The organism is Burkholderia sp. HMSC10F09 (assembly GCF_001806955.1).
GTDB classification, from domain to species: domain Bacteria; phylum Pseudomonadota; class Gammaproteobacteria; order Burkholderiales; family Burkholderiaceae; genus Burkholderia; species Burkholderia multivorans.
Genome location: NZ_KV786841.1, coordinates 1 through 50,072, shown reverse-complemented (window position 1 = coordinate 50,072; position 50,072 = coordinate 1). Strand labels below are relative to the sequence as shown.

The 50,072-nt window shown below is 65.5% G+C and carries 40 protein-coding genes and 2 pseudogenes; 22 read left to right on the top strand and 20 right to left on the bottom strand.

From position 1 onward, the window contains the following. The 7 genes and pseudogenes from HMPREF3115_RS21905 to HMPREF3115_RS31690 all read left to right on the top strand — a co-directional run. Positions 1-792 (top strand): AAA family ATPase (locus HMPREF3115_RS21905; protein ID WP_141751715.1); only part of this gene is annotated, 792 nt, incomplete at its 5' end. A gap of 38 nt (positions 793-830) precedes the next feature. Beyond that, positions 831-1,952: a type VI secretion system protein TssA gene (gene tssA / locus HMPREF3115_RS21900; protein WP_006409504.1), complete on the top strand. Its 1,122-nt coding sequence runs from the start codon at positions 831-833 to the stop codon at positions 1,950-1,952. Between the two features lie 68 nt (positions 1,953-2,020). Beyond that, on the top strand, positions 2,021-4,582 hold the full coding sequence (locus HMPREF3115_RS21895; RefSeq protein WP_070556037.1) for a type VI secretion system Vgr family protein: 2,562 nt from the start codon (positions 2,021-2,023) through the stop codon (positions 4,580-4,582). Continuing rightward, positions 4,582-5,622, top strand: coding sequence for a DUF4123 domain-containing protein (locus HMPREF3115_RS21890; protein ID WP_070556035.1), 1,041 nt, complete (start codon positions 4,582-4,584; stop codon positions 5,620-5,622). Before HMPREF3115_RS21895 ends, HMPREF3115_RS21890 begins: the two co-directional genes overlap by 1 nt. Positions 5,623-5,768: 146 nt before the next feature. Beyond that, positions 5,769-6,602: a DUF3304 domain-containing protein gene (locus HMPREF3115_RS21885; RefSeq protein WP_035489415.1), complete on the top strand. Its 834-nt coding sequence runs from the start codon at positions 5,769-5,771 to the stop codon at positions 6,600-6,602. Continuing rightward, on the top strand, positions 6,595-8,877 hold the full coding sequence (locus HMPREF3115_RS21880) for a DUF2235 domain-containing protein (protein ID WP_070556033.1): 2,283 nt from the start codon (positions 6,595-6,597) through the stop codon (positions 8,875-8,877). Before HMPREF3115_RS21885 ends, HMPREF3115_RS21880 begins: the two co-directional genes overlap by 8 nt. Before the next feature lie 53 nt (positions 8,878-8,930). Beyond that, positions 8,931-9,794 (top strand): annotated as a pseudogene (locus HMPREF3115_RS31690) (hypothetical protein). Between the two features lie 75 nt (positions 9,795-9,869). Here the strand turns inward: HMPREF3115_RS31690 and HMPREF3115_RS21870 are convergent. The 4 genes from HMPREF3115_RS21870 to HMPREF3115_RS21855 form a co-directional block, all read right to left on the bottom strand. After that, a complete protein-coding gene (locus HMPREF3115_RS21870; RefSeq protein ID WP_069219953.1) occupies positions 9,870-10,829 on the bottom strand; it encodes an OmpA family protein in 960 nt (319 codons plus the stop codon). 4 nt (positions 10,830-10,833) lie between these two features. After that, positions 10,834-11,823, bottom strand: a complete 990-nt coding sequence (tagF, locus tag HMPREF3115_RS21865; protein ID WP_006400525.1) for a type VI secretion system-associated protein TagF — start codon at positions 11,821-11,823, stop codon at positions 10,834-10,836. Next, on the bottom strand, positions 11,820-15,749 hold the full coding sequence (tssM, locus tag HMPREF3115_RS21860) for a type VI secretion system membrane subunit TssM (RefSeq protein ID WP_053297731.1): 3,930 nt from the start codon (positions 15,747-15,749) through the stop codon (positions 11,820-11,822). Before tssM ends, tagF begins: the two co-directional genes overlap by 4 nt. 298 nt (positions 15,750-16,047) lie before the next feature. After that, positions 16,048-16,893 (bottom strand): M15 family metallopeptidase, encoded by an 846-nt coding sequence (locus HMPREF3115_RS21855; protein ID WP_006415101.1) that lies wholly within the window; start codon positions 16,891-16,893, stop codon positions 16,048-16,050. Positions 16,894-17,014: 121 nt separating this feature from the next. On the opposite strand from HMPREF3115_RS21855, the gene HMPREF3115_RS21850 reads away from it, so the two are divergent. Then, entirely contained in the window at positions 17,015-18,001 is a 987-nt protein-coding gene (locus HMPREF3115_RS21850) for a phage tail protein (protein ID WP_070556029.1), read from the top strand. Positions 18,002-18,212: 211 nt separating this feature from the next. Further along, positions 18,213-19,241, top strand: coding sequence for a transporter (locus HMPREF3115_RS21845; RefSeq protein ID WP_012467450.1), 1,029 nt, complete (start codon positions 18,213-18,215; stop codon positions 19,239-19,241). 126 nt (positions 19,242-19,367) lie between these two features. Here the strand turns inward: HMPREF3115_RS21845 and HMPREF3115_RS21840 are convergent, their stop codons facing one another. Beyond that, a complete protein-coding gene (locus tag HMPREF3115_RS21840; RefSeq protein WP_006406942.1) occupies positions 19,368-21,539 on the bottom strand; it encodes a M1 family metallopeptidase in 2,172 nt (723 codons plus the stop codon). 643 nt (positions 21,540-22,182) lie between these two features. Between HMPREF3115_RS21840 and HMPREF3115_RS21835 the strand changes: the two genes are divergently transcribed. From HMPREF3115_RS21835 to HMPREF3115_RS21825, 3 genes are all read left to right on the top strand, one after another. Further along, positions 22,183-22,680, top strand: coding sequence for an LEA/WHy family protein (locus tag HMPREF3115_RS21835; protein ID WP_070556027.1), 498 nt, complete (start codon positions 22,183-22,185; stop codon positions 22,678-22,680). A gap of 109 nt (positions 22,681-22,789) precedes the next feature. Then, positions 22,790-23,923: a methyltransferase gene (locus HMPREF3115_RS21830; RefSeq protein WP_070556026.1), complete on the top strand. Its 1,134-nt coding sequence runs from the start codon at positions 22,790-22,792 to the stop codon at positions 23,921-23,923. Positions 23,924-24,012: 89 nt separating this feature from the next. Further along, positions 24,013-24,903 (top strand): class I SAM-dependent methyltransferase, encoded by an 891-nt coding sequence (locus HMPREF3115_RS21825; protein ID WP_070556024.1) that lies wholly within the window; start codon positions 24,013-24,015, stop codon positions 24,901-24,903. A 50-nt stretch (positions 24,904-24,953) separates the two neighbouring features. On the opposite strand, the gene HMPREF3115_RS21820 is transcribed toward HMPREF3115_RS21825, so the two are convergent. Continuing rightward, the gene (locus HMPREF3115_RS21820) at positions 24,954-25,526 is read right to left on the bottom strand and encodes a DUF1415 domain-containing protein (RefSeq protein ID WP_070556022.1); all 573 of its coding nucleotides are present in this window, start codon (positions 25,524-25,526) and stop codon (positions 24,954-24,956) included. Positions 25,527-25,580: 54 nt separating this feature from the next. Next, the gene (locus HMPREF3115_RS21815) at positions 25,581-26,201 is read right to left on the bottom strand and encodes a TetR/AcrR family transcriptional regulator (protein ID WP_070556020.1); all 621 of its coding nucleotides are present in this window, start codon (positions 26,199-26,201) and stop codon (positions 25,581-25,583) included. A 212-nt stretch (positions 26,202-26,413) separates the two neighbouring features. Here HMPREF3115_RS21815 and HMPREF3115_RS21810 point away from each other — a divergent pair, with 212 nt between their 5' ends. The 3 genes from HMPREF3115_RS21810 (at position 26,414) to HMPREF3115_RS21800 (ending at position 29,855) form a co-directional block, all read left to right on the top strand. Continuing rightward, positions 26,414-27,697, top strand: coding sequence for an MFS transporter (locus HMPREF3115_RS21810; protein ID WP_006406936.1), 1,284 nt, complete (start codon positions 26,414-26,416; stop codon positions 27,695-27,697). Between the two features lie 145 nt (positions 27,698-27,842). After that, a complete protein-coding gene (locus HMPREF3115_RS21805; RefSeq protein ID WP_006406934.1) occupies positions 27,843-28,448 on the top strand; it encodes a nitroreductase family protein in 606 nt (201 codons plus the stop codon). A 156-nt stretch (positions 28,449-28,604) separates the two neighbouring features. Next, positions 28,605-29,855: an Hsp70 family protein gene (locus HMPREF3115_RS21800; RefSeq protein WP_035948474.1), complete on the top strand. Its 1,251-nt coding sequence runs from the start codon at positions 28,605-28,607 to the stop codon at positions 29,853-29,855. A 111-nt stretch (positions 29,856-29,966) separates the two neighbouring features. Here the strand turns inward: HMPREF3115_RS21800 and HMPREF3115_RS21795 are convergent, their stop codons facing one another. Next, complete coding sequence (locus tag HMPREF3115_RS21795; RefSeq protein WP_006400508.1) at positions 29,967-30,170, bottom strand: cold-shock protein; 204 nt, start codon at positions 30,168-30,170, stop codon at positions 29,967-29,969. 422 nt (positions 30,171-30,592) lie between these two features. On the opposite strand from HMPREF3115_RS21795, the gene HMPREF3115_RS21790 reads away from it, so the two are divergent. Next, on the top strand, positions 30,593-32,191 hold the full coding sequence (locus tag HMPREF3115_RS21790) for an APC family permease (RefSeq protein ID WP_006400506.1): 1,599 nt from the start codon (positions 30,593-30,595) through the stop codon (positions 32,189-32,191). Positions 32,192-32,335: 144 nt separating this feature from the next. Here HMPREF3115_RS21790 and HMPREF3115_RS21785 read toward each other — a convergent pair whose 3' ends face one another. The 7 genes from HMPREF3115_RS21785 to HMPREF3115_RS21755 all read right to left on the bottom strand — a co-directional run bounded on the left by HMPREF3115_RS21785 (position 32,336) and on the right by HMPREF3115_RS21755 (position 38,439). Then, the gene (locus HMPREF3115_RS21785) at positions 32,336-33,127 is read right to left on the bottom strand and encodes a DODA-type extradiol aromatic ring-opening family dioxygenase (RefSeq protein ID WP_006406932.1); all 792 of its coding nucleotides are present in this window, start codon (positions 33,125-33,127) and stop codon (positions 32,336-32,338) included. A 218-nt stretch (positions 33,128-33,345) separates the two neighbouring features. Next, the gene (locus HMPREF3115_RS21780) at positions 33,346-33,942 is read right to left on the bottom strand and encodes a UbiX family flavin prenyltransferase (protein WP_006400504.1); all 597 of its coding nucleotides are present in this window, start codon (positions 33,940-33,942) and stop codon (positions 33,346-33,348) included. A gap of 13 nt (positions 33,943-33,955) precedes the next feature. Beyond that, positions 33,956-34,267: a Grx4 family monothiol glutaredoxin gene (gene grxD / locus HMPREF3115_RS21775; protein ID WP_006400503.1), complete on the bottom strand. Its 312-nt coding sequence runs from the start codon at positions 34,265-34,267 to the stop codon at positions 33,956-33,958. A gap of 67 nt (positions 34,268-34,334) precedes the next feature. Further along, entirely contained in the window at positions 34,335-35,177 is an 843-nt protein-coding gene (prmC, locus tag HMPREF3115_RS21770; RefSeq protein WP_012214221.1) for a peptide chain release factor N(5)-glutamine methyltransferase, read from the bottom strand. Between the two features lie 10 nt (positions 35,178-35,187). Beyond that, entirely contained in the window at positions 35,188-36,270 is a 1,083-nt protein-coding gene (gene prfA, locus HMPREF3115_RS21765; protein ID WP_006400499.1) for a peptide chain release factor 1, read from the bottom strand. Positions 36,271-36,352: 82 nt separating this feature from the next. After that, complete coding sequence (hemA, locus tag HMPREF3115_RS21760; RefSeq protein ID WP_006406930.1) at positions 36,353-37,651, bottom strand: glutamyl-tRNA reductase; 1,299 nt, start codon at positions 37,649-37,651, stop codon at positions 36,353-36,355. A gap of 26 nt (positions 37,652-37,677) precedes the next feature. Then, a complete protein-coding gene (locus HMPREF3115_RS21755) occupies positions 37,678-38,439 on the bottom strand; it encodes a response regulator transcription factor (RefSeq protein ID WP_006406929.1) in 762 nt (253 codons plus the stop codon). Between the two features lie 168 nt (positions 38,440-38,607). On the opposite strand from HMPREF3115_RS21755, the gene HMPREF3115_RS21750 reads away from it, so the two are divergent. The 4 genes from HMPREF3115_RS21750 to HMPREF3115_RS21735 are packed head-to-tail and all read left to right on the top strand — an operon-like array spanning position 38,608 to position 41,925. After that, positions 38,608-38,862: a hypothetical protein gene (locus tag HMPREF3115_RS21750; protein WP_070556018.1), complete on the top strand. Its 255-nt coding sequence runs from the start codon at positions 38,608-38,610 to the stop codon at positions 38,860-38,862. 18 nt (positions 38,863-38,880) lie between these two features. Next, positions 38,881-40,695: an aminopeptidase P family protein gene (locus HMPREF3115_RS21745; RefSeq protein WP_070556016.1), complete on the top strand. Its 1,815-nt coding sequence runs from the start codon at positions 38,881-38,883 to the stop codon at positions 40,693-40,695. A 58-nt stretch (positions 40,696-40,753) separates the two neighbouring features. After that, positions 40,754-41,305 (top strand): cysteine hydrolase family protein, encoded by a 552-nt coding sequence (locus tag HMPREF3115_RS21740; RefSeq protein ID WP_070556014.1) that lies wholly within the window; start codon positions 40,754-40,756, stop codon positions 41,303-41,305. Then, positions 41,302-41,925, top strand: coding sequence for an HAD family hydrolase (locus HMPREF3115_RS21735; protein WP_070556011.1), 624 nt, complete (start codon positions 41,302-41,304; stop codon positions 41,923-41,925). Before HMPREF3115_RS21740 ends, HMPREF3115_RS21735 begins: the two co-directional genes overlap by 4 nt. A gap of 74 nt (positions 41,926-41,999) precedes the next feature. On the opposite strand, the gene ettA is transcribed toward HMPREF3115_RS21735, so the two are convergent. From ettA to HMPREF3115_RS21720, 3 genes and pseudogenes are all read right to left on the bottom strand, one after another. Further along, on the bottom strand, positions 42,000-43,667 hold the full coding sequence (gene ettA / locus HMPREF3115_RS21730; protein WP_006400488.1) for an energy-dependent translational throttle protein EttA: 1,668 nt from the start codon (positions 43,665-43,667) through the stop codon (positions 42,000-42,002). Positions 43,668-43,850: 183 nt separating this feature from the next. Further along, entirely contained in the window at positions 43,851-44,159 is a 309-nt protein-coding gene (locus tag HMPREF3115_RS21725) for a DUF3761 domain-containing protein (protein WP_006406924.1), read from the bottom strand. Positions 44,160-44,252: 93 nt separating this feature from the next. Then, positions 44,253-44,504 (bottom strand): annotated as a pseudogene (locus HMPREF3115_RS21720) (LysR substrate-binding domain-containing protein); the annotation flags it as partial. A gap of 432 nt (positions 44,505-44,936) precedes the next feature. Here HMPREF3115_RS21720 and gabP point away from each other — a divergent pair. Continuing rightward, on the top strand, positions 44,937-46,328 hold the full coding sequence (gabP, locus tag HMPREF3115_RS21715) for a GABA permease (protein ID WP_070556007.1): 1,392 nt from the start codon (positions 44,937-44,939) through the stop codon (positions 46,326-46,328). A gap of 144 nt (positions 46,329-46,472) precedes the next feature. Here gabP and HMPREF3115_RS21710 read toward each other — a convergent pair whose 3' ends face one another. Then, positions 46,473-47,627: a JmjC domain-containing protein gene (locus HMPREF3115_RS21710; protein ID WP_070556005.1), complete on the bottom strand. Its 1,155-nt coding sequence runs from the start codon at positions 47,625-47,627 to the stop codon at positions 46,473-46,475. Positions 47,628-47,693: 66 nt separating this feature from the next. Then, the gene (locus tag HMPREF3115_RS31135) at positions 47,694-48,014 is read right to left on the bottom strand and encodes a hypothetical protein (RefSeq protein ID WP_125902617.1); all 321 of its coding nucleotides are present in this window, start codon (positions 48,012-48,014) and stop codon (positions 47,694-47,696) included. A gap of 740 nt (positions 48,015-48,754) precedes the next feature. Between HMPREF3115_RS31135 and HMPREF3115_RS21700 the strand changes: the two genes are divergently transcribed. Further along, positions 48,755-49,966, top strand: coding sequence for an MBL fold metallo-hydrolase (locus HMPREF3115_RS21700; RefSeq protein ID WP_053297711.1), 1,212 nt, complete (start codon positions 48,755-48,757; stop codon positions 49,964-49,966). Positions 49,967-50,072 lie beyond the last annotated feature (106 nt).

Below are 50,072 nucleotides of genomic sequence, written 5' to 3'. Positions count from 1 at the left end.
GGGCCGTCCGGCGTCGGCAAGACCGAGACGGCGCTGGCGCTCGCGGACATCCTCTACGGCGGCGAGCGCAAGATGATCACGATCAACATGAGCGAGTATCAGGAGGCGCACAGCGTGTCCGGGCTGAAGGGTTCGCCGCCGGGCTACGTCGGTTACGGCGAAGGCGGCGTGCTGACCGAGGCCGTGCGGCGCAATCCGTATTCGGTCGTGCTGCTCGACGAGGTCGAGAAGGCGCATCCGGACGTGCTCGAGATGTTCTTCCAGGTGTTCGACAAGGGCATGATGGACGACGCCGAAGGGCGCGAGATCGACTTCCGCAACACGCTGATCATCCTGACGTCGAACGTCGGTTCGGCCGCGGTGATGCAGGCGTGCCTGAACAAGCCGGCCGAGGAATTGCCCGATCCCGATGCGCTCGCGGAGGCGCTGCGCCCGCAGCTGTACAAGGCGTTCAAGCCCGCGTTCCTCGGCCGGATGAAGGTGGTGCCGTACTACCCGATCTCCGACGACGTGCTCGCCGAGATCATCGAGCTGAAGCTCGAACGGATTCGCAGCCGCATCGAGGCGAACCACAAGGCCGCGTTCGAATGGGACGAATCGCTCGTCGACGCGGTTCTCGCGCGCTGCACCGAAGTCGACTCGGGCGCACGCAACGTCGACCACATTCTGAACGGGACGCTGCTGCCGGAGATCGCGGGTCACGTGCTGGGCCGGATCGCCGACGGCGCGTCGATTACGCGCATCGCGGTGTGCGCGGACGACGCCGGCGAGTTTGCGTATACGGTCGAATGAGCGCGCCCCTTCCGATGCATCAACGGATTTACTGAACCATGCCCATCAATCTCCCCGAGCTGCTGACGCCGATCAGCGATGCGTCGCCCACCGGCGACGACCTGCTGTTCTCGAACGAATTCGACGCGATCCAGGAGGCGCGGCGCTACGACGATCCGACGCTCGATCAAGGCGAGTGGGTGACCGAGATCAAGGAGGCCGACTGGGGCCTCGTCGTCGAGCGCGCGACCGACCTGCTGCGCACGCGCACGAAGGATCTGCGCGTCGCGGTGTGGCTGACCGAGGCGCTCGCGCTCGAGGACGGCATCACCGGTCTCACCGAAGGCTATGCGCTGCTGGAAGGACTGTGCCGCGAGTATTGGGACACCGTTCATCCGCTGCCCGAAGGCGAGGACGTCGAATACCGGCTCGGCAACGTCGCGTGGCTGGCCGGCCGCACGGCCGAGCTGCTGCGCGGCATACCGATGACGGACGGCGCGGCGAACGCGTTCACGACGCTCGACTGGGAGGTCGCGCAGCACGTGGCGCAGGCGATCAAGCGCGATCCCGAGCATGCGGACGACATCGCGCGCGGCAAGCCGTCGGTCGAGCAGATCGATGCATCGCGGCGCGTGACGCCGATCGCGTTCTACGCGACGCTGCTCGCGAACCTGAAGGCATTCGAGTTCGCGCTCGATGCGTTCGAGGACACGCTGGTCGCGCGTGCAGGCGATGCCGCGCCGAGTTTCCGGCAGACGCGCGATGCGTTCGAGACCGTGTATCGGCTTGCCGAGCGCTTTGCGCGCGAGCAGGGCTATACCGGCAGCGCGCCGCATAAGGAAGTGCCGCCCGCCGCGCAGCCCGAGCGCATCGAGCCGAGTTTCGGCACGCCGATCCAGACCGAGGAGACCCACGTGCAGTCGCAAACCGCTCCGCGTCCGCCGGCGACGCAGATGATCGCCGGCATTCAGAACCGTGCGCAGGCCGTCGATCAGTTGCGTGCGGTCGCGCGCTACTTCAGGCAGACGGAGCCGCATAGCCCGGTCGCGTATCTCGCCGACAAGGCGGCGGAATGGGCCGACATGCCGCTGCACAAGTGGCTCGAGAGCGTCGTCAAGGATGACGGATCGCTGTCGCATATTCGCGAGCTGCTGGGGGTGAGGCCGGACGAGCAGTCGTGAGCGACCGGGCTTTCGACCTGAGAGCGCGGGCCCGGCGGGTTCGCGAGGAACAACAAGAAGGGTGACGTATGAACGTGACCGAACTGATACAGGCGATTCGCGGCGGGCTGATTCAGCAGGATCGTCTGCTGAAGACCGACATCCCGTCGCTGCCGAGCAATGCACTCGTGCCGCGCCGCGCAGTAATCCGCGCCGAACTGGGCCGCGATTTCAGCGTCGCGCTCGACTTCGTGTCCGCTGCGAGTGACATCGAGCTCAAGACGCTGATCGCCAAGCCGATCACGCTGTGGATCCAGCAGGCGGACAAGTCGTATCTGCCGATCAACGGATATGTGCATACCGCTCGCCGGCTCGGCGCGGACGGCAGTCTGTCGAGCTATCAGTTGACGTTCGCGTCGTGGATGCACTTCCTGAAGTTCCGCAGCGATATGCGCTACTGGCAGGACGAGAGCGTCGACGCGATCCTGGCCGACGTGTTCGATACCCATCCGCAGGCGAAGGGCCGGTATCAGTTTGCGTTATCGAAGCCGCTGCCGTCGCGCTCGTACTGCCGCCAGAGCGAAACCGACTGGAACTTCGTGCATCGGCTGATGGAGGACGAAGGGCTGTTCGGGTTTTGGCGGCACGCGGAAGACGGCAGTGCGCACACGCTTGTCGTGACCGACGATCTGCATGCGGTCGACGCGCTGTCGCCGAACGTCGTCAGGTTCGACCGGTCAGGCGCGGGCACCGAAACCGCGGGGTTTACGCAGTGGGCCGCGTCGCGGACGCTGCAAAGCTCGCTGCATACGACGCGCACGTTCGACTACAAGTCGCCTTCGTCGGCCGCCAGTCCGAACGGCACGTCGTTGCCGACGAAGAGCGGCCAGGGCGATCTGCCGGAGCAGGCGGAAATCTACGAATACACCGGCGCGTACACGTATCCGGGCCAGGATCGCGGCGAACAGCTGTCGAAGATTCGTCTCGAGGAATGGGAGTCGCGCGCGAAGCGCTTCTTCGGCGTGGGCGGCGTGCGCGGCATCGACGCGGGCCGACGCTTCACGCTCGCCGATCATCCAGAGCATGACCGCGATTCGGCGCAGGATCGCGAATTCGCGGCGATCGCCGTGAGCCGGTATGTCGAGAACAACCTGCCGCTTTCGGCCGAGGAGGCGCACTTTCCGCACAGTTTGCAGGACGAACTTGCGCGGGTGAAAGCGGCGTACCGCGATGCTGCGGCATTCGTTGTCGGCCACGACGACGGCTCGGCAGGGTTCTATCTCGTCGAGGTCGAAGCGCAGCGCGCGAGCGTGCCGTACCGCAGCCCGCTCGTGCATCGCAAGCCGGAGATGCAGCTCGAAACGGCGGTCGTCGTCGGTCCGCCGGGCGAAGAGGTTTACACCGACGAACTGAACCGGATCAAGGTGATGTTCGTGTGGGATCGGCAAAGCGAAGGCCGCGAGAACGCGTCGTGCTGGGTGCGCGTCGTGCAGTCGGATACCGGCGGCGGTTACGGCGGCGTGCATATTCCGCGCGTCGGCGAGGAAGTGCTGATCGGCTATGTGGGCGGCGACTGCGACCGACCGATCGCGTTGCACCGCGTGTATAACGGTGCGACCGCGCCGCAGTGGCACAGCAACGGGATTCTGTCGGGCTTCCGGTCGAAGGAGTATGCGGGATCGGGGCACAACGAGATGGTGCTCGACGACGCGACCGGGCAGAACCGCGCGCGGCTGTTCAGCAGCAGCGCGAATTCGCTGCTGCATCTCGGCTATCTGATCGAGCAGGACGGCAACACGCGCGGCGCGTATCTCGGTTCGGGGTTCGATTTGCGCACGGACGCGTATGGCGCGGTGCGCGCGGGGCAGGGGCTGTATGTGACGACGCATCCGAAGCAGGCGAGCAGCCAGCCGCTCGATGTGTCGGAAGCGCGGCAGCAGCTCGTCAATGCCGAGGGGCTGATCGAGTCGATGTCGCAGGTCAGCGAGATGCATCAGGCTGCGGGGCTCGGCGATGGGCACGATGCGCTGAAGCAGTTTGCCGATGCGACGCAGAACAGCGTCGCGGGCGCGACGGCGGGTGGCGGCAGGACTGGCGGTGGCGGGACCGGGAATGCGAATGCGTTCAAGGAGCCCGTGATGTTGTTTGGGAGTCCGGCGGGCGTCGCGTTTTCGTCGCAGCAGTCGGTACACGTGTCGGCCGATCGGCAGACCAATATCGTCAGCGGCCAGAGCACGTTCATTGCCAGCGGAAAATCGCTGATTGCCGGCATCCGCGATCGCATCAGCCTGTTCGCGCAGAATGCCGGAATGAAGCTGTTTGCCGGCAAGGGGAAGGTCGAGATACAGGCGCATGCGGATAGCGTCGAGGTCACTGCGCAGAAGGTGGTCAAGCTGATGTCGGCAACCGAGCATGTCGACGTGGCCGCCAAGCAGGAGGTCCTGCTGACGTCGGGCGGCGCCTATATCCGGATCAAGGGCGGCAACATCGAGATTCATGCGCCGGGGAAGGTGGATTTCAAGGGCGCGCAGCACCAGTTCAACGGACCGGCCAGCATGCCGTATCCGCTGCCCGCGATGCCGGGCGGAACGTGCAAGCAGTGTGTGCTGAATGCGCATAGCGGGCGCGAAGCAATGGTCGAGGCGGATTGATGGACGAGCTTAACGACGTGACCGGTCGGAATGACGCGACTGGCGCAAACGAAACCATCGACACTGCTCGGAATCCGCGCGAGCCGGAGTGGCCGGCGTTTCTGGCAATGCTGAAGGCTTCGCTGGCTCACACCGACGAAGTCGGCAGGGCGATGCGGCTGTATGTCCTCGTCGATACACGGGGCTATCAGGAGCTCGATGTGCGACTCGCGACGGTGCATCGTCTACGCTACGCGTCGCTGTGGACCGATACGGGGCTCGAAGCCTATACGGATATCGCGCCGTACCTGATCGCGTTCGATCGCGACACGCTTGACGACGAGAATGCCGAGCAGCATCGGCTGCTGCGCCAGCTGTGGCTTGATGCGGTCGATCTGCATGCGGTGACGTGGATGTGGTCGACGTGGTCGTTCGATGCGCTTGATGCGCATCTGCGCCGGTACGTGCAGTACAAATTGCCGAACGGTCGCGCGTACTACCTGTTCTTCTTCGACAACCATGTGTTCGACCGTATTCGACGGGTGTGGAGCGATGCGCAGACACGGCAGTTCGTTGCGCCGTTCAACGAGATTCGGTATCGCGATCGACAGCTCGATGAGGTGGTGTGGCGCAACGATGCGCCGGCGGTCGAAGGAGCGATGCCGGCGGCCGATGCGGCGGGACTCAGCGAGCAGCAGCATGCGAAGTTGATCGAGCTCGGGTATCCAGACAAGCTCGTGCTGAAGTTCAGGGAGACGATGGCGGCGGTGGTCGATCACCTGTCGGATGCGGAGCTTCACGACCTGGTTGTCGAGCAGCTCGATCGTGCGGCGGCGCACGGGATCGTCGATGAGGTCGGGCTGCTCTCCTATGTCGTGACCGGCGTGCAGGTTGCGCCGCGGTTCGACGAGCATCCGATCGTGAAGTCGTGTCTTGAAGCGGCGTCACGCGGAGAAACGAGCGTCGATGCAGCGCTGGCGTCGATCGATGATGCGACTTGGGATGCGATTCGCGACATGCATGAGCGGGAGTTGCTGGAGGCGCGTGAGGATGCGGCGTAGGCTCGCGGTAGCGGTGGGCGCGATTGCGATGGCTCTGGGCTTGAGCTGAGCTATGTCGCTGAGGGCATGCCGAGGATTGCGGTCGGGTCTATGCCTGTGTCGCGCGCTGAGAGCGATTCAAAAGGAAAACATCAATGAGTAGAGCAATGAGATTGTCGAGTCTGATGAGTCGTACGCTGGCGGGGTGTTTGCTCGTGGTGGCAATGACTGCATGCGGAAAGTCAGAGCCGACGTATACCGGGATTTCGGTAATCGCGCACAACTATCTGCCATACAACCTGGACGGATTCACGATTACCGACGCATACGGTAACAAAGCTGGGGGGGGTAATAGCTTGCCAGGTGGCGGAGGTGGCGTGACGTGCTGCTACAAACTTAAAGGCACGGAGTTTACAGTCAAATGGAACTATGTCGACGTTGACCAGTGGCACAAGGGCAACGAACAGACGCTTCACGCGGAGGCCAAGGTGACGATGCCGCCGGCGCAGGTTCCAGAGAAGGTCGGTGATCGAATTCTCGAAGTGCACTTTTATCCAGACCGTCACATCGAGTTCCAGTTTCCTGGTGCGCTGATGGATGAGTCGCGCATCCCAATGGTCGATGTGTCGCGTTGGATGGCGAGTCAGTATCAGACGCAGTTGAACAAGCGGTACGATGAGCGCGAAGACCAGCAGTTTCGTCGTGTCGCCCGTGTGGTCGCGATTGCATGGCTGAAATACCATCTCACCGATCTCGACGATCTGAAGCAATACGCTTACTACAATCTGCTCGTCAATAATCGCTTCGACTCGCATCCGGAGATTCAGCGCATCCTGCAAGCGGACGCCAGCAAGCCGGGGGCCTTTGCGAAGGCGATGCAATCGTTGCCGAAGAAGACTCTGTCTGAATTGACGAGCGGCAAGTTCGAGTCGGTAGCGGTGCCGTCCCTACCCGATGGACTGGTTCCGCCCCCGCGCGTAGAGGAGAAAAAGCATGGCTGAAAGAATCAAACTGGATCCGGATGATGCAACACCGGCATCGGCGTACATGCAGATCGTCAATCAGAACGCGACCATGTACCCGAAGAGCGATTGCATGCCTTGCGGGGCGACGATCCGTATGGGTTTTTTCTTCGATGCGTTCGGGCGCAACCGAGATATAGACGATAAATCGAGTTCGCGGTATTCAAATATCGCCCGGCTTTGGGAGGCACATCGTGACATTGAGGACCCGAGGCGACCAGCGAACCAGTTCTGGTTTCGCTTTTACTATTCCGGCCTGGGTACGCCGCTGAACGACGATGCCAAATCCAACACATGGAACAACATTGGCGTAGCCGCCGCCAAACTGGCGGGCAAGAAGCTCGCCAAGGGGGCGTCGTCGGTGGCCCAATCGTTCGCGCGTGTCAATACGCCGCTCAAACAGGCCGACGTAAAAAGGCGGGTCGACGACGTGAAAAAGCAGTTTCTCGCGGGAGATTTTTCGTTTCGGCCAATCGAGAAGGCGTTCGAGGATTTTCGAAAGGATATTGAGCACATTCCTGCTCAGGCGCGTCGAATCGCGAATGTGCTGAATGCGTCGCCGGAGCGAATCTGGGAGCGAACCAAGGCCACTGGCACGTTGCTGTGGCGCAATGCCAAGAACGACGCCAAGGCGAACATTAAGGGAACCCCGATGAAGGCGGCCATGGCCGTTGCGCGCGGACTCTTCGTTGGCTTGGCGATGGAGAACGTACCGATCGTACGTGACAACGCTGTCATGGCCGAGGCATTCGGAACTGGCGTCGACACCCGGTTGATCGCGGCCAGGGATCAATTCGAGGCTGCATACCATACCGTCAAGAACCAGATGCCGAAGGTTCGCCTCATCGAGGTATCGGTCTTTGGGGCGGATCGGGGATGCGTGCTCGCACGTGCGTTTATCAACCATCTAGCAGAGAAATACAAACGCAGGGACGATACGGATCTTGCGATTGACGGCGTATCGATTCAGATCAAGTTTGTCGGTCTTCTCGACGCCGTTTCGTCGATCATGTCGGAGGAGGCCGGCGAACTGATCGGGATGGTGCCTTATCTTGGATTGCTAAAAACCAGCTACAAGGATCGGCCTCTCGGCATTCCGGCAAGCGTCCAGCGCTGTGTTCATTTCGCTGCTGCGCATGAGATGCGCTTCTATCAGCGTCTTGATAGTCTCGAGAAAACCCGCGGCGAGCAGTTTCTCTATCCGGGCACTAGTTGCGATGTCGTCGGTGGAGCACCGAACGGGTCCTTGGGTTTTAATGCCGAACTGATGAGGATCCCGCTGCAAGATATGTTGCTGGAAGCACTGAAGGCGGGGGCCGCTATGGACACGATGGAGGATCTGTATCTGTACAACGCACCCGTGTTCCAGCGCTTCAAGCTCTCTGATCCAATCAAATGCGATGGAAGGGAATACCGGATTAGGGCACTGGTCAACGCCTACCGCGCACTCGTCCCCCGCAAAGCCGGCATCGACCTCGTCTCCCATTCGAAAATCTTCCTGCGCTGGATTGCCGTCCGCTATCAGGACCCCGAATTCCGGCGCACGATGTCCGACCCAGTGGCGGACTGGAAGCGCAACATGGCCGACGCCGACCTGCAGCGCAAGACGACGAAGTCGAAACTCGACTGGGAACTGCAGCGCCAGGGCATCAACATGAGCATGCTGGCGAGTCGGAGCCCCGCCGATCAAGCGACGTTGCGGGGGATGAAGGCGGCGAGCGACGCGGCGCAGAAGCGTTACGAGAAGTTGCTCGCCGAGGCGCCGAAAGACTACACGACCGTGTGGGAACGTCTTCACAAGGAGTCGGAAAGGACGCTGTACCGCGCGTCCCTTCAGGACGGCTTGCGGAAATCAGCAGAACGAATCCGGAACACGCCGGACACATGGGATTCCGATAACAAGGCGAGCGCGGACGCGATCGAGGCAGCCATGCTGCCCGAACCTCAGATGGAACTAGTGTCCGCCTGGAGAGAAGGAATCGAAGGCAAGCACCCGCTTCCTCCCGACGTGATGGCACTATTCGATCTGCTCGTTCACGACACGTTGTTGACGAGTTGGCAGGATCACGTGCTCGCGCCGTCGCTGTACTTCCGCACGCGGGACACGGACGAGTTCGGGGTCTCCGATCTCGACAAGGAAGCAAAGCAACGCCAGAAAGACGATCGCGTCGCTGCTCGAATCGACCAGGCCGCCAAGCAGAGCAAGGAATGGGCGCGCGGATACAAGGGCGGCGCAACGCCTTCCGTCCATTGAGCGGCGACGAGAACTTCCTACCGCCGGCCGTCGCCCGGGCCGTATGGTCCGCGATTCTGCCGAACGCGCTGGCGGTAGCGCGTACGTTCGTCGTGTTGCGAATTGCCGCGGCCAATCTACTATTCGTGTCGATCGCAGCATGCAGCAATCCGAGCCGACCTATGTGGCTGTTTCCACGGAAGCACTGAATTACCTGCCGTACAACCTCGCTCGATTTACGATCACAGACCAATACGGCAATAAGGCCCGCGGAGGTGGCGATTTGGAACCGGGAGCGGGCGAGGGCAGCATCGCATGCTGCTATTCGCTGAAGGGCACGAACTTCAAGGTTCAGTGGACGTATTACGACGCGGACGACTGGCGGACCGGCGAGCAGGTGAAGAAGCAGCAGGCGGAAGCGAACGCATCGCTGGCTCCGACCAACGTGCCGGACTCGATCGGTTCGCGCATTCTCGAGATTCATTTCTACCCCGATCACCATGTCGAACTGGCATTTTCTGGCGAGATGCTGGGGAGTACGCGCTTGCCCATCGTGGACGTATCGCGCGAGCTGACGAAACGATACGGAGAGCAGCTCGACGAGAAACGGGGACAACGATGCCCAGCTGCATCGCCGAATTTCGCGGACGGTCGCGGCAGCGTGGCTCAGGTACCGCTTCACCGATCGCGATGATCTCGCGCAATACGCGTATTTCGCGCTTCTGGTGAACGCCCGGTTCGACGCGCACCCGGCGGTGCAGAAACGCATTCGGCCGAGCAACGGGACGCGCGGCGCATTCGCGAAAGAGATGGCCGCTTTGTCGCCGGACATTGCGGCGGAGCTGGCGCAGGATCGATTCCCGTCGGTTGCTGTGCCGCCGATCGAAGCGGGATTATTGCCGCCGCCGCGCGACGATAGCCGAGGCAGTCGAGGCTGACGCACACGGGCGTGCTCGGGCCGCGTCAATGACGCGTCCCGTTTCGAATTCGGTCAAACGGCCCCGTCTCCCCACCTACTGCCCAACCCGAAACTCGATCCGCCGATTCCTCGCCCGCCCGTCCGCCGTATCGTTCGGCGCGATCGGCTGATCCGGCCCGACGCCTGTCGTCGTCATCTGCTGCGGCGCGATTCCTTTCGTGATCAGATATCCCTTCACCGCATCCGCCCGAGCCTGGCTCAGCGCGATGTTCGACGTCCGGTTCCCCGAGTTGTCGGTATGCCCGATGATGTCGACGGTCCGGTTCTGCAGCTTCGCGAGCGCGGCCGCCATCTGGTCGAGAATCTGCTTGCCCTGCGGCGTCAACGTCGCGCTGCCGGTCTCGAACTCGATCGTGCGGTTCGCGAGCGTTTGATCGAGCAATCCCTGCTCGGACGCCGACACACGCAACCCGTTCCGGATCGTATACGTCGGGTTCAGCGTATTGGCCATGTCGCTTGCGATCTGCTGACGCTGCGCCTCGTTGTGCACCTCGCCCTTCATCTCGATCTGCGTGCCGTTGATCTTCAGCTGCCCCTTGCTGATCTGCTTGAGTTGCGCACCGAGCAGCTTCTGCACGTTCGCGCTCCAGTTCGGCGGCGTCGCGACGTCGCCGACCTCGATCTGATCGACGACGTTTGCGGCGCCGTACGTGTCGCGCAGCTTCTGCAGCACGGCGGCCTTGGTCGCTTCGTCGGGCACCTTGCCGCCGACCACAACCTGGCCGGGCGTCGCATTCGCAGGCGGCGGCGCAAGCGCGCCGGCCGTGCCGCGCACGAGCGTGCCGGATGCGGCCACGCTTGCCGAACCTGCGCCGGCATTCGCGGGCAGCGCACTCGCCGCGACGGTGCCGTTGCCGACCGGCGTGACGGTCGCGCCACCGGCGTTCTGCGCGTAGGCCGCACCGTTGCCGACGAGGCCGGCAGCGAGAAGGGCGGCAACGAAGGACGACAAGCGCGACAAGCGCATACGCCGGACATGAATCGTACGTTGCATCCCGTCAACCTCCGATGAACGCTTCGCGGAACGCGTCGATGGCGACGCGCAGCGACAGCTGTGGTTGATCGAGATAGCTGACGAGTTTGCTGACCTGCGGATCGTTTTGCGCATGGGCGTCGATCCACTCGGGATCGTCGATATCGATGTTGTGGGCGGCGTACGTTTGCGGATCGACGACGCTCAGCAGCGTCTTCGCCGACGCACCGTTGAACCCGATGATCAGTCGTTCGCGCTCGGCGATCGTACCGATGAAGATCGCGAGCTCGAAATCGGCCTGCGCGACGAACGGCGCGATCAGTTCGAGCCAGAACGCGGCGACGAGGCTGCGGTAGAACGGATCGACGGGCAGCGGCAGCGTGAGGCCCCGTTCGATATGCGACGAGCCGCTCTGCATCACCGGCCGCAGGAGCGAGCCGAGCGCGAGCATCGCGCCGCGCAGCCGCACGGGATGGCCGCTTTCGAGCAGCATCTGCTGCAGCCCGTACAGCGACTGATGTTCGACGAAGTCGTTGAACGTGCCGTCATGCGACGTGCCGGGCCCGCCGATGTCGATCGGCACCTGCGTGTCGCCGAGCGCCTGCAGCGCGCCGGGCGGCTCCTCGCTCGCGAGCAGCGGCGCGATCTGCGCGGCGACGCGCGACCACAGCCGCGCGAACGCGAGCGGGCTGCGTGCGAGGAACGCGAGCGGCCGGTCGACTTCGAGCGCGGTCGCGCCGAGGAACGGGAAGCGGCGCATCGATACGTCGTGGCTCGCGACCATATGGCCCGCGATCGCCAGCTTGCTGCGCGAGCCGAGGAACGCGAAATGCATCGGCTTCGCATCTTCGTAGACGATCTTCCAGCGCGGATCTTCCGCAAGCAGTTCGAGCGCCTGCGCGATCCAGCGATCGAGCGTCTGCAGCAACTGCGGATTGTGCGCGCTCTTCACGAAATCGCCGCGCGAAGGAATCTTGCCGAAATAGGCGACTTGCGCCTGAACGGTTTGCGTCATTGCGCCCCCTGTGCATTCGAACCGGTAGCGGCCGCGACGGTCGGCGCGGCGGCCGGCGCGCCGGCGCCGGCCTGGGCCGCGTTCTGTGCGGCGCCCGCGCTCGCGTCGACGACCGACGACGGCAGTTGCAGCCCGCGCAGGCTCTGCTGCTGCGGCTGGTCGCCGCCGCCGCTTGTCGGCTGCGACGTGCTGATGATGCGCATCGTCACCGACACGCTCACGCTGCCCTGCGTCCACGTGAGGTCGAACGTGCCGTCCGGCCGCCGCTTGCGCTGCGCGGAGTTGATCAGTTTCTCGAGACCGTAGCGGCCGGGCTCGTTGACGAGCTGCACGGTGCGCCCGTCGAACGTCGTCGCCGACAGCGTCGCGCCCGGCGAGCCTTGCGGGTTCGGCCACACGAAGTTGGTCCACTGCGGCGGCGTGTTGCGGTAGCGCAGCTGCTGGCCGTCGATCGCGACCGTGTATTCGGTCGTGCCGGTGCTCGGCTGCGGCAGGATCTGGAACACGGTCTGCGGTTCCGACGACGCGGCGGCACCGCCGGCCGCGCCGCCCGCGAGCGGTGCGACCCAGCGCGCGAAGCCGTTCGTGAAGTCCGGCGCGAGCGCGAGGCCCATGTCGCCCCACGTACGCGCGGCGAGCGTATCGCCGCGGCGGACGGCGAGCGGCCCGAGCGTCGTGCCGACGAACTTCGCGATCGAGCCGTCCGGACCGAACACCTGCGCGATTTCGCCGGCGCCGGCCTCGACCTTCGCGTTCGCCGCGAACGGATACTTGGTCGCGAGCGAGCTCTGGAACGGCTGATAGACCTGCGCGTTCCACACCTTGTTGACCTCGACGCTGGCCGGCTGAATCACGACCGAGAACGCCTGCATCAGCGGACGCACGAGCAGCGGGCGCAGCGCCTTGCGTTGCGAATCGGTGAGGCCGGTCAGCATCTGCTCGTCGACGAACTTCAGCGAATCGGCGAGCTCCGAGCCGTTGCCGTCGAGCGTCTGCTGCATCAGCTGGCGCGCGCCGGGCCCAGGATCGCCCTGGTTCTTGATCACGTTGAAGCGCGTGCGCACCTTCGACAGCGTGTCCATGTAGCCCTTCAGCATCGACGTGCCGTCGTGCGTCGCGACGATTCGCGCGAGGCCGATGAACTCCTGGCCGATCGGGCCCATCGGCACCTCGACCGGATTGCCGTTGATGTCGATGTTGGCGGCCGCAACCTGGCCGGCCTGCGAACGCGTGAACAACTGCTTGACCCAGTTCACCACGCCGGTCTGCGCCTTCTTGATCGCGACGTTCGCCAGCGACGGGTTGTCCCACGAGGTCTGCTCATACGCGGTCTCGAGGATCTTGCGGATCGGCGAGTCCTGCGGGTCGCCGAGGCGGTTCATGCCGTCGACGGCCTGGCCGAAGCTGCTGAAGCCTTGCACCGCGATGCCCTGCATGAACTTCTGCCAGTGCTGCGCGTACTCGGTCTTGTACATCCCGACCAGCGTCTTCTGGATCTGCTCGGGACTGCCCTCGAGCGTGAGGTCGTCCTGCGTCGACGTATTGAGCACCCAGTCCTTCGCCTGCAGCTCCTTGGTCGCCGCGTCGCGGATCGCAGGCTGCACGTAGTCGAACCACGCGTCGCGCGTGAACGTGCCCGGGATCGCGTAGCTGCCGGCAATCAGCCCCTGGTTGCCGTCGCCGACGATGCGCGCGACGGTCATCGGCGCGAAGCGCGTCGACGCGCGTGCCTTGATTTCCTCGTACACGCGCTGGCGGGCCGGCATGCCGCGCACCACGCGACGCAGGTTCTCGCGCGTCTGGTCGACGAGCGCGAGGTTCGCGTCGATCATCGGCCAGTCGTCGTCGTTCACGCGCGCGAGATAGAACGAGATCATGCGCTCGGCGCTCTTGATCATCTCGTCGCGCGGCATGTTGCCGCGATTCGTCTCGAGCCAGCCGCGCCAGAAGCGCGCGAGCTGGTCGGTCAGGTGCGCTTGTTCGACGTGACGCTTGTCGGACAGCATCAGGTAGGTCTTCAGCGCGTTGTACGCGTCCTGCACGTTGGTCGGCGACGCGTCGCTGTACAGGCCGCCTTGCGGCGCGGCCGGCGGTTGCGGCGCGACGAGCGCGCCCGCGACGGACGACGACGGTTGCGCGGCGCCCGCCGGGTTCGTCGATACCGGCAGCGCGCTCGCCTGCACGGCGCCCGATTCGGGCGGCCGCGTCATCGGCACGAGCTGGTCGGGGTGTGCGTTCACGTCCTTCAGGAACGATGCGAGGTTCTGCGAAACCGGGTTCAGCAGGATCTGGCGCACGCCGTTGTAGTACTCGGTCAGCAAGTGCTGTTCGAGACGATCGCCCTGATACAGGCCGAGCGACACCGACAGCGGCTTGTCGCGGCGGAACTGTTCGAGCTGCTCGATGCGGTCCTCGAGGATGTCCATCGCCTGCAGCCGCGACTGCAGATCGTTGCGGCCCTGCTGCAGGCGCGTGACGTTGTCGAGATCGGCCTGCACGTTCGCGACGAGCTGCTGGTTGCCGATCGTCGACCACGTCCAGCCGCCGAGCGCCAGCGCGAGCGCCGCGACGAAGCCGAAGAAGGTCGCGTAGCGCAGCCGCGTCTTGGTCGGGCTCGCGAACTGGCGCACGGTCTGGCGGTCGGCGAAGATCACCTTCGAGAACAGGTCGCGCAGGAAGAAGCCGTTCTTCGAGAACGCGCTGTGCGGCTTCGGCAGCGCGCTCGCGTCGAGGCCGAAGCGGTGTGCGATGCGCTGCGCGGCCGCGCTGCTGGTTTCGCCTTCCTGCAGCGCGCTCGTGAAGTAGAAGCCGCGGAAGATCGGCTTGTACTGGAACGGGTTGTTCTCGAACAGCGTCGCGAGGAACGCGCGCAGCGCCGGCTTGATCGTCGAGAACTCGAGCGGGAAGCTCAGTTGGCCCGGCGACAGCTGATGGCCGCGCGACAGCGACAGCTGCGCGATGCTGATTTCCTTCAGCCCTTCGTAGAGCTCCTCGAAGCGCTCGTCGAACAGCGCGACGACGTCGCGCTTCTCGTCCGGTTCGTACGGCAGCGTCGCACCCCACACGCGGTCGTACTCGTGCTTGTCGCTGCTGCTGAAGAATTCGGTGAAGCCGGTGATGAGGTCGGCCTTCGTGAACATCACGTAGACCGGCGCGAACACTTCGAGCTTTTCCGTCAGTTCCTGAACGCGCTGGCGGAGGTTCTTCGCGAGATTGATCGCGAATTCGGGGCGGTTGCCGGTGAGTTCGGCAATGCTCGCGGTGACGATGATGCCGTTGATCGGCGCCTTCGGCCGGTAGCGTTTCAGCAGGCCGAGGAAGCCGAGCCATTCGCTGCGGTCTTCCTCGTGAACCGAGTAGCGGCCCGCGGTGTCGAGCAGGATCCCTTCGGTCGTGAAGAACCAGTCGCAGTTGCGCGTGCCGCCGATGCCGTGGATCACGGCGCTGTTCTTGTCGGCGAACGGGAACTGCAGCCCCGAGTTGATCACCGCGCTGCTCTTGCCGGCCGCGGGGTTGCCGATCACGATGTACCACGGCAGTTCGTACAGCGCTGAGCCGCCCGATACCTGGCCGATCTTCGAGGTCTTGATCGTCTTCACCGCATCGGACAGGCGCGTGCGCAGCGCGTCGAGGTCGGCCGTCTTCGCGTCGGGCGCGACGGCCGCCGCGGCGGGCGCCGCGATCTTGCCGGTTTCGGCCTGTTCTTCGAGCACCTCGCCGAGCTGCCGGTTCGCGCGCTTCACGCGCCAGCGCCGCCAGAGCGCGACCGCGAGCCACAGCGCGAGGATCGCCGCGAGCGCGATCGCGGCCCACAGCAGCGGCAGCTGCAGCATGTCGGCGACGATGAAGAGGATCGCCGCGAGCGCGACGATCCCGACGATCGAGAGCGTACGCGGGTGAGTCAACACGTTGAGGATGCGTTGCATAGGACGTTCAGGTTCCGGTGCGATTCGGTGAGGCGACGGGCGTGCGAGCGGCAAGCGTGACACCGCGACGTGTCGCCATGCTGTCAAACGGGGTGAAGGGGGCTGGCATCAATGCGCCCGCGGCATCGGAGAAGGCGCGCGCATGGATGAAAGGACGCTGTGAGTTTTAAAACGCTGGCGGCGGCCGGAAAAAATCGCGCATCGAAATGCCCGATCGATTGCGCCGCCGATATCGTTTCCTGTCGGGTGATTAACAAGCCCCATGCCGCCCTCATTATTTCCTGTCCGGCAGCCCTGGCTAGCTGCCGCGTCCCAGTTTAAAACCGGGTTTATGGTATTCCACGTGCCCGAGATCCATCATTTTCCATCGGCCGCCCCACGTGAGACCGACCTGTTCGGCCACCTGTCCGTACAACTGGTAGCCGCGCATTGCCCACGGATCTTTCTCGGAAATGACGAGCTTGCCGTCGCGCAGGAATGCATTGTCGGCCGCGAGCCCGAATTGGTGATAGCTCTGGAACGCCGCCGCATTTGTTACGTTGCTGCCCATCTGCGCGAGCCGGTTTTGCCGTTCCGGGCTTCGATAACCCTCGAGCAGCGCCATTTCATAACCGTACTGCTCGTGCATGATCTTGTAGACCAGCAGCAAGCGCGTACGGAAATCCGGATCGAGCAGATTCCAGTCGCGGCTCGCGTCCTTCAGCGCCGGCCTTACCTGCTCGACTTCCCGCGTGGCAAAGACTTCCGGCGGCAACGGCGGCGGCGGCACGAGCTGCTCGCCCTGCAATAGCGCGGCGATCTTTTCGTCCGGCACGCGCGCCGTGTCGTCGTACTGAAACAATTGCCTGCCGCGTAACGCAATCGCGACCAATGGCGGCGTCGCAAGAATACCCGCCGAGACCATAATCATCAAGCGCCGCCGAACCAGTAAATTTTGCACGTCGCTCAGCGTGCTGCGCGTGACGCGTGCCGATTTAACAATCTGACTTCGTGCGCGTGCGGCGCGATCGTTCGCGCGGCGCGTAAGACGGCCGTGAAATTGCGCGACGGAATCGAAAACCGTCGCGCGGATGCCTGGTAAAAGCAACAGTGCCGCAACGGCGACGGCAACGGCGAAATAGGCGACGAGTGCGACGGCAATCAATGAAATCCCCGGAAATTGGAATTGATTGTGTTTTGCAATGCTTGCTCTTAGAATCAGGCTGCTTCGAGAGGCCGGGCTATATTATCGCGGTGAATTAAACCAGGATTCAATGAGACGCTGAATGAGTGCGCCGGAAAATTCAAATTCGAAAACTCCACCGAGCCTGCTGTCCGATACAAAGCCGGCGGACAACGGCGGCTCGCAGCCGTCGCGCATTCTCGCGGATCTGGAAGGACGCGTCACGCCGCCGGCCGAGCCGCCGCGCCGATCGCTGAAGGCGCCGATCGCCGCCGTCGTCGCGCTGCTGGTCGCCGTCGGCGGCTGGGGCGCATGGCGCTGGCAGCAGCAGTCGGCCGACGAGCCGGCCGCGGTGGCCGCCGCGCCCGCGCAAGAGGCCGGGAAAGCGACGCCGGCAAGCGGGGCGACCGCGCAGGTTGCGCAGAACGGCGCATCCGCGGCGTCGGCCGTGCAGCCGGCGACGATCGTCAACGACGAGCCGGCATCGGCAGCGGTTGCGTCCGCATCGGCACCGCCGGCAGCGGACGACAGCCGGCTGTCGCGCGCGCTCGCGAACGGCGCCGACGAGGCATCCGGCGCGACGACGGCCGGCGCAGCGGCGACGGCCGCCACGGCGGCCACTGCTGCCGCGACGGCGGCTGCAGCCGCCACGACGGCGAAAACCGCGAAGGCCGATGCGAAACCGGACGCGAAGAGCGCGAAGGTGGCCGCCCGCAGCAAGGCGGACGCCAAGGTCGACGCAAACGCCGAGGCCCGCAAGCACCGCAAGGAGCAGGCCGAACTCGCGCAGAAGAAGCATCGCGACACGTCGGTGCGGACGGCGTCCGCGAAGGACGATCCGGACGCCGACCTGCTCGCCGCGCTCGTCGCACGTACGAAGCCGGCCGACAAGAAAGCGGCCGCGCAGAAGGCGCAGCCCATGCCGACCAAGGCGGCAGCCGCGACCGGCGGCTCGCTCGCGGCACGCGTGAAGGAATGCTCGGAGCGCGGCTTCTTCGAAGATCAGCTGTGCCGCTGGAGAGTCTGCGACGGCCATTGGGGCAAGGATCCGGCGTGCCCGACTGCCGCGCAGTCGGACGCGCGCCAGTAAGGCTCCGCACGCAGGGAATCGCCGCATGCGCGCCGCCCACCGGGCGGCGCGTTGCTTTTGGGGCCCATGCATCGGCGCGGCACAGTCGCAGCAGGGCATACATGACACTGTCACGAAACCGTCACACATGTGCGGCATACGTCATGTTTCCCTTCCCGGTGCGCTGCCGGCGACGCGCGACGCGCGCTCGACGCACCCTCGCTTCGACACGATGGACCTGATCGCACAGACTTACGGCGCCGACACGTCCGGCATGATATGCGGGTTCCGCTTCATGCGCGGCGAGCCCGGCGTGCCGCTCGACGCATCGGCTGCGGCCGATTGGCTGCGCACGTGCTGCGCGCGCGATGCAGCCGACGCCGACGATTTCGTGTGGCTGCACTTCAATCTCGCGCACGGCGCGAGCGAGCGCTGGATGCGCACGCATCTCGGGCTGCCCGACAGCTTCTTCGAATTTCTGCATGAAGGCTCGCGTTCGACGCGTATCGAGCAGGAAGACGGCGCGCTGCGCGCGATCGTCAACGACGTGATGTTCAACCTCGAGCTGACGCCGTCGGAGATCGCGACGCTGTTCGTGCACGTCGAGCAGCGCATCATGGTCACCGCGCGGCTCAAGCCGCTGCGTTCGGTCGACACGCTGCGCGCGTGCGTGCGCGACGGCGAGCGCTTCCGGTCGCCGGCCGAGCTGCTGATGCATCTGCTGCGCGATCAGGCCGACCTGCTGATCCAGATCATGCGGCGCACGAGCGTCGACGTTGACCGGATCGAGGACAGCTTCCTGTCGCAGCGGCTCACGTCGAACCGCATCGAGCTCGGCACGATGCGGCGCACGCTGACGCGCCTGCAGCGCATGCTCGCGCCGGAACCGGGCTCGATCTTCCGGCTGCTCGCGCGGCCGCCCGCCTGGCTGCACGCGGACGACGTGCAGGAGCTGCGCGAATCGACCGAGGAGTTCTCGCTCGTGCTCGCCGATCTCGCGGGGCTCGTCGAGCGCATCAAGCTGCTGCAGGAAGAGATCGGCTCGCGTCTGGACGAACAGAACAACCGCACGCTGTTCACGCTGACGCTCGTCACCGTGATCGCGCTACCCATCAATATCGTCGCGGGCTTCTTCGGGATGAACGTCGGCGGCGTGCCGTTCGCCGAGAACAAGCACGGGTTCTGGTTGATGGTGCTGTTCGTCGCCGGCTTCACCGCGCTCGCCGCATGGTGGGCGTTTCGTCGGCGCAACGATCGCTGAGCGGCGCGGCCGCACCGCGCGACGCATCCGCAAAAAAACGGGCCTCGCTCGCGAGGCCCGTCGTACGGGTAAGCGCATGCGCCGGCCGGCGCGGCGCCGCAAGCGGCGTCGGCCGGCCGTGCATCGTTACTGCGTGAGCACCTTGCGCGGCTTGAACGCGCCCTGGTAACGCAGTGCCGGACGTTCCTTCGTCGTCGGCGCGATGCCGTCGAACGTCGGCGTCTGACGCAGCTTCATCGCGGCCGGCGAGGCGACCGAGCCGATCGACGTCGAGCGCGAGGCCGGCGCGAGGTTGTTCGCGACGAGCAGCGCGGCTTCGCTCTTCAGGTTCGCGAGCAGCACCGGATCGGTCGAGCCGTTGACCTGCGTGAGCACGCCGCTCCAGGCCGCGTCGCTGTAGTTCACAACGTAGTAGTCGAGACCGCTCGGATCGGCGACCACGCCCGTGCAGCCGTCGAGCCGCGTTTGCGCCTGCGTGTCCTTCAGCGCGAGCGTCGTGCGCTTCGACAGGCCCTGACCGTACGCGAGCGTGATCGGCACCGTCCATTGCAGGCCCGGATACGCGTTCTTGTTCGGGAACGGCTGCTGTTTCAGCGTGACGATCGTCTGGTTCTTCGTCAGGTCGCACTGCGTGTCGAGCGAGACCAGCGGCACGCCCGTCTGCCGCACGTAGCTGTCGCCGATCGGGCCGACCGGCTGGCCGCTCGCCTTCGACAGCGCGTCCCACAGACGCTTCGGCGTCCCGTTGCCGAACGAGTAGTCGGTCAGGTACTGCTGCAGGCCCTTGCGCAGCGTCTGCTCGCCCAGATAGTTCTCGAGCGTCTTCAGCACGTGGCCGCCCTTGTCGTAGGTGAACGCGCTCGCGCTCAGCACGAAGTCGTTCGACGCCCAGCCGTTGAAGTTCGGTGCGACCGGGAACGCGTTCGGCCCGATGTCGCGATTGATCACGCGGTACTTGTTCTTCACCTGATCGAGCCAGCTGAACTCGTCGGGGAAGAACTGGATCGTCGTCTTCGTTTCGAAGAACGTCGCGAACGACTCGTTGAGCCACACGTTGTCCCACCAGTCGGTCGTCACGAGATCGCCGAACCACTGGTGCGCGACTTCATGCGTGAGCACCTCGTTGCCGTACTGCGACATCGGCTGGCCCGGCTCCGGCAGGATGTCGTCCGCGAATTCGAGAATCGAGCCCCAGTTCTCCATCCCGCCGAAGTTCAGATCCTTCTGCTCCTTGAACGCATCGTTCGCGGCGACCGTGTCGAACTTCGTGAGCGGCAGCGGAATGCCGGTGTACCGATAGTAGAAGTCGAGCGCCTGCTTGGTGCGGTCCATCGCCGGCTTCGCCCAGTCGCGCATGCCCGGCGGCGTGAACACGCGCAGGTGCAGGCCGCCCTTGCCGCCCGGCAGCGGGCTCGTGAAGTCGTCCTCGTAGGTGTCGAACAGGCCGCCGCCGAAGAACAGCAGGTACGACGGCATCGGCGGCGTCTTCTCGAACTGCACGAGCTTGTAGCCGCCGCCGACGTTCGTCGACGGCTTCTCGGCCGCGTTCGACACGACGCGCCAGTTCTGCGGCACTTCGGCCGTCACTTCATAGGTCGGGCGGAACGCAGGCTCGTCCCAGCCGGGGAACCACTGGCGCGCGAGGTTGGTTTCGCCCTGCGTGAGAATCGCGCCGCTCGTCGTGCCGTCGGTCGCCTTCAGGTCGACGCGGAAGATCCCTTCGGCGGCCGAGCAGCCCGGATACGGATCGTCGCCGCAGCTGCCGCCGGTCTTGTTCACCGGATCGTCGTACGACTTGAAGTTGATGATGCCCGACCACTCCATGTGCAGCGAATAGTTGCCCGGCGAGATCGAGCCGCTGACAGGGCGCAGCTGATAGAAGTCGCCCTTGTCCTGCGGCGTCGCGATTAGCTGGATGTTGCCCGGCTGCAGCGTGATGCGGCCGTTCGTGAACTTGATCCGGTGGCCCGCGATCACGATGTTGTTCACGGGCTTCAGCACCTTGATTTCGACGTCGGCGCGGCCGTCGAACGCGTTGAGCGCCTCGTTCGGACGGAACCAGAGGCGGTAGTTGATCGGCACGACGGTGTCCGGCAGCTCGACGGGCGCGACGCTCTTGTCGACGTTGGACGCGCTGGTCTGCGGGCCGCCGGCGGCGGGCGACGAGCCGGCGTTCGGCGCGGCGGCCGAACTGAGCGCGGAAGCGGAGCCTAGGCCGCCGTCGTCGCCGCCGCACCCGGCGAGCGCGAGCGCGGCAACGAGCGGCAGATAACGCATCTTGCGAATAGAAATCGACATGACTGAAAACCTCGATTGTAGAAAGAGTCGTTCAGTGCTGCGAAAACGCCGGCAAAAGCAATCCCCCGCCGCTGGATAAGCGGCGAAAAAAGCCAATGACGGATTTATTCGAAAAGACGGCCGGCCGACTACGTAAAGGTAATCATGGTTTGCTGCCCCCTCTGTGTTTCCGGATATCGGTTGACTTGCCGGTTCGAAATCGCCGGGCGCGTGTTGTACTGAATGGAATGCGCGCGCACGACAGACGGCGCGCCGTGCACGGGCGCGCGCCTGCTTTGAACCGACGCCCCACGGGGCGGGCCGGGCCAGGCCGCCGGACGGAAGGACGGCGTGGTGTCGCCGTTCCGCAAAGTCGCCGTCATGCGGCTTGAAGGTTTGTCGGCCTGCTCGAAGGATGCGTCAATATACTTGATGGTTTTGGGTAAAGGAAACGAAAAAATTAGAAAGTCAGCCTATTGCGGTTTTTGCGCTTCATTGAATTGCGGATGGAATGAATTAACGATTTGGTTATTTGTGGAATTCCGTAGTTTTAATCTGTTAAGGAACCGGCGGTGCGCTGGAACTACGAAATCGCTCGCGTGCGGGTGCGGTCGGTACAATGCCGGATCGATCCGACGAATTCGCTGCCGCGAGGAGGCTGTCCATGCTGCGAGCCCTGTTCCGTTTCGCGCCGCTGCGCGCCGTGCTGTTCCTGTTCGCGGCGGCATTCGTGCTCGACGGTTGCGCGAGTCTCACGCGCGAGCCCCTCAGCGTGTCGGTGGTCGGTCTGGATCCGCTCGTCGGACAAGGGCTCGAGATGCGTTTCAGCCTGAAGCTGCGCGTGCAGAACCCGAACGACACGCCGATCGAATACGACGGCATCGCGGTCGCGCTCGAGCTGAACGGCGCGCCGTTCGCGAGCGGCGTCAGCGATCGCTCGGGCGTCGTGCCGCGCTTCGGCGAGGCCGTGCTCGACGTGCCGGTGTCGGTATCCGCGTTCGCGGCCGCGCGGCAGGCGTGGAACCTGCCCGGCGCCGCCGCGAACGGCGAACTGCCGTATGCGCTGCGCGGCCGGCTCGCGGGCGGCGTGATCGGGACGGTGCACTTCAGCGACGCGGGCACGCTGCGCTTGCCCGCGATGTCGGGCTGGGGCGCATCGTGACGCGCCCGTACCGTGCCGTGCCCGCTTTGCCGCACGATGCAAAGCGCGGTATGGTGTCGTCCGCGCGGCGAATGTCCGCCGCGCCGAAGCCAACCGTAGCCGAGCTCGCGTGACCGATTTCCCCGTTTTCCACTGGACCGACGCCGACGGCGTCGATCATGCCGTGCGCTGGCGCTCCGAAGCCGGCGTACCGCCGCCGAAGCGCGCGGTGCCCGCCGACGACCGCCTGACTGCCGACGCCGCCTATCGCCTCGCGTGCGAGGGCACCGCGCTCGTCTGGCAGGGCGATTTCCAGAATGCGCGCCAGCTCGTGCAGGCGATGGCGCGCCGCGTCGAGCGCAAGCCGAAGAAGGCGAAGGCTGCCGCCGGCGTCGAGGCATTCAACCTGCACCGGCTCGCGCAGTCGCAGCGCGCACGTACGCTCGGCATGCTGCTGATCCCGCTCGACGCCGACTATACGATTCCGCTGCGCCGCGCGCCCGACGTGCGCGCCGCGTGCGAGGAAGCGTACGGGCCGGGCGACGCGCCGTCGATGGTGTCGCTGCGCGAACTGCTCGGGCTCGTCGGCGCGCACGAATGGCGCAAGAAAGGCGTGCCGATTCCGGCGCTCGGCGGCGCGGCGATTCATCCGCACTACGGCGTGTTCTCGCCGGTGCGCGGCGAATACGTGACGCTCGTCGCGCGCGCGCCGCTGCCCGCGACGTCGGTTGCCTTCGACATCGGCACCGGTACCGGCGTGCTCGCGGCGGTGCTCGCGTCGCGCGGCGTCGAGCGCGTCGTCGCCACCGATCAGGACCCGCGTGCGCTGGCCTGCGCGCGCGAGAACCTCGAACGGCTCGGTTACGCAGGCCGCGTCGACGTCGCCGAAGCCGATCTGTTTCCGCCGGGCCGTGCGCCGCTCGTCGTCTGCAATCCGCCGTGGGTGCCCGCGCGGCCGAGCGCCCCGATCGAGTTTGCGGTCTACGATCCCGACAGCCGCATGCTGCGCGGGTTTCTCGCGGGGCTCGCCGCGCACCTCGAACCGGGTGGCGAAGGCTGGTTGATCCTGTCCGATTTCGCGGAGCATCTCGGGCTGCGGCCGCGCGACACGCTGCTGCAATGGATCGACGCGGCCGGCCTCGTCGTGCTCGGCCGCGACGACATCCGCCCCGCGCACCCGAAGAGCGCCGACGCCGACGATCCGCTGCACGCGGCGCGCCGTGCCGAGCTCACGTCGCTATGGCGGCTCGGCGCGCGAGCCTGAGCGCGCGTTTTCGGTAAACTGTCGCCATTCCTCACGATTGCCCGCCGCCGGGCCGTGGTCGACCGACCGCGGCCCGGCCGCGCTTCACGATGTCCAACAAGACTTACGAAATCCGTCCGGAGCAGTCCGTCGAACTGCTGAAGGAACTGCATATCCTGACCCGCGACGGCAAGATGAACCAGGACAGCCGCCGCAAGCTGAAGCAGGTGTATCACCTGTTCCAGTTCATCGAGCCGCTGCTCGCGAACGTGCAGGCCGACCGCGGCGCGGTGACGCTCGTCGATCACGGCGCCGGCAAGTCGTATCTCGGCTTCATCCTGTACGACCTGTTCTTCAAGCAGCAGCCGGGACACGGCACGCCGGCGTTCGCGTCGCATGTGTACGGGATCGAGACGCGCGAGGAGCTCGTCGCGCGTTCGACCGAACTGTCCGAGCGGCTCGGGTTCGGCGGCATGTCGTTTCTGAACCTGTCGGTTGCCGATTCGATCACGTCGCCGAAGCTGCCCGACACGGTCGACGTCGTCACCGCGCTGCACGCGTGCGACACCGCGACCGACGACGCGATCCGCTTCGCGCTCGCGAAGCGCGCACGGCACATCGTGCTCGTGCCGTGCTGCCAGGCCGAAGTCGCGGGCGTGCTGCGCCGTCACAAGGGCAAGTCGCTCGCGAACGCGCTGACCGAAGTGTGGCGTCATCCGCTGCATACGCGCGAATTCGGCAGCCAGATCACGAACGTGCTGCGCTGCCTGCAGCTCGAGGCGCACGGCTATCAGGTGAGCGTGACCGAGCTGGTCGGCTGGGAACATTCGATGAAGAACGAGCTGATCATCGCGCAGTACAAGAACCTGCCGCGCCGACGCCCGAGCGAGCGGCTGAACGAGATCCTCGACATGTTCGGGCTCGCCGAGCTGCGCGAGCGCTTTTTCGTTCCGCAGCGCGACGCGGCGGCCGGCGAAACGGTCGAACAGCACGCCGGCTGACGCCTGCGCGCCCGGCGCGCGTGCGCGCCAATCGGGCGGAGCCGGCGGCGCTAGACGTCGTCGCCCGCGCCGCTCATCCACTCGCGCCAGCCGTCGTGGCCAAGGCGGCGCAGGGTTTCCTGGTTTTTCTCGTAGATCGCGGCGGCGTCCGGAAACGCGCCGACCGCGCGCGCGATGCTGTCCTCGCGCAGCAGATGCAGGATCGGATACGGCGCGCGGTTCGTGTAGTTCTCGATGTCGTCCGGTTCGCTGCCGTCGAACCGATACTGCGGGTGAAAGCTCGCGATCTGCAGCACGCCGTCGAGTTTCAGCTGCTGCACGAGGCGATCGGCGAAGAACAGCGCGTCGTTGTAGTCGACGAAATCCGCGAACGCGTGCGGATAGATCACGAGCGTCGTGTCGATCTGCCGCGGATCGGCCGCTTCCAGCGCGCGCAGTTCGGCTTCGAGATCGGCGAGCGCCGTGTCGAGCGCGGTCGCGTCGCTGACCGCATAGCGCACCTGATCCTTCACGTACACGCTCTTCGCGAACGGGCACAGATTGAGTCCGATCACCGCCCGCGCGAGCCAGTGACGCGTGGCGGCGACGATTTCGTCGGTGGATTCGGGGCGGGTGTCGATCATCGGAAACGGGCGGGAAGGCGGCAACGGCCGCATTGTAGCGGGCGCGCGCGGCCGCTACGCGCAGGCGGCCTCGATCAGCTGCGTGACGAGCGCCGGTGCGATGCCGATCGGCGTTTCGCCGTGCCGGTACGTCTGGCTTGCCGCATAGATCCCTTCGATCACGAGCGCGAGCGAATCGGCGAGCGCCTTCGGATCGCGCGCGCCGGCCGCTTCGCAGAGCGCGACCAGCCGCTTCATCAGCTGTTCCTTGTTCTGCGCGACGCGCTCGCGCGCCGGATGCGACGCGTCCGGAAATTCGGCGGCGACGTTGACGAACGGGCAGCCGCGGTAGTCTTTCTGCGTCGCGCGCTCGGCAAGATCGACGAAATACTGGATCAGCTGCGCCTTCGGGTCGCCCGGATGCTTCGCGAGGCTCGCGTCGACGCGCTCGAAGAAGCACGCATCCATGCGCGCGAGATACGCGAGGATCAGGTCGTCCTTCGACGAGAACTGACGATACAGGCTCATCTTGTTGACGCCGGCGAGCTCGACGACCGCTTCGACGCCGACGCTGCGCACGCCTTCCCGGTAAAACAGTTCCTGCGCGGCGCGCAGCAGATGCTCCTGTGCGGTGGCGCCGGCGATCGCGCGGCGCGTGCGGCGAGCTGCCGGCTTGGCGGCCTCGATGCCCGACATGATGACCCTCGACTGCGTGGTGAATTGCTTGACATGTTACCGACTGGTCACTACGATCGCAACACACTTGTGACCGGTCAGTAACAATACCGGTCCGGACAATGGAAAAAATGCCAAGCATCGGCCCGGGTCAGCCGATGCGGTGTGCGGCGGAGGTGGCCCGGTCAAATGGGCGGCGCGCGGGCGCGTGCCGGCCGACTGGAGAACGCGAGATGAACTGGGCAGTGACACGAATCGGCGGGCGGTTCCATTACGGATGGCTCGCGGCGGCGGTGGTATTCCTGATCCTGCTGGCCGCGGCCGGCACGCGCGCGACGCCGAGCGTGCTGATGGTGCCGCTCGAGCGCGAGCTCGGCTGGAGCCGCGCGGCGATCTCGCTCGCGATCTCGGTCAATATCGCGCTGTACGGGCTGACGGGGCCGTTCGCGGCTGCCGCAATGCAGCGCTTCGGCCTGCGCCCGACGATCCTGACGGCGCTCGCGACGATGGGCGCGGGCGTCGCGCTGTCGTCGATGATGACGCAGAGCTGGCAGATGGTGCTGATCTGGGGGCTGATGGTCGGTTGTTCGACGGGCGTCGTCGCGCTGACGCTGTCCGCGACGTTCGTCACGCGCTGGTTCCACGCACGCCGCGGCCTCGTGATGGGGATTCTGACCGCGAGCACGGCCACCGGCCAGCTCGTGTTCCTGCCGATGCTCGCGGCGATCGCGCAGCGTCACGGCTGGCGGCCGGTCGTGCTGGTCGTCGCGCTCGCGGCGGCGATCGTGATCCCGCTCGTCGCGTTGCTGCTGCCCGAACGGCCGGCCGACGTGAAGCTGCGTCCGTACGGCGAGCCGGCCGATGCACCGGCCGCGCCAGACGCGACGAAGGAGAATCCGCTCGCGGTCGCGTTCCGCACGCTGCTCACGGCGAGCCGCTCGCGCGATTTCTGGCTGCTGTTCTTCAGCTTCTTCATCTGCGGCGCGAGCACCAACGGCTACGTCGGCACGCACCTGATCGCAATGTGCAGCGACTACGGGATGACGGAAGTGCAGGGCGCGTCGCTGCTCGCCGCGATGGGCGTGTTCGACCTGTTCGGTACGACGCTGTCGGGCTGGCTGTCCGATCGCTACGACAACCGCGTGCTGCTGTTCTGGTACTACGGGCTGCGCGGGCTGTCGCTGATCTATCTGCCGCATGCGTTCGGCATCGACTTCTTCGGGCTGCCGCTGTTCGCGATGTTCTACGGGCTCGACTGGATCGCCACCGTGCCGCCGACCGTGCGGCTCGCGACCGACGTGTTCGGCAAGGCGGCCGCGCCGGTCGTATTCGGCTGGATCGTCGCCGGCCATCAGCTCGGCGCGGCGTTCGCGGCGCTCGGCGCGGGGATGCTGCGGGCGAGCCTCGGCACCTACACGATCGCGTCGATGATCTCGGGCGGGCTCTGCATCATCGGCGCGCTGATCGTGCTGCGGATCAACCGCGGACCGTCGCGCGCGGCCGCGCAGGCGGCCTGAATACCGCGGCCGCCGCGTGCGGCCGCCTTTGCAGGTGCGGCGATTTGCATTGTCCGACGCGATCGGGCGCGTGTCGCCGCAAGCGGTTATGCTTGCGTTTCGGCGAGGCGTTCGCGCCCCTTCATCGATGTCAGCGAGGAACCGCATGTCTGTCAAACCTGCTCCCACTACCGTTTCGATTCACGAACTGATCGCGGGCCGCTGGAGCCCGCGCGCCTATTCCGACGCGCCGATCAGCGCTGCCGACCTGCATGCGGTGCTGGAGGCGGCGCGCTGGGCGCCGTCCGCGTACAACGCGCAGCCGTGGCGCTTCATCGTATTCGATCGCACGCGGGACGAAGCCGCGTTCAAGCGTGCGTTCGCGACGCTCGTGCCGTTCAATCAGGGCTGGAACGCACCGGCGCCGGTCCTGATCGCCGTCACCGCGCATACGCTGACGCCGAAGGGCGAGCCCGCGCCGACCGCGCTGTACGACGCGGGCGCGGCTGCGATGTCGCTCGTGCTGCAGGCGCACGCGCTCGGGCTCGCCGCACATCAGATGAGCGGCTTCGACGCGAATGCGTTCCGCGAGGCGTTCGAGATCCCGGCCGACGTCGCGATTCCCGCGATCATCTCGCTCGGCCACTACGGCAACGTCGACAAGCTCGATCCGGTGTTGCGCGATCGCGAGAAGGCGCCGCGCACGCGCCATCCGCTCGGCGAGATCGTCTACGCGGGCGCGTGGAAGAAGGGCTTCGAAGCGGCCGCGTGAAGGCTGGTGCGCGGCGCGGCGGAGCGCGCCGCGGGCGCCGCGCGACCGGCGCGACGGCCATACGCCGATCGCGCCCGCCCGTTGTGATCGCGCGGGCTTCATGTTAAAAAGCCCGTCCTTTCCGTTTTCGCGCCGGCCATGCGGCGGCTCTTTCCCATGACTTACTGCGCGATCGATTTCGGTACGTCCAATTCCGCCGTGGCGCTGCCCCACGGCGACGGCATGCGGCTCGCGCCCGTCGAGGGCGACCATCTGACGCTGCCCACCGCGATTTTCTTCAACAACGACGAGGAGACGGTCGAATACGGCCGTGCGGCGCTCGCATCGTACATCGACGGCTTCGACGGCCGGCTGATGCGCTCGATGAAGAGCATCCTCGGTTCGCCGCTCGCCGAGACGACGACCGATCTCGGCGACGGCACCGCGATCGCCTATACCGACGTGATCGCGCGTTTCCTGCAACACCTGAAGCAGAAGGCCGAGGCGTGCGCAGGCGCGCCGATCCGCCGTGCGGTGCTCGGCCGCCCGGTGTTCTTCGTCGACGACGATCCGCGCGCCGACCGCCTTGCGCAGAACCAGCTGCAGGCGGCCGCGCAGTCGGTCGGATTCGCCGACGTGCGGTTCCAGTACGAGCCGATCGCGGCCGCGTTCGACTACGAGTCGCGCCAGCAGGCGGAGCGGCTGGTGCTCGTCGCGGACATCGGCGGCGGCACGTCCGACTTCTCGCTGGTGCGCGTCGGCCCGGACCGCATGACGCGCCTCGACCGCAAGGACGACGTGCTCGCGCATCACGGCGTGCACGTCGCCGGCACCGACTACGACCGGCGCGTCGAGCTGTCGGCGATCCTGCCGGCGTTCGGCTATCGCGCGCTCGATCCCGAAGGCCGCGAGTTGCCGAACCGGATCTACTTCGATCTGGCGACCTGGCATCTGATCAATACGGTCTATACGCCGAAGCGGCTCGGCGAGCTGAAGCTGATGAAGCATCTGTACCGCGACGCGCGGCAGCACGAGCGGCTCGTGCGCGTGGTCGAGCAGCGGCTCGGGCATGCGCTGATGGCGCGCGCGGAAGAGGCGAAGATCGGCGTGGCCGCGGGCGGGGAGACGATGATCGACCTGAACGATGTCGAAGAGGACCTGCAGATCGCCTTCGACGCGGCGCGCCTGATCGATGCGAGCCGCGAGGACACCGCACGGATCGTCGACGCCGCGCGCGAAACGGTGCGGCTGGCGGGCGTCGCGCCGCGCGACGTCGGCGCGCTGTACTTCACGGGCGGCTCGACGGGTTTGGCGTTCCTGTCCGGCGCGCTGGCGGCCGCGTTTCCGGACGCGCAGCCGGTGTTCGGCGACCGCCTCGCCAGCGTCGCGACGGGCCTCGGCATTCACGCGCAGCGACTGTTCGGCTGACCGGCCGACGCGCGGTGCGCACGCGCTGCGCGCCGTGCCTGGCACGCTCCGACGCGACAAATAAAAAGCCCCGCCGAAGCGGGGCTTTTTTCACGAAATCTCGCGCAGCAATTACAGCGGGCGGATGTTCGCAGCTTGCAGACCCTTCGGGCCCGTCTTCACTTCGAATTCGACCTTCTGGTTTTCTTGCAGCGTCTTGAAACCTTCGACGCGGATTTCCGAGAAGTGCGCGAACAGATCGTCGCCGCCGCCTTCCGGGGTGATGAAGCCGAAGCCCTTTGCGTCATTGAACCACTTGACGGTACCGGTTGCCATGTTACTTGTTCCTAAAAAGATAAAACGGGGCCGAAGCCCATGGGGTGCGGAAAATCAAGGAAGGGGGTAATGGGACCAACCGGAGTACCGTTGATGGGCGAACTACGAAAGACCAATTCACTCGCCGCTTGAAATCCTGCGAAGTCCGTTATACGGCTAATCGGGCGCGCGGTCAACCGTATTTCCATGTCCTCAGGGTTATTGCGGATATTTAAGCTTACAAACATTGCAGAAACGCCGGATTTTTTGTAGGGGGCGATCGATTTTGGCGCCAACTTGGAGGTGCAACCGTTAAACTACGCGCCGCGCGGACCAGGTTGCCCCGATCGGGTGACCTGTCCCCCCAAGAATGCGTGCGCGGCGCAGTTCGAGCCGATCCCGAACTGCGGGCCGACCATGCTTTTTGAGACACAGGAGAGGATGTGAAGAGTTCTATACAACGGAACATCGGCCCGTTTGCATTGATGCTGACGGGGCTGGGTTCGATTATCGGCTCGGGCTGGCTGTTCGGTGCCTGGAAAGCCGCCAAGATCGCCGGTCCGGCGGCGATCTGCGCGTGGATCATCGGCGCCGTCGTGATTCTCGCGATTGCGCTCACGTACGCGGAGCTCGGTGCGATGTTCCCCGAGTCGGGCGGGATGGTGCGTTACGCGCGCTACTCGCATGGGTCGCTGGTGGGCTTCATCAGCGCATGGGCGAACTGGATTGCGATCGTGTCGGTGATTCCGATCGAGGCCGAGGCATCGATCCAGTACATGAGCACGTGGCCGTATCCCTGGGCGCATGCGCTCTTCGTCAACGGGGAACTGACGACGCCGGGCCTGCTGCTGTCGGCCGTGCTGGTGGTCGTGTACTTCCTGCTGAACTATTGGGGCGTGAAGGCCTTCGCGCGGGCGAACACCGCCATCACGATCTTCAAGTTCCTGATCCCGGGCCTGACGATCCTCGGCCTGATGCTGACGAGCTTCCATTCGGAAAACCTCGGCACGAGCTCCGGTGCGAGCTTCGCGCCGTACGGCTGGTCGGCCGTGCTGACCGCGGTGGCGACGAGCGGCATCGTGTTCGCGTTCAACGGCTTCCAGAGCCCGGTGAACCTTGCCGGTGAAGCGCGCAACCCGTCGCGCAGCGTGCCGTTCGCGGTGATCGCGTCGATTCTGCTCGCGCTCGTGATCTACGTGCTGCTGCAGATGGCGTACATCGGCGCGGTGAATCCGGCCGACGTCGCGAAGGGCTGGCAGCACTTCAACTTCTCGTCGCCGTTCGCGGAACTCGCGATCGCGCTGAACCTGAACTGGCTCGCGATCCTGCTGTACGTCGACGCGTTCATCAGCCCGAGCGGTACCGGCACGACGTACATGGCGACGACCACGCGGATGATCTACGCGATGGAGCGCAACAACACGATGCCGAAGATGTTCGGCAACGTGCATCCGCTCTACGGCGTGCCGCGTCAGGCGATGTGGTTCAACCTGCTCGTGTCGTTCATCTTCCTGTTCTTCTTCCGCGGCTGGAGCTCGCTCGCGGCAGTGATCTCGGTCGCGACCGTGATCTCGTATCTGACGGGTCCGATCAGCCTCATGGCGCTGCGCCGTGCGGCGACCGACATCGAGCGCCCGCTGTCGATTCCGGCGATGAAGCTGATCGCGCCGTTCGCATTCGTCTGCGCGTCGCTGATCCTGTACTGGGCGAAGTGGCCGCTGACCGGCGAAATCATCCTCCTGATGATCGTCGCGCTGCCGGTGTACTTCTACTTCCAGGGCAAGTCGGGCTGGACCGGCTGGGGTGCCGACCTCAAGGCGGCATGGTGGCTCGTCGCGTATCTGCCGACGATGGCCGTGCTGTCGCTGATCGGCAGCAAGGAGTTCGGCGGTTACGGCTATCTACCGTACGGCTGGGACATGCTGGTCGTCGCCGTAATCTCGCTCGGGTTCTACTTCTGGGGCGTGAACACCGGCTACCGGACGCAGTATCTCGACGAGCGCGAATCGCACGACGAGATCCTCGAAGGCATCGGCGCCTGACGCAAGCAGCCCGCTCTGCCGCCGGAATCGGCGGCGGCCGAGCGCGCAAGCAAGCCCGCCCGAGCAGCGATGCTCGGGCGGGCTTTTGTTTTGTGCGTTCCGGGGCAGGGCGCGGGCAGCGGGGCCGGCGGCCCGCGCGGCCGCTCAGGCCGTCGCGCTCGAGAACACGTAGTTCGTCATGGCCAGCACGCGCTGATACGTGCCGAGCGCCTGGATGCCGAGCCGGTAGTCGTCGTCGGCCGCGCCGAGCGCCGCGAACACCGGCAGCAGATGCTCGTCGGTCGGATGCATCAGCGCCGCGTGCGGCGCCTGCCTGCGGTAGTCGAGCAGCGCGTCGATGTCGCGCTCGGCGAGCTTCGTCTCGAACCAGTCGGTGAATTCGGCGACGCGCGGATCGGCGTCCTCCGGCGAGGCGCCGAAATCCGCCGCGCGCAGATTGTGCGTGATCTGGCCCGAGCCGATCACCATCACGTCCTCATCGCGCAGCGGCCGCAGCGCGCGGCCGACGGCGAAGTGATGCGCGGCGTCCGCGCGCGGCTGGATCGACAGTTGCGCGACCGGCACGTCGGCGTGCGGGAACATCAGCAGCATCGGCACCCACGCACCGTGATCGAGGCCGTGCTCGAGCGTCGCGGTCGCGATGCCCGCCGCATTCAGGAGGTCGGCCGCATGCTGCGCGACGTCGGGCGCGCCGGGCGCCGGGTAGCGGATTTCGTAGAGCGCGCGCGGAAAGCCGTAGAAGTCGTGAATCGTGTCCGGATGCGCGGCAATGCTCGCGACGGGTTGCTGCGTGCCCCAGTGCGCGGACAGCATCAGCACCGCGCGCGGGCGCGGCAGCTCGGCACCGAGTTCGGTGAATGCGCCGGACGGCAATGCCGGATCGATCGGCAGCGTCGGCGCGCCATGCGACAGGTAAAGCGAAGGCAAGCGGTTCATGTCGGTGGCCTGCTGAAGGGATGTTGCGTTCGACTATAGATCCGCACGAGAGATTGATAAACAGCGGTTCTGGATTTTATTGAATCTCTCGAGTTGATAATCGAGCCGCGCATCGGCTCGGCGGCCATCCGCGCCATGAGCGGATGGCTTTCTCCGAACTTGCGCGAAAGTTGGCGAAGATGGCTCAAAAACGGCGAGGTTTCGCCGCGAGAGGCGCGCTACTGCGCGTGACGGAGCCCGGCCCACGGCGTCGTGAGCGGCGTATCGGGCGCGAACAGGTCGAGCACGCGCGTGACGGTCTGGTCGACGAGTTCGTCGATCGTCTTCGGCATTGCATAGAACGCCGGCAGCGGCGGGAACACGATGCCGCCCATTTCGGTGACGGCCGTCATGTTGCGCAGATGCGCGAGATTGAACGGCGTTTCGCGCACCATCAGCACCAGGCGGCGACGTTCTTTCAGCGTTACGTCGGCCGCGCGCGTGATCAGATTGTCGGACAGCCCGTGCGCGATGCTCGCGAGCGTCTTCATCGAGCAGGGCGCGATCACCATGCCGTGCGTCGCGAACGAGCCGGACGCGATCGTCGCGCCGACGTCGCGCACCGAATGGACGACGTCCGCGCGGCTTTCGACGTCGGACTTCGACAGCTTCAGTTCGTGCTGGATATTGAGCCAGCCGGCGTTCGAGATCAGCAGGTGCGTCTCGACGCCGCCGGCGGCGCGCAGCAGATCGAGCAGCCGCACGCCGTAGATCGCGCCGGTCGCGCCGGTGATCGCGACGATCAGCCGGCGACGCGGCGCGCTGGGAGAGACCATCGGGGAAGCGGTGTTACGCGGCGGCGAACAGTTGCTGCAGCTCGCCCGACTGGTACATCTCCATCATGATGTCCGAGCCGCCGATGAACTCGCCCTTGACATACAGCTGCGGGATGGTCGGCCAGTTCGAGAATTCCTTGATCCCCTGACGGATCTCTTCGTCCTCGAGCACGTTGACCGTCTTGAACTGATCGACGCCGCAGGCCTTCAGCACCTGCACTGCGCGGCCGGAAAAGCCGCACATCGGGAATTGCGCGTTGCCCTTCATGAAGAGCACGACCGGGTTTTCGTCGACGATTTGCTTGATACGTTGTTGGGTGTCCATGACTGACCTTGCGTTTGCGGGGCGTTAGATCGAAATGATAGCGGATTTCAACCGGGCGGGCCGGGCGTCAGCGGGGCAGGCGGCCGCCCGTCGTGCGTTCGATCGCGGCGAGATCGGCGAGCGATTCGACCGCGTCGAAACCGTGCGATGCGAGCAGCGCGCGCACCGCTTCCGCCTGGTCGTAGCCGTGCTCGATCCACAGCGTGCCGCCCGGCTTCAGATGCGCACGCGCGCCGGCGACGATCGTGCGGATCGCGCTCAGCCCGTCGGCGTCGTCGGTCAGCGCGCCGCGCGGCTCGAAGCGCAGGTCGCCTTGCGACAGATGCGGATCGTGCTGCGCGATATACGGCGGATTGCTGACGATCGCGTCGAAGGCGAGCGCGGGATCGAGTGCCGCGTACCAGTCGCTCTGCAGCCACTGCAGCGGGCCGCCGGGGCGGCGCGCATCGAGCAGTTTGTCGGCGTTGCGCTGCGCGACCGCGAGCGCGGCGGCCGACCGGTCGAGCGCCCATACGCGCGCATCGGGCCGCTCGGCTGCGATCGACACCGCGATCGCGCCGCTGCCGGTGCCGAGATCGAGCACGGCCGGATGCGCGAGCCCGTCGATCGCGTCGAGCGCGGCTTCGACGAGCAGTTCGGTTTCGGGGCGCGGGATCAGCACGTCGGGCGTCACGTCGAACGGGCGGCCGAAGAACTCGCGCATCCCGACGAGCTGCGCGACGGGCTCGCCGGCCGCGCGGCGCGCTTCGAGCGCACGATAGCGTTCGACTGCCTCTGCATCGAGCGGCCGATCGCCGCGCGTGATCAGCTGCGTGCGCGTCCAGCCGAGCGCGTGCGCGAGCAGCACGCGCGCGTCGACCGCATCGAGCGGCGTCGCGCGCAGCAGGTCGTCGGCGGTCGGTGCGGACATCGTCGCGGCCTCAGTCGGCGTCGCCGAGCGACGCGAGCAGCTCGGCCTGATGCTCGCTGACGAGCGCGCCGATCAGCTCGTCGAGATCGCCGTCCATGATCGCCTCGAGCCGGTAGAGCGTCAGGTTGATCCGGTGATCGGTCATCCGGCCCTGCGGGAAGTTGTACGTGCGGATTCGCTCGGAACGATCCCCCGAGCCGATCAGGCTCTTGCGCGTCGCGGCTTCCTTCGCGTGCTGCTCGTGATACTGCTTGTCCTTGATACGCGCGGCGAGCACCTTCAGCGCGCGATCCTTGTTCTTGTGCTGCGAGCGGTCGTCCTGGCACTCGACGACGATCCCGGTCGGCAGGTGCGTGACACGCACCGCGGAATCGGTCTTGTTGATGTGCTGGCCGCCCGCGCCCGAGGCGCGGAACGTGTCGATCCGCAAGTCGGCCGGATTGATCTCGACTTCGCCGATTTCATCCGCCTCGGGCATCACGGCGACCGTGCATGCGGACGTATGGATGCGCCCCTGCGTCTCGGTCGCCGGCACGCGCTGCACGCGATGCCCGCCCGACTCGAACTTCAGCCGCGAATACGCGCCCTGGCCGGCGATCCGCACGATCACCTCCTTGTAGCCGCCGAGATCGGACGGACTTTCCGACATCATCTCGACCTGCCAGCGCTGCCGTTCCGCGAAGCGCAGGTACATGCGCAGCAGATCGCCGGCGAACAGCGCCGATTCGTCGCCGCCGGTGCCCGCGCGGATTTCGACGAAGATGTTGCGATCGTCGTTCGGATCCTTCGGCAGCAGCATCTTCTGCAGCTCGACCTCGAGCCGCGCCATCCGCTCGCGCGCGCTGCGGATTTCTTCCTCGGCGAAATCGCGCATCGACGGATCGGCGAGCAATTCCTGCGCGGCCGTCTCGTCGCTGCGCGACTGGCGCCACAGCGCATACTGCTCGACGACCGGACCGAGTTCCGCGTGTTCGCGCGTGAGCTTGCGGTACTGGTCGAGATCGGCCGTGACGTTTTCGCGGCTCAGCAGATCGTTCAGTTCGGCCAGCCGGGTGGACAGCTGGTCGAGCTTGCGTTGCATGCTCGTCTTCATGGTGTGGAGCGGCGCTCCCGGGCAAGGAGTATTCGGAAAGGATAGGCCGGCCGACGGCCGGCGGCAGTGCGATCGGCCGGCGCTAGTGGCCGGACTGATCGTTGGAGCGCGGCGCGTGCTGATAGAAACCGCGCATCAGCTCGATCAGCGAATCGCGATCGGCGCCGTTCACGCGGTTGAGCGCACTCGTCGGGCCGTGGATCAGCTTGTTGGTCAGCGCCTGCGACAGCGCTTCGAGCACGGCGGCCGGATCGTCGCCGCGAGCGAGCATTTTCTGCGCCTTCTCGACTTCCAGGCGGCGCAGCGCGTCGGCCTGCGTGTGCATATGACGGATCACCGGCACGACGCTGCGCGTATCGAGCCATTGCATGAAATTCTGCACGCGCGTCTCGATGATCGCTTCGGCCTGCGCGACCGCCGCCTGACGCGATGCGTTGCCTTCGCGCACGATCGCGCCGAGATCGTCGACGGTGTACAGGAACACGTCCTTCAGCTTGCCGACTTCGGGCTCGATGTCGCGCGGCACGGCGAGATCGACCATGAAGATCGGACGGTGACGGCGCGCCTTCACGGCGCGCTCGACCGCGCCGAGACCGATGATCGGCAGCGTCGACGCGGTGCACGACACGATGATGTCGAATTCGTGCATCCGCGCCGGCAGGTCCGACAGCGGCATCGCGCGGCCGTTGAAGCGTTCGGCGAGCCGCTGGCCGCGCTCGGCCGTGCGGTTCGCGACGACGAGCTCGCGCGGGCCTTGTGCGGCGAAGTGCGTCGCGCAGAGCTCGATCATTTCGCCGGCGCCGATGAACAGCACGCGCTGATCCGACACCTTTTCGAAGATCCGCTGCGCGAGGCGTACCGCGGCGGCCGCCATCGACACCGACTGCGCGCCGATTTCCGTCGTGCCGCGCACTTCCTTCGCAACCGCGAACGTGCGCTGGAACAGCTGATTCAGGTAGGTGCCGAGCGCGCCGGCTTCGGACGCGGTACGCACCGCGTCCTTCATCTGACCGAGGATCTGCGTTTCGCCGAGCACCATCGAATCGAGGCCCGAGGCGACGCGAAATGCGTGCCGGACCGCTTCGGACTGCGGCAGCGCATAGACGTGCGGCGCCAGTTCATCGACCGGAATCCGGTGATAGTCGGACAGCCAGCGGATCGCGGCGTCGCGCGCCGCGCGATCGTCGGTTGCGCAGTAGAGCTCGGTGCGGTTGCAGGTGGACAGGATCGCCGCTTCGGGCGCGTTGGGCGCCTGCGGGCCGAGGAAGACGTTCTTGAACGTGACGAGAGCCGGCTTGATCTGCTCGAGCGGAAACGCCACGCGTTCGCGCAAGGCGACTGGCGCAGTGTGGTGGTTGATTCCGATCGTGAGGAGTTGCATATCGAGGGCTATCGTTTAGCCGCATATTATAGCGTCTCGGCGGATTGCTCACCTGCGCTGTAGCGGGCGTCCGCGAGGCGCGGGCGGCGATTTGGGGGCTCGATCGGCACGCGATCGAGCTGATAGCCGTAGCCGTACAGCGGCAGCAGCCGGTAGCCGCGTTCCGGCAGCAGCCGCAGCTTGCTGCGCAGCCGCGATGCGTGCGTGTCGAGCGTGCGCGACTTCATGTCGCGGTGGCGCGCCCACACCGTCTCGAGGATATGGGCGCGCGACACCGGCCGCGACAGGTTCGCGAGCAGAAGCCGCGCGAAGCGGAACTCCTTCGGCGTGAGCGCGACGGTGTGCTGGCCGAAGCTGACGAGCAAGTGCGTCGCATCGAACGCGAATTCGCCATACATTTCGCGCGAGCGCACCGGCGGCCGGCGCACGCCCGCGCGCCGGCTCAGCGCGGTCACGCGCGCCAGCAGCTCGGGCCCGCCGACCGGGCGCACGAGGCAGTCGTCGGCACCCGCGTGCAGGCAGGCGACGATTTCGCTTTCGCGTGACAGATGGAAGACGGCGATCGCGGGCAGCCCGGGCAGGACCGCCTGCGCGCGCGGAATGATGTCTTCGGCAGGGCTGTCGCCGGCCCAGCCCGCGACGATCAGCATGTCGCAGGTGTCGCCTGCAAGCCATTCGAAGAACGCCGCGGCGGTGGAAAATGCGTGGCAAACGTGACCGCCGATGAAGAGCTGGCGATTCAGGAACGCGGCGTGGTCCGCGTCCGGATCGATCAGAGCGATTCGCATGATGTGTGTTCAATGCGGCAGCCGGTGCGCGCTTGCCATAACGTCGACTGGGCCCCTACACTCGAACGTTCGCGGCGCCCGGCTGTCCCGGGTTCGATGGATGATCGATGCTAGCCGCTGGCAACGTTCACGCCTATTGGACGAATCTGAATTTATAGAAGGCGTCGAATGAACTGGTTTGGGATTGTTGTCCTGGGGGCGGCCGTCGGGCTCGTCGGCCGCTGGCTGCACCCGATGCGGCGTGCGGGCCGGCCGGCGTGGTGGGCGTCGGTGCTCGTCGGCATCGCGGCGGCCGCCGCCGCGCGCATGCTCGGCAACCTCTCGGGACTGTTTTACGACGGCGAAACGCTCGAATGGCCGGTCTGTGCCGGCGCCGCGTTCGTCGCCGTCGCCGTGACGGTCGCGCTCGCGGCCCGTCGATGAAAGCTCTCAGGTGAAATCATGAATGCCCGTCTCCCCGAAGTCTCGCCGGTGCCGACCCGGCTCGCGCTGCTGCGCGGCGCGATGGTCCGCGAGGATCTGGCCGCGTATCTCGTACCGTCCGCCGATCCGCATCTGTCCGAATATCTGCCCGAGCGCTGGCAGGCCCGCCGCTGGTTGTCCGGCTTCACGGGCTCGGTCGGCACGCTCGTCGTGACCGCCGATTTCGCGGGCCTCTGGGTCGACAGCCGCTACTGGGTGCAGGCCGAAGCCGAGCTCGCCGGCACCGGCGTGCAACTGATGAAGATGACGGGCGGCCAGCAGAGCGCACCGCACGTCGACTGGCTCGCGCAGAACGTGCCGGCCGGTGCGACGGTCGGCGTCGACGGCGCGGTGCTCGGCGTCGCCGCGGCGCGCGCGCTGACGGCGGCGCTCAGCGCGCGCGGGATCGCGCTGCGCACCGATCTCGACCTGCTCGACGCGATCTGGCCCGAGCGGCCGGCGCTGCCCGCCGATCCGGTGTTCGAGCACGTCGCGCCGCAGGCCGACACGACGCGCGCGAGCAAGCTCGCCGACGTGCGGCGCGCGATGCAGGCGCAGGGCGCGCAGTGGCATTTCGTCTCGACGCTCGACGATCTCGCGTGGCTGTTCAACCTGCGCGGCGCCGACGTCAGCTTCAATCCGGTATTCGTTGCGCACGCAATGATCGGCATCGACAGCGCGACCTTGTTCGTCGCCGACGGCAAGGTGTCGCCCGCGCTGGCCGCGTCGCTCGCGCAGGACGGCGTCGAGGTGCGGCCGTATGGCGACGCGCGGGCGGCGCTCGCCGCGCTGCCGGACGGCGCGACGTTGCTGGTCGACCCGCGCCGCGTGACGTTCGGCACGCTCGAAGCCGTGCCGGCCGGCGTGAAGCGGGTCGAGGCCGTGAACCCGTCGACGTTCGCGAAATCGCGCAAGACGCCCGCCGAGATCGCGCATGTGCGCGTGACGATGGAGCACGACGGCGCGGCGCTCGCCGAATTCTTCGCGTGGTTCGAGCAGGCCGTGAACCGCGACACGATCACCGAGCTGACGATCGACGAGCAGCTGACGGCCGCGCGCGCGCGGCGCCCCGGCTACGTGTCGCCGAGTTTCGCGACGATTGCCGGTTTCAACGCGAACGGCGCGATGCCGCATTACCGCGCGACGCCTGCGTCGCATGCGACGATCGCCGGCGACGGGCTGCTGCTCGTCGACTCGGGCGGCCAGTACCTGACGGGCACGACCGACATCACGCGCGTCGTGCCGGTCGGCACCGTCAGCGATCTGCAGCGGCGCGATTTCACGATCGTGCTGAAGTCGATGATGGCGCTGTCGCGTGCGCGTTTCCCGCGCGGCATCCGCTCGCCGATGCTCGACGCGATCGCGCGCGCGCCGATGTGGGCGGCCGGTCTCGACTACGGTCACGGCACCGGCCACGGCGTCGGCTATTTCCTGAACGTGCACGAAGGTCCGCAGGTGATTTCGCACTACGCGCCGGCCGAGCCGTACACGGCAATGGAAGAAGGGATGATCACGTCGATCGAGCCGGGCGTGTACCGCCCCGGCCAGTGGGGCGTGCGGATCGAGAACCTGGTCGTGAATCGCGCGGCCGGGCAGACCGAGTTCGGCGATTTCCTCGCGTTCGAGACGCTGACGCTGTGCCCGATCGACACGCGCTGCGTGCTGATCGAGATGCTGCACGAGGAAGAGCGCGCGTGGCTCAACGCGTATCACGCGACGGTGCGCGAGCGCGTCGGCCGGCACGTGAGCGGCGACGCGAAAGCATGGCTCGACGCGCGCACGCAGCCGGTCTGACGCGGCGAACGACACGGGCCGCGCGGCGGCCCGACGATAACGACGGCGAGGAGCGACGATGACGGATACCGCAGTGATCGTGGTCGACATGCAGCGCGGGCTCGTGCAGCGCGCGACGCCCGCGTACCGGCTCGACGACGTCGTGTCGGGCATCAACCGGCTGACCGCGGCGGCGCGCGCCGCGCGTGCGCCGGTGTGCTTCGTGCAGCACGACGGCGACGCGGCCGACGACATCGTGCCCGGCACGCCCGGCTGGGAGCTGCATCGCGGGCTCGTCGTCGAGGCCGGCGACTGGCGCATCCGCAAGCGGATGAGCGACGCGTTTCACGACACGCCGCTCGCCGCCCAGCTGGACCGGCACGGCGTCCGGTCGGTGCTGATCTGCGGCTACGCGACCGAGTTCTGCGTCGATGCGGCCGCGCGTCGCGCGACGCTGCTCGGCTACCGCACGACCGTCGTGTCGGATCTGCATACGACGAATACGCGCGCGCACCTGTCGGCGGAGCAGATCGTCGCGCATCATCACTTCATCTGGGAAAACAGTTCGCTGTCGGGCAACGCGGTGACGCCGCGCCCGCTGGCCGACGTGCTCGCAACGGAGCTCGCATGACGATCAAGGCGGTGGTGTTCGATTTCGGCGGCGTGCTGATCGACTGGAGCCCCGAGTATCTGTACCGGAAACTGATTGCCGGCGACGCCGAGCGCCGCTGGTTTCTCACGCACGTCTGCGCGATGGAGTGGGTCGTGCGGCAGGACGGCGGACAGACGATCGAAGAAGGCACGAACGAGCTCGTCGCGCAGTATCCCGAACACGAAGCGCTGATCCGCGCGTTCTACGCACGCTGGCACGAGATGATCGGCGGCGTGCTCGCGGAAGGCGTCGCGCTCGTCGAGCGGCTCGACGCGCGCGGCATGCCGCTGTTCGGGCTCACGAACTGGTCCGCGCAGACGTTTCCGTATGCATGGGAGCACTTCCCGGTGCTGCGGCGCTTCAAGGACATCGTCGTGTCGGGCCACGTGAAGCTCGTGAAGCCCGACCCGGCGATCTACCGCGCGATGCATGCGCGGATCGATCCGCATCTGCCGGGCATCGCGCCGCATGAACTCGTGTTCATCGACGACAACGCGAAGAACGCGGCCGCCGCGACCGCGCTCGGCTGGCACGGCATTCACCACACGAGCGCGGCCGCGACCGAAGCGCGGCTGCGCGAACTCGGCGCGCTCGCGTAAGCCGCCGCCATCAAAAAACCCCGCGCTTCGGACAGACAGCGCGGGGTTTGTGGGTCAGCGGGGCCGCCGGCCGATCAGCGCGTGATCGGCTTGTAGCGGATGCGCTTCGGCTTCGCCGCTTCCTCGCCGAGGCGTGCGCGCTTGTCGGCTTCGTATTCCTGGTAGTTGCCGTCGAAGAACGTGACCTGCGAGTCGCCTTCGAACGCGAGGATGTGCGTCGCGATCCGGTCGAGGAACCAGCGATCGTGCGAAATCACCATCACCGAGCCGGCGAACTCGAGCAGCGCGTCTTCGAGTGCGCGCAGCGTTTCGACGTCGAGGTCGTTCGACGGTTCGTCGAGTAGCAGCACGTTGCCGCCGGAGATCAGCGTCTTCGCGAGGTGCAGGCGGCCGCGCTCGCCGCCGGACAGGTTGCCGACGATCTTCTGCTGGTCGCCGCCCTTGAAGTTGAAGCGGCCGATGTACGCACGCGACGGCGTTTCGTACTTGCCGACCGTCAGCACGTCGGCGCCGCCGGAGATTTCCTCGAACACCGTCTTCGAGCCGTCGAGCGCATCGCGGCTCTGGTCGACGTACGCGAGCTTCACGGTCGGGCCCGTCACGATCTCGCCCGAATCCGGCTGCTCCTTGCCCGTGATCATCCGGAACAGCGTCGACTTGCCGGCGCCGTTCGGACCGATGATGCCGACGATCGCGCCCGCCGGAATCTTGAAGCTCAGATTGTCGATCAGCAGCCGATCGCCGTACGACTTGCTGACGTTCTTGAACTCGATCACTTCATTGCCGAGGCGATCGCCGACCGGAATGAAGATTTCCTGCGTTTCGTTGCGCTTCTGGTATTCCTGGCTGTTCAGCTCCTCGAAGCGCGCGATACGCGCCTTCGACTTCGCCTGACGGCCCTTCGGGTTCTGGCGCACCCACTCCAGTTCCTTCTTGATCGCCTTCTGGCGCGCGGATTCGGCCGCCTCTTCCTGCTTCAGGCGTTCCTCCTTCTGGTCGAGCCAGCTGCTGTAGTTGCCCTTCCAGGGAATGCCGTGGCCGCGGTCGAGTTCGAGAATCCACTCGGCTGCGTTGTCGAGGAAGTAGCGATCGTGCGTGACGGCGACGACCGTGCCCGGGAAGCGCACGAGGAACTGCTCGAGCCAGTCGACCGATTCCGCATCGAGGTGGTTGGTCGGTTCGTCGAGCAGCAGCATGTCGGGTTTTTCGAGCAGCAGCTTGCACAGCGCGACGCGACGCTTTTCGCCGCCCGACAGGTGCTCGATCTTCGCGTCCCACGGCGGCAGGCGCAGTGCGTCGGCCGCCACTTCGAGCTGCTGCTCGGGGCTGCCGCCGTCGCTCGACGCGAGGATCGCCTCGTATTTCGCCTGCTCGGCCGCGAGCGCGTCGAAGTCGGCGTCCGGTTCCGCATACGCGGCGTAGATTTCCTCGAGCTTCTTGTTCGCCTGGAACAGATCGCCGAGACCTTCCTCGACCGCCTCGCGCACCGTCTTGCTCGGGTCGAGCTGCGGTTCTTGCGGCAGGTAGCCGATGTTCAGGTTCGGCATCGGCGTCGCTTCGCCTTCGATGTCCTTGTCGACGCCTGCCATGATGCGGATCAGCGTCGACTTGCCCGAGCCGTTCAGGCCGAGCACGCCGATCTTCGCGCCCGGAAAGAACGACAGCGAGATGTCCTTCAGAATCTGGCGCTTGGGCGGCACGATCTTGCCGACCCGGTTCATCGTGAAAACGTATTGGGCCATTTCGGTGTGAAGTCAGAAGTGGTTGAGACGGCCGCGCAGCGTGCTGGCGTGGCGGCGTCGGATGATTCGGTACGGAGCGGCCGCGCGAGGCGCGACGGTGTGCCGCGTGCGGCGACGCGAACGGCTATTGTACTTCGCCGCCGGCTGTCGCTGGCGCGGCTCGGCCGTTTGGCCGAGGCACGCTCAGAGCCACTCGGCGACGCCGCCGTGGCCCGAGCACGTGCCGCGTCGATGGCGGCTGAAGCTGTACGCGCCGTCGCGGCATCGCGCGCTCGCGCCTTCCGGCACGCGGCCCGATTTCGAGCGGGCCGGCGCGTGGACGGTTTCGCCGTCGCGATTGCGATAGGTGTCGTGGCGATCGAGGTCGGCTTCGTTGCCGTACGCGGGCGATGCGCGGAACGCGTGCGCCGGAGCGGACAGCGGCGCGGTGGCGGCGAACAGCGCGATCGACAAGGCTGCGATGCGCGTCGCGCGGTGGAGCAGGGCGGGCATGGTCTTCTCGTGATGTTGTTATTGGAGCGGCGCGATGGCCGTGGGCGGCATGCTAACCGATGCGCGGGAGAAGCGGCGCGGCGCGCGCTGTCGCTACGTCGCGCCGGACATCGATGGCGCGTCGCCGGCGCGCGCGGCATCGAGTATCCAGCGCCGGAACGCAGCCACCTTCGGCCGTTCCGCATGATGCGGCGGGTAGACGAGGTCGTACGCGAAATCGTCGAGCCGTGCGACGTCGGCGAGCTGCACGAGCCGGCCGTTCGCGAGCTCGCCGCGCACCATCGCAGCCGGCAGCAGCCCCGCGCCTTGCCCGGCGACGCTGGCCTGCAGCGGCGGTGACAAGCCTGCTTCGGCGCGAATGGGAGGCGAACGTGCCGGCCAAATGGCGGGAAACGGGCGATGCGAGTTGGCGCGTCGACCGGTGCCGGCACGGGCGGCCGAACCGGATCACGCGTTGCATCGATTCGCGTCGATGCAACAAGTGGTTCCATCGAAAATAATCAATTGGTTCTTAGTGAAGAACCGTTTGATGCTTACACTGCATCGCTTCGAAGGCGGCTGACCGAAAGCCGACGGAATCGGCGCGCGCGATGCGCCGGCGCGCTGCGCGCCGCATCGCACCCGCAGCTTCGCAGACTGCGCGGCGCGCCGTGCCGGAGCGGCCCGGCGGATTCGCGTGCCGCACGCACGCGGTTCCATCCCGGCTCAACAAAGACAATCCCCACGCCGCCTTCACGCGACACCGGTCGTACCGGACCGTTTTTTGGAGAGAGACAGATGAAGGAAAGCAAGACAGGCCTTGGCACCGGCCTGAAGCAGCGGCACGTGACGATGATGTCCATTGCGGGCGTGATCGGCGCGGGCTTGTTCGTCGGTTCCGGCCACGCGATCGCGGAAGCCGGTCCGGCATCGATCCTCGCGTATGCGATCGCGGGCGTGCTGGTCGTGCTGGTGATGCGCATGCTCGGCGAAATGGCCGTCGCGCATCCGGACAGCGGCTCGTTTTCCACCTATGCCGACCGCGCGATCGGTCACTGGGCAGGCTTCACGATCGGCTGGCTGTACTGGTGGTTCTGGGTGCTCGTGATCCCGATCGAGGCGACGGCCGCCGCGACCATCCTCAATGCGTGGTTCCCGGGCATTGCGACGTGGATGTTCGCGCTCGGCATCACGCTGCTGCTGACCATCACGAATCTGTTCTCGGTCAAGAACTACGGCGAATTCGAATTCTGGTTCGCGCTGATCAAGGTCGTCGCGATCGTCGTGTTCCTGTGCGTCGGCGCTGCGGCGATCGTCGGCATCGTGCCGGCGCCGGCCGTGTCGGGCGTGTCGAACCTGTTCGCGCATCACGGCTTCATGCCGAACGGCGCCGGCGCGGTGCTCGCGGCGATGTTGACGACGATGTTCTCGTTCCTCGGCACCGAGATCGTGACGATCGCGGCCGCCGAATCCGACAACCCGCAACGCCAGATCGTGCGTGCGACGAATTCGGTGATCTGGCGCATCACGCTGTTCTATCTCGGCTCGATCCTCGTCGTGGCGGCGATCGTGCCGTGGAACGACCCGCTGCTGCCGGCGCACGGCTCGTATCAGCGCGCGATGGAGCTGATCGGCGTGCCGAACGCGAAGGCGATCATCGACGTGATCGTGCTCGTGTCGGTTGCGAGCTGCCTGAATTCGGCGCTGTACACGGCGTCACGGATGCTGTTCTCGCTGTCCAAGCGCAAGGACGCGCCCGCGTTCCTGCACCGCACCGATTCGACCGGCACGCCGCGTGCGGCCGTGCTCGCGTCGACCGCGTTCGGCTTCGTGACCGTGATCGCAAACTATCTAATGCCGGAGCAGGTGTTCGGCTTCCTGCTCGCGACCTCGGGCGCGATCGCGCTGCTCGTGTATCTCGTGATCGCGATCTCGCAACTGCGGATGCGCAGGACGCTCGAAGCGACCGGCGCGGATCTGCCGCTGCGGATGTGGATGTTCCCGTGGCTCACGTGGGCGGTGATCCTGTTCATCTGCGGCACGCTGACCGTGATGCTCGTGAGCGAGGAACACCGAATGGAAGTCGGTGCGACGGCCGTGCTGGCGCTGCTCGTGCTGCTTGCGTCGTGGCTGAACAAGCGCGGTCGCGATGCGCAGGTGGGCGAGGGGCGGCGCGTGTCGGCGACGTAACTCGTGTGAACCGGACGGGCGCGGCTGCTGCGCCCGTTCGCGCTGTGCGGCGTAGGCGCGGTGGAATCGAGGCGTGGCGTCGGGGAGGGCGGGCGTTGGCGGCACACCGCACGCGGCAGCGCGATGAATATCGGCGATAGCGCGTTACGCGAGAGAAAACTCCAGAATATCCTGGCGACAGAGATCCGTGACCAGATCGCGGATGCGGTCCGCATCGGTGTCGGCAAAACCAGAAATCGGTGTTCCGAGGCTGATGCCGGGGCGCTCGACGATCAGTCGAATCAGCGTTGCGCCTTGATCGTCCAGATTGACCTTGGTGCCGTTGGCGATCACATAGCGATCGTCGCGGCCAGGCGGCCGATAAGCGCTCAAGCGAATTCTCGATTCATCTGGGATTGCCGACACCGCTGGGTTCCCCAATGTCTCGAGTGCGAGATCTGTCTCGATACGTATGGCCCCAGTCCTATCGTCGAGAAAGCGGCGGTAATTCTCTCGGGTGCAAATGAAGTCCTCGAATTGTTGCCCTATCGACGCCAGGACGTTTTTATCGTTCTCCCAGTCACTCAACGAACGTCTGGCGTCGAGCAAGTGCGGCATTCGGTTTATCGCCCAACTCAAGTAATCAATGACATAGGCCGGGAAAGTTCCGAATGCAAGATGGAAGGTCGCTTCACCGACGGGAAGCGGGTTGTGCCACCAGCCTCGTGGTAGATAGAGCAGATCACCGGCCTCCAACATGACGTCCATATACGGGGTGTCAGGACACGGATACAGGCCCTCGTAATCCTTGCTTTGTTGCATGTAAAGCGGTGCCTCGAGTGAGGGCTCGTACAGGACCCACCGCTTGCGCCCGATGAGTTGTATTGCGAAAACGTCACGTGTATCCCAATGGCAGCGGAACGAGTCGCGCTCACCGAATGCCAGGTAGGCGCTACTGACCACCTGTCTGCCGGTGAATTCGATGAGTTGTCTCGATAACTGATTGACCTTCGGTTCAGTGGCGATTTTGTTTGCGATCAATGTCGCGCCCTTGCGCAAATAATCGTAGACAACTGGCTTGATCAGGCGATGGCGAAGCGTGCCGATGTCCCACCAGCTTTCGATGTATTCGCTCTTTGGTCGGATGCCGTCGAAAGTCAGCTTGAAATCGTCGGAGGCTACGTTGCTGCGTTCGAAGATTTCATTTACGTCCCGCCAGGAGAAGTTGCGAAGCGATACGGCTCCTTTCATAAGCAAGGGGCGCTTTTCCTGGTAATCGAGTGCGAAGTCTTTAGGGGAGACGCTGAACGAAATGCTCATCGGAACGATTTGATGTTTGGGCTGGTTTCGGGTTCGGTTGGGGAAGGTGATTTAGTTGTAGTTGGTTCATGGCGCGTTGTAGTTGGTGCCCGCCGAGTTGGTCGCATTTTCCAAGAAACCAGCGGCCATTCCACTATAAAATCCAAGCTGACCATTGAGAATGGTCATTGCACCGGCTTGCATGAGTGTGGGGGTTGCTGGGCCGGTAAAAAAGCCAAGCGTGGCCCCGGCAAGTATCGCTGAAGCGAGACCGGTGGGGCTCGCTTGTCCGGTGACCGATGCTTGCCCCAAGTAAATGGCCCCCCCTCCGACACCGCCAAGCGCGGCACCGATTGGCCCTACGGCGCCAGAGACTACCTTCAGTTCTCGAATTGATAGTTCGCGCATTTCAATTCTCCGAAAAACCGTCATGTCAGGGATGTTTGGTAAGTAGTGATTTTGCGATGTTTCCTAAAATTACGGATAAAAATATTAGGATCATCCAGGGGTTTACTTTTGTTTTTATGATGAACGTCGATATTATTTTGAATAGCCAATACAGGACAATATGGATGGAAATGATGAGTGCGCATCCAATGAAGAAGTCGATGAAGAAAGCGTCGACTGAACCGGGGGTGAATTTTATGCCGAGAATTTCGGCGTGCGGTTCATTTTTCATGGAATGATTGATCCTTGGATTGATGCGATGCCGAGTGTCCGCGGGAAGTGATTGGGAAAGTATCGAGTGCGATCAGATGCTCGTATATAGAACAAATACCAATTTTTATAAATCTGCGTCGGAAAATGTCTGAAGTCGTAGCTCGATGACGATCGCTGTTTTTTGTTGGAAGTGTGCTGAACGAATTTTCGGGCTGTATCCGTCCGGCGCCATTCAATTGATCCATCGGTTCGAGTCGGTCTACGGACAGCCGGTGGGCAACGGCTTTGCGATCGGACCAGGACGGAGAAACCAGTCGCCGCATCCGTCGAGCAACAATTCCAAGTAAAGGCAGACCAAAAAAGCAAACTGCCGTCGCACCCTCCGCGATTCGTTCTCGCGAGTAAATAGACGATCAACAGATCGGCTATTTGTAACTGACGTGGTTTCATTTATCGTTCGTCGACCTCATCTCTGAAGGAGTACGACCATGTCGGTACGTCACCTGGTTTCATCCGTACTGGCGGCGAGCGCGCTGCTCGGCGCGGCATCGTCGAGCATTGCCGGCCCGCTGGCCGTGGACGTCTACAATCCGGGCGCGAAGAGCATCTTTCCGGTGTCGTCGGAGATCGTGTCGGGCAAGACCGAAGCGATCCTGATCGACGCACAGTTCCAGCGCAACGACGCGCAGACGCTCGTGAACCGGATCAAGGCGACGGGCAAGACGTTGAAGGCCGTCTACGTCAGCCATAGCGATCCGGACTACTACTTCGGGCTCGACACGATCCACGCGGCGTTCCCGGACGCGAAGATCGTCGCGACGCCGCAGACGGTCGCCGCAATCGAAGCGAGCAAGGACGGCAAGCTCGCGTACTGGCGGCCGATCCTGAAGGACAACGCGCCGGCGTCGATCGTCGTGCCGCGGCCGCTCGACGGCGACACGCTGAGCGTCGACGGCGAGAAGCTGCGCATCGTCGGGCTCGACGGCCCGACGCCGGACCGCACGTTCGTGTGGATTCCGTCGGAGCGCACGGTGGTGGGCGGAATTCCGGTCGCGGCGAACATCCATGTGTGGATGGCCGATACGCAGACCCCGCTGTCGCACGCGAACTGGCTCGCGACGCTCGACCGGATCGATGCGCTGAAGCCGGTGCGCGTCGTACCGGGCCACTTCCTGCCGAACGCGGACGGCAGCCGGCCGTTCACGACCGGCGTCGCGTTTACGCGCGCCTATGTGAAGGCGTTCGATCAGGAGGCCGCGCGCGCACGCGATTCGTCGGCGCTGATCGCCGCGATGGAGGCGCGCTATCCGACGCTAGGGGCGAAATCGTCGCTCGAACTGAGCGCGAAGGTCGCGAAGGGCGAGATGCAGTGGCCTGCGCCGCAGCCGTTTCCGGCAATCGGCAAGGTCGCGCGCGTGGCGTTCGGCGACACGGTGTTCGACCTGCACTTCAAGGACGACAAGACGATGTCGTTCATCGGCACGGCAGGCCAATTCAAGGGCGTGACCGATACCGTGCAATACACGGCGCACGAGATTCGGCCGCAGGTGTACATGGTGTACTGGCACGAGCCGTCGACCGGTTCGAACGTCGTGCACGTCGAGGATTTCGCGCGCGGCACGGTGAACACGAACATCGCGACGAAAGACGGGCAGTTTCTCCACATGTCCGGCACGATCGCGATCGTCGGCGGCGAGTAACGAACGCATGCGGCTGCGACACGGTACCGTCGTCGCGGCGCGCCCCGCGACGCAAAAAAGAAAAAGCCCGCATCGAGCGTAATGCCGTTCAGTTAAGGTTCTTTCT

Excerpts from the sequence above, each read along its gene's own strand:
- tssA (WP_006409504.1), top strand. The coding sequence starts at position 831 with ATGCCCATCAATCTCCCCGAGCTGCTGACGCCGATCAGCGATGCGTCG.
- HMPREF3115_RS21895 (WP_070556037.1), top strand. The coding sequence starts at position 2,021 with ATGAACGTGACCGAACTGATACAGGCGATTCGCGGCGGGCTGATTCAG.
- HMPREF3115_RS21890 (WP_070556035.1), top strand. The coding sequence starts at position 4,582 with ATGGACGAGCTTAACGACGTGACCGGTCGGAATGACGCGACTGGCGCA.
- HMPREF3115_RS21885 (WP_035489415.1), top strand. The coding sequence starts at position 5,769 with ATGAGATTGTCGAGTCTGATGAGTCGTACGCTGGCGGGGTGTTTGCTC.
- HMPREF3115_RS21880 (WP_070556033.1), top strand. The coding sequence starts at position 6,595 with ATGGCTGAAAGAATCAAACTGGATCCGGATGATGCAACACCGGCATCG.
- HMPREF3115_RS21870 (WP_069219953.1), bottom strand. The coding sequence starts at position 10,829 with ATGCAACGTACGATTCATGTCCGGCGTATGCGCTTGTCGCGCTTGTCG.
- tagF (WP_006400525.1), bottom strand. The coding sequence starts at position 11,823 with ATGACGCAAACCGTTCAGGCGCAAGTCGCCTATTTCGGCAAGATTCCT.
- tssM (WP_053297731.1), bottom strand. The coding sequence starts at position 15,749 with ATGCAACGCATCCTCAACGTGTTGACTCACCCGCGTACGCTCTCGATC.
- HMPREF3115_RS21850 (WP_070556029.1), top strand. The coding sequence starts at position 17,015 with ATGAGTGCGCCGGAAAATTCAAATTCGAAAACTCCACCGAGCCTGCTG.
- HMPREF3115_RS21845 (WP_012467450.1), top strand. The coding sequence starts at position 18,213 with ATGGACCTGATCGCACAGACTTACGGCGCCGACACGTCCGGCATGATA.
- HMPREF3115_RS21840 (WP_006406942.1), bottom strand. The coding sequence starts at position 21,539 with ATGTCGATTTCTATTCGCAAGATGCGTTATCTGCCGCTCGTTGCCGCG.
- HMPREF3115_RS21835 (WP_070556027.1), top strand. The coding sequence starts at position 22,183 with ATGCTGCGAGCCCTGTTCCGTTTCGCGCCGCTGCGCGCCGTGCTGTTC.
- HMPREF3115_RS21825 (WP_070556024.1), top strand. The coding sequence starts at position 24,013 with ATGTCCAACAAGACTTACGAAATCCGTCCGGAGCAGTCCGTCGAACTG.
- HMPREF3115_RS21820 (WP_070556022.1), bottom strand. The coding sequence starts at position 25,526 with ATGATCGACACCCGCCCCGAATCCACCGACGAAATCGTCGCCGCCACG.
- HMPREF3115_RS21815 (WP_070556020.1), bottom strand. The coding sequence starts at position 26,201 with ATGTCGGGCATCGAGGCCGCCAAGCCGGCAGCTCGCCGCACGCGCCGC.
- HMPREF3115_RS21810 (WP_006406936.1), top strand. The coding sequence starts at position 26,414 with ATGAACTGGGCAGTGACACGAATCGGCGGGCGGTTCCATTACGGATGG.
- HMPREF3115_RS21805 (WP_006406934.1), top strand. The coding sequence starts at position 27,843 with ATGTCTGTCAAACCTGCTCCCACTACCGTTTCGATTCACGAACTGATC.
- HMPREF3115_RS21800 (WP_035948474.1), top strand. The coding sequence starts at position 28,605 with ATGACTTACTGCGCGATCGATTTCGGTACGTCCAATTCCGCCGTGGCG.
- HMPREF3115_RS21795 (WP_006400508.1), bottom strand. The coding sequence starts at position 30,170 with ATGGCAACCGGTACCGTCAAGTGGTTCAATGACGCAAAGGGCTTCGGC.
- HMPREF3115_RS21785 (WP_006406932.1), bottom strand. The coding sequence starts at position 33,127 with ATGAACCGCTTGCCTTCGCTTTACCTGTCGCATGGCGCGCCGACGCTG.
- HMPREF3115_RS21780 (WP_006400504.1), bottom strand. The coding sequence starts at position 33,942 with ATGGTCTCTCCCAGCGCGCCGCGTCGCCGGCTGATCGTCGCGATCACC.
- grxD (WP_006400503.1), bottom strand. The coding sequence starts at position 34,267 with ATGGACACCCAACAACGTATCAAGCAAATCGTCGACGAAAACCCGGTC.
- prmC (WP_012214221.1), bottom strand. The coding sequence starts at position 35,177 with ATGTCCGCACCGACCGCCGACGACCTGCTGCGCGCGACGCCGCTCGAT.
- prfA (WP_006400499.1), bottom strand. The coding sequence starts at position 36,270 with ATGAAGACGAGCATGCAACGCAAGCTCGACCAGCTGTCCACCCGGCTG.
- hemA (WP_006406930.1), bottom strand. The coding sequence starts at position 37,651 with ATGCAACTCCTCACGATCGGAATCAACCACCACACTGCGCCAGTCGCC.
- HMPREF3115_RS21755 (WP_006406929.1), bottom strand. The coding sequence starts at position 38,439 with ATGCGAATCGCTCTGATCGATCCGGACGCGGACCACGCCGCGTTCCTG.
- HMPREF3115_RS21750 (WP_070556018.1), top strand. The coding sequence starts at position 38,608 with ATGAACTGGTTTGGGATTGTTGTCCTGGGGGCGGCCGTCGGGCTCGTC.
- HMPREF3115_RS21745 (WP_070556016.1), top strand. The coding sequence starts at position 38,881 with ATGAATGCCCGTCTCCCCGAAGTCTCGCCGGTGCCGACCCGGCTCGCG.
- HMPREF3115_RS21740 (WP_070556014.1), top strand. The coding sequence starts at position 40,754 with ATGACGGATACCGCAGTGATCGTGGTCGACATGCAGCGCGGGCTCGTG.
- HMPREF3115_RS21735 (WP_070556011.1), top strand. The coding sequence starts at position 41,302 with ATGACGATCAAGGCGGTGGTGTTCGATTTCGGCGGCGTGCTGATCGAC.
- ettA (WP_006400488.1), bottom strand. The coding sequence starts at position 43,667 with ATGGCCCAATACGTTTTCACGATGAACCGGGTCGGCAAGATCGTGCCG.
- HMPREF3115_RS21725 (WP_006406924.1), bottom strand. The coding sequence starts at position 44,159 with ATGCCCGCCCTGCTCCACCGCGCGACGCGCATCGCAGCCTTGTCGATC.
- gabP (WP_070556007.1), top strand. The coding sequence starts at position 44,937 with ATGAAGGAAAGCAAGACAGGCCTTGGCACCGGCCTGAAGCAGCGGCAC.
- HMPREF3115_RS21710 (WP_070556005.1), bottom strand. The coding sequence starts at position 47,627 with ATGAGCATTTCGTTCAGCGTCTCCCCTAAAGACTTCGCACTCGATTAC.
- HMPREF3115_RS31135 (WP_125902617.1), bottom strand. The coding sequence starts at position 48,014 with ATGCGCGAACTATCAATTCGAGAACTGAAGGTAGTCTCTGGCGCCGTA.
- HMPREF3115_RS21700 (WP_053297711.1), top strand. The coding sequence starts at position 48,755 with ATGTCGGTACGTCACCTGGTTTCATCCGTACTGGCGGCGAGCGCGCTG.